The organism is Homoserinibacter sp. GY 40078, from assembly GCF_008017545.1.
Classification (GTDB): Bacteria; Actinomycetota; Actinomycetes; order Actinomycetales; family Microbacteriaceae; genus Homoserinibacter.
In genome coordinates, this window is record NZ_VRTZ01000002.1 from 1 (window position 1) to 56,156 (window position 56,156).

Genomic DNA, 56,156 nt, shown 5'->3' on the forward strand with positions numbered 1-56,156 from the left:
CCACCGGTGCGACCTCCGGTGAGACGGGAACGGCGGGCGCCGGGCGCTCCGCGAGCAGGGTCGCGACGGGTGCGGCATCACTGCGGGCGGGCGCGCTCGGACGCGCGTGCTCGGTCCAGCCGGCCCCTGACCACCACCTCTCGCGGGCGGGGTCGCCGGGGTCGGCGAACCAGCCCGCTGAGGGCAGGCCGGATCCCGTCGACTCCATGACGTCTACCGTCACCGACTCCGGCCCCTGCTCTCTAGCCCCCGAAGGGGGCAGGCCCGCTCAGTCGAGCCCGGCGGACCGGCGTGCCGCCCCGACGAACGCGGGGCGCACCTCGCCCCATCCGTCGAGGTACCCGCCGACCATCGCCGCGTCGCGCAGCAGCACGAGCTCGCGGGCCCGGTTCTCGGGACGGTCCATCTCGGCCGCTTCGAGCAGCTGCTCGAGGGTGGTGCGGAACCACTCGCGGTGCCGCGCAACGGTGCCGCGCACGGCGCTCGCCGCATCCGGGTACTCGGCGGAGGCGTTGATGAACGGGCATCCGCGAGTGTGGTTGCGTGCGACGTCGTCGGCGAGCTCGTCGATCACGAGCGCCAGCAGGTCTCGGGGAGCCGCCCCGCTCTCGCCCGCGCGTGCGAAGGCCTCGCGGATGTGGGCGTCCTCGACGCCGAGGTAGGCCTCCACGAGGTCCTCTTTGCTCGGGAAGTGCCGGTAGAAGGTGGCGCGGGTGACGCCTGCCTCGCCGACGATGCGGTCCACACCGACAGCGTGGATGCCTTCCCGGTAGAAGAGCTCGGATGCGGTCGCCAGGAGGCGCTCGCGGGCAGCGGAGGATCTCATACACGAAATGATAGAACGATCTTTCTCTTTTTGCTTGACATGCGCCCCGCGGAGGTCTAGTTTCGCCTCAGACAAGAAAGAACGGTCGTTCTACAAGACGATCATCTGAAGGAGAAGAAGACATGACCGCCACCAAGCCCCCGATCGTCCTCATCCACGGGCTGTGGATGACTCCGAAGAGCTGGGACACCTGGGCCGCGTACTTCGAGGCGCGCGGGCACCAGGTCATCCGTCCGGGCTGGCCCGGTATCGACGACCGCGAGGTCGCCGACATCCGCCGCGATCCCGAGGCGCTGAAGGGGATCGGCCTGCGCCAGATCGCCGATCACTACGAGCGCATCATCCGGGAGCTCCCCGAGAAGCCCATCATCATGGGGCACTCCTTCGGCGGCCTGCTCACGCAGATGCTGGCCGACCGTGGCCTCGGCGTCGCATACGTCGCGGTGACCCCCGGCCAGCCGGCCGGCATCACCACGCTTCCGCCGTCGACCGCCCGCACGGGGTTCCCGATCCTCAGCAACCCCTTCCGTCGCAACGGCGCCTCGCCGATCTCGAAGGCGCACTTCCACTTCACCTTCGGCAACGACCTGAGCCGCGCCGCGTCGGACGCCATCTGGGAGGAGCAGGCGGTGCCGTCGTACAACCGGGTCTTCTTCGAGGGCGTCGCGGGTGCATTTAACGAGAAGGGTGGCGTCAGCCACGTGGACTTCGCCACGCCCGACCGCGCCCCGCTCCTCGTGATCACCGGTGAGATCGACCACGTGGTGCCGCCGGCCATCGGCAAGGCGATCGTCAAGAAGTACCGCGCGAGCGGAAGCCCCGCGATCGTGGAGTACAAGGAGTTCCCCGGCCGCACGCACCGCATCGTCTCGCAGGAGGGCTGGGAGGAGGTCGCCGAGTTCGCGATCGACTGGGCGACCGCGCACCTCGGCTGACGCCGTGACGCTCGGTGAGGGGCGACGATCCGATGACGCGGATCGCCGCCCCTCACCGCGTCCGCCGGCGGCTTCCGAAGGTCGGGGGCGGGTGGCAGACTCCCCGCATGGTGACCGAAGACGAGCGTCGGGTGGCCGATGCCTCACGTGAGCGCCTCGCGGGGCTCGCGGGTCCGTTCCTCAGCCGTCCCGGGGTCACCTGGGGGCGGATGTTCTCGACCGAGGGCCTCGGGGTGCGGGGCAAGATCTTCGCGGTCGTGACCCACGTCGGCGACCTCATGGCGAAGGTGCCGGAGGCGCGGGCCGACGAGCTCGTCGCCGACGGCAAGGTGACGCGCATGATCATGCGTGGCCGCGAGATGCGGGAGTGGGTGGTCTCACCCGCCGACGCCGACGACGCCGCATGGATCGCATTGCTCGATGAGTCGTACGCCTACCTCGACGCCATCACTCCGGGAGGGTGACACATTTCCCCGGTGTTTCAGGAGAGGCCCGGGGCGCGGATCTTCGTGACGCGTCACAAGAGCGATTGACGGAGTTTGTCGCTCGTTCCGATGAATCGGCCATCAGGGTGCCCGGAGACTGGCAATGTCGCCACAGCCGACGGCAGCCGCGCTCCATCTGCTGCACCCTCCGGCGCCCGTGCCGGAACCGACTCTCATTGGAGGCACCCGCCCGTGTTCCCGCCCCGTCGACGCATCTATGCGTCCGCAGCACTCGCCCTCACCGGCCTCATCGCGCTCAGCGCGTGCTCGGCCGGAGACTCCGGAGAATCCGGAGACGACGGCACCAAGAAGCCGCTCGTGATCAGCCTCGACAGCTCGGTCGACATCCTCGACCCGCAGGCGTGGCGCACGCCCGCCTCGATGGTCACGACCGGCAGCCTCGTCGAGCAGCTCATCGAGCAGACCTACACCGCATCCGGAGACCTCGTGCAGATCGGCACGGCCGACGGGTTCGACCCGGCGCTCGCCGAGAGCTTCGAGTACTCCGAGGACGGCAAGGTCCTCACCCTGAAGCTGCGCGAGGGGCTCACCTTCCAGGATGGGTCGCCGCTCACCGCCGACGACGTCGTCTGGACCTTCCAGCGCGGCCTCGAGGGCCCCGGCTACATCAAGGTGCTCTACCCGATGGTGGGCATCACGAGCGCCGACCAGTTCGTCGCCCTCGACGACCTGACCGTGCAGATCACGACGCCGTTCGCGACCCCGCTGCTGCCGAAGATGCTCGCGATGCAGCCCTTCGGCATCCTGTCGCACGAGTCCGGCGAGGCGAACGCGACCGACGACGACCCGTGGGCCGGTGACTGGTTCCGCGAGAACGACAACTCCTCCGGGCCCTACACGGTCTCGTCCTACGACCCGACCACGAGCATCACGCTGACCCCGAACGAGTCGTACTACGACCAGGACTCGATCATGAACTCGGGTGTCACGATCCAGTTCGTGAGCGACCCGGCGCAGCGTGCGCTCCTGCTCCAGAGCGGTGAGATCGACCTGGCGCAGGGCCTCCCGCTCGACCAGGTGGCGGAGCTCGAGGATGTCGACGGGCTGACCGTCGTCTCGGAGGACTCGAACCGACTCGAGTACCTCGGCTTCAACACGAGCATCGCCCCGTTCGACGACCCGACGGTCCGTCAGGCGATCGCGAAGGCGCTGCCCTACGACACCTTCGTGAGCGACGTGCTCTACGGCTACGCGAAGCCGTCGACCGGCATCGTGCCGTCCGGGATGGTCACCCACTCCGACGAGGCGGGCGAGTTCACCCAGAACCTCGACGAGGCGCGTGCGCTTCTCGAGGAGGCCGGGGTCGGCGAGTTCTCGACGACCCTCTCGTTCAAGCAGTCCTCGGCGGTCGAGACGCGTGCCGCCGTGTTCATCCAGTCGGCACTCGCCGAGCTCGGTATCACGGTCGAGGTCACCCCGCTTCCGGACGCCGAGTTCACCCAGCGCACCAACGCACGTGAGCTGCCGATGTACCTGAACAACTTCCTGGGCTGGGGAGCCGACCCGTTCTACCAGATGAAGTCGCTCGTCGGCAGCGGTGCGGGCACCAACTTCACCACTTACGCCAACGAAGACCTCGACGCGCTCATCCAGAGCGGATTCGAGACCTCCGACGAGGCGGAGCGTGAGGCGATCTCGGCCGAGGCGCAGAGCGTCATCTACGACGAGATGCCGATGGTGCCGATCTGGAACCCGGACTGGACCTTCGTGGTCCGCGACGGTGTCTCGGGCCTCACGAAGGACAACACCGAGCAGCTCCGGCTGCAGTACCTCACCAAGGAGTGAGGTCGAAGGAGCCGACCGGGATCTGGCACCCGGTCGGCTCCTTCTCCGTTCCGTTCTCGACCACTGAAGGCACCCCGTGATCCGCTACCTCCTCCGCCGTGTGGGCATCTCGCTCATCACCGTGGCGGGCCTCGCGCTCGTGGTGTTCCTCGTCGTCCGCATCCTTCCGGGCGATGCCGCCGCCGCACGGCTCGGGCCGGAGGCGAGCCCCGAGGACATCGAGGCGCTCCGCGCCAAGCTCGGTCTCGACCAGCCGCTCATCGTGCAGCTCGGCGACTACCTGTGGGGCCTGCTCCACGGCGACCTCGGGCTCGCCGTCTCGACGGGCCGCCCGGTCGCCGACGAGCTGTTCGCCCGCCTCCCCGCGACCATCGAGCTCGCCGTCGCGGGACTCCTCGTCGCGCTCGTGATCGGTTTCCCGCTCGGGATGCTCGCCGCCTCGCGACGGGGACGCGCGAGCGACGCGATCGCGCGGGTGTTCGCGGTGCTCGGCTCGAGCATGGCGCCCGTCTGGCTCGGGCTGCTCCTCATCTTCGGGCTGTATTCCGTCGCGCGGATCTTCCCGGGTCCGGTGGGTCGGCTTCCGATCGGGATGCCGCCGCCCGAGCACATCACCGGCATGTACGTGCTCGACGGACTGCTCACCGGGAACTTCGCGGCGACCGGCGAGGCGCTCCGCTACCTCGCCCTGCCCGCCCTGACCCTCGGGCTCGGCGCGTCCGCCGCCGTGCTCAAGATGGTGCGCTCGGCGATGATCGCGACCGCCGAGAGCGGATTCGTCCGCACCGCCCGCGCCTACGGCGTGCCGGGGCGCGAGATCCTGTGGCGCGACCAGCTGCGCAACGCGATGCTGCAGGTGCTGACCGCGATCGGCCTGGTCTTCGGCTTCCTGCTCGGTGGCAACGTGATCGTCGAGCGGCTGTTCAGCTGGCCCGGGATGGGCCGGGTCGCCTACGACGCGCTCGGCAGCAACGACCTCGAGCTGCTGCAGGGGTACGCCCTCATCATCGGAGTCATCTACATCGCCCTGAACTTCGCGGTCGATCTGCTCTACGGAGTGATCGATCCGCGCATCCGCCTGGGAGGACGCTCCTCGTGACCGCACCAGCCGCACCCATGCGCGCGACCGCGACCGAGTCGCGCCGGCCGCGTCGCCGTCGTCCGTTCCTCGTCGTCGGCACCGCGATCATCGGCGCGCTCGTCGTGCTCGGCGCCGTCGGTCCGCTCTTCGTCGCGGACCCGGCCGCCCTCGTGGCTCCCGGGTTCCAGCCGCCGTCGGCCGAGCATCTGTTCGGCACCGACAGCTACGGCCGCGACATCTTCGCGCGCTCGGTGCACGCGATCTGGATCGACCTCGCCCTCGGCGTGAGCGTCGCCGTGCTCGCGATGATCGTCGGCTCGGCCGTGGGGGTGCTCTCGGGCTACATCGGCGGACGCTTCGACGACGTCGTGATGCGGCTCGTCGACATCCTGATGGCGTTCCCCGGCTTCATCCTCGCGATGATCCTGCTCGTCTCGATCGGCGACAGCATCCCGAACCTCGCCATCGCCCTCGCGGTGGCGCAGATCGCCCCGTTCGTGCGCCTCGTGCGCGCGAAGGCGCTCAGCGAGCGCGAGCTCGAGTACGTCTCGGCCGCGCGGGTGTCGGGGTCGCGCTGGTATCGCACCGCGTACCGTCACGTGCTGCCCAACTCGATCCGCCCGGCGGCCGTGCAGTTCACGCTCGTCTGCGGCTACTCGATCCTCAACGTCGCGGGACTCGCCTACCTCGGGGTCGGCATCCACCCGCCCACCGCCGAGTGGGGCGTGATGGTGGCCGAGGGTGCCGCCAACATGCTCACCGGGCAGTGGTGGACGGCCTTCTTCCCGGGCCTCATGATCGCGATCACCGTCATGGCCCTGCACTTCATCGGCGACGAGCTGGCGGGAGACCCGCGATGACCCGGCTGTCCATCGAATCGTTGAGCGTCGAGGTCGAGTCCTCCGGCGCCCGGATCCTCGACGACGTCTCGCTCACGATCGGCGCGGGCGAGATCGTCGGCCTCGTCGGTGAGTCGGGGTCGGGCAAGTCGATGACCTCGCTCGCCACGATGGGCATCCTGCCGCGGGGGCTGCGCGCCACCTCGGGACGCTTCCTCGTCGACGGAATCGACGTGACCGACGCCGCGAACCGTTCGGTGTCGTCGCGGTTCGCGATGATCTTCCAGAACCCGCGCGACTCGCTGAACCCCCTCATGCGGGTCGGCGCTCAGATCGCCCGGATGGTGAGCCTCCACCAGGGGCTCGACCGGAAGGCGGCGCAGGCGGAGGCGGTCGACCTGCTCGGCCGGGTGCACATCGCCGATCCCGCCGCGGCGGCGCGCAAGTACCCCCACCAGCTCTCGGGCGGCATGTGCCAGCGTGTGATGGTTGCAATGGCACTGGCCTGCCGCCCGAGCCTCCTCATCGCCGACGAGCCCACGACGGCGCTCGACGTGACGGTGCAGGCGCAGATCCTCGACCTGATCGTCGAGCTCGTCGAGCAGACCGGATGCGGCGTGCTGCTCGTCACCCACGACCTCGGCGTGGTCGCCGAGACGTGCGACCGGGTGAACGTGCTCTACCGGGGCGACCTCGTGGAGCACGGCGCGACGGCCGAGGTCTTCGCGAACCCGCAGCACGAGTACACGCGGTACCTGCTCGAGTCCGGCCGGGAACTGGAGGTCGGCGATGGCGCTGCTTGAAGCCGAGGGCCTGCGCAAGGAGTTCACGACGGGCCGCCACACGGTCGTCGCGCTCGACGGCATCGACCTGTCGCTCGAAGCAGGTCGCACCCTCGCGATCGTCGGCGAGTCCGGATCCGGCAAGTCGACGTTCGGCTCGATCGTCGCGGGCCTGCAGAGGGCCGACGCGGGTGAGCTGCGCTTCGACGGACGCTCGATCGGCCACGGCCGGTACCGCGGAGCGTTGCGTCGCGGCATCCAGATGGTCTTCCAGAGCCCGCTGCAGTCGCTCGACCCGACGTTCACGGTCGAGGGCACGCTCGCCGAGCCCCTCCGGCTGCTCGCGGGGATGTCGCGCGCTGCCGCGAACGCGCGCATCGACGAACTGCTCGACCTCGTGCACCTGCCGCGCGAACTGCGTCGTCGCCGCCCCGGCGAGCTCTCCGGCGGCCAGCAGCAGCGCGTCGCGATCGCACGAGCGCTCGCGCCCGCACCGCGGCTCGTGGTGCTCGACGAGCCGACCTCGGGCCTCGACCAGTCGGTGCGCGGCCGCATCGTGTCGCTGCTACGCGAGCTGCAGTCCGAGACGGGCGTCGCCTACGTCTTCATCACCCACGACATCGATGTGGCGGGCGCGATCGCCCACGATGTCGCCGTCATGCAGCGTGGGCGGGTCGTCGAGCTCGGCCCCCGCGCATCCGTGCTCGAGTCGCCGACCGAGCCCTACACCCGGGCGCTGCTCGACGCGGTGCCCACCATGGACCCCGGTCGCCGTCGTCGGCGCGCGGCCGCCCCGGAGGCCGAGGCCTCCCCGACCCGCGAGGAGATGTGATGCGATTCGGACTCGGAGTGCCGACCGGTACCGAGGGGCTCATGTACCCGGTGCCGTACGCCGACCCGGAGCAGGCCGTCCGGCTCGCGGTCGAGGCCGAGCGCCTCGGATTCGACAGCGTGTGGGGCAATGACCACGTGACGACCCAGCGCTATGTGCGCGAGGAGTTCGCCGATCCGCCGCGCTACTACGACCCGTACGCCTACCTCTCGTACGTGGCGGCGTCGACGACGACGCTGCGGCTCGCGACCGCGATCACGGTGTTCGCGTTCCGCAACCCGGTGGTGCTCGCGAAGCAGGCCGCGACGCTCGATCAGCTCTCGGGCGGCCGGTTCATCTTGGGCGTCGGCATCGGCGCCTACCGCGAGGAGTCCCTCGCGATGGACCCGGACCGCGAGCTGCACCGCGGTACGCACGCGGAGGAGTACCTGCAGGCGCTCGAGCTCCTGTTCTCGGAGCGCCGCGCGAGCTTCGAGGGGCGCTACGTGCACTTCGAGGACGTCGAGAGCTTCCCGAAGCCCCGCCAGGCGACCTTGCCGATCCTCTCGGGCGGCAACGCGGTCGGCTCGCGCGAGCGCGCGGCGAAGTACGGCCACGGCTGGATCCCGGCGGTGCTGTCGCCGGAGGAGATCGCGGCCGGGCTCGCCGAGATCCGGGACATGGCGGCCGCCGCCGGCCGGACGCTCCCCGCGGACTTCGACGTCGCCCCGCAGTTCTCCGTCGCGCCGGGACGCGACACCGCATCCGCCCTCGCCGCCTTCGAGACCTCGCAGCTCGCGAACCACATGCGCTCGCTCTCGAAGACGACCCTCAAGGGCCAGCAGGACGACTGGGTGAACCGCAACCTCGTCGGAAGCCACGAGCAGATGCTCGATCAGGTCCGCGCCTACGCCGCGGCAGGCGTGACGACCATGTCGGCGCTGCTGTTCGCCTGCAACACCGTCGAGGAGACGCTCGACATGATGGCCGACTTCGCCGAGAACGTCATCCACCCCTACCGCCGCGAGATCGGAGCCACCGCGTGAGCGCGCGCCTCATCGACCCGTCCCTCATCGCCGCCCGTCGCGACCGGCTGCGTCACGCCCTCCTCGGTGCGCCCTTCGACACCGTGCTCACCTTGAGCGGGGCGAACTTCGACTACGCCACGGGATACCGCAGCGTCTCGGCGACGGTGCACGGGATCTCGCCGCTCGCGGCGCTCGTGCGTGCCGACGAGCTGCTCGTCGTGGGGCCGGTCTCCGACAGCGCCCCCGGCTTCGATCAGGGTCTCGTCGAGGGCGACTTCCTGGCGTACGGCCGGTTCTACTTCGAGTCGGATGGGGGCCGTGCCGAGGCCTCCCGCCTCGTCGAGCAGAACGCCGACTACGGCTCGGCGATCGCGGCGGCGGTGCTGCGTCTGGGGCTCGGCTCCGCGCGGATCGGCCTCGACGAGCGCGCCTGCCCGGCGCCGCTGCGCGCGCAGCTCGCCGAGCTGCTGCCGGGCGTCGAGTTCGTGGACGCGAGCGACTGGCTCGCGGGCGTGCGGGCGGTGAAGCTGCCCGGCGAGGTCGACCTCCTGGAGCGCAGCGCCCGGATCGTCGAGTCGGCGATCATCGCCGGCATCGAGGCGGCCGGGGTCGGCGTCACGGAGGCCGAGATCGCGGCCGTCGTGAGCTCGCGCATGGTCGCCGAGAACGCGGAGCCCCGCTTCGTCGTCGTGACCTCGGGCCCTCGGTCCGCGCTCGCGGACGCCTACGCGACCGGACGCGCGCTCGAGCGAGGCGATCTGCTCCGCTTCGATGTGGGCGGCATGTACGAGGGCTACTGGAGCGACCTCGGCCGCACGGCGGTCGTCGGCGAGCCCACGGCGCGCCAGACCGCCTACTACGACGCGATCCTCGCGGGGGAGGACGCCCAGTTCGCGCTCGCCGCCCCCGGAGTCCCCGCCGAGGAGCTCTTCGACCGCGCCATCCAGGTCGTCGAGTCCACCGGCGGGCCCGCGCCCTACCGCCGTCAGCACTGCGGCCACGGCATCGGGCTGGAGGTCTACGAAGCGCCTATCGTGCGTCCGTCGAGCCCGACCCTGCTCGAGGCGGGCATGACGTTCTGCTTCGAGACCCCCTACTACGAGCTCGGGTGGGGCGGGATGATGGTCGAGGACACGCTCGTCGTGACCGACCACGGCATCCGGCTGCTGACCGACCGCGCGAGAGGGCTGACGGTGATCCCCGCATGAGCGCGTACCTCGGCCACCTCGTCCACCCGATCACGGGGGAGCGCGTCGACGAGGCGGACGCGTACCTGCCGACCGAGGTCGAGGGGGCGAACGTCTACGCCGTGCCCGCCTACGAGCTCTCGCGGCTGCGCGGCCTCGAGACCACCGACGATCCCGGGATCTTCCGCTATCGGCCCTTGCTGCCGATCGCCGACGGTCCCGTGGTCTCGCTCCACGAGGGCGGTACCCCGCTCGTGGCGCTTCCCGGGCTCGGAGACCGCCATGGGCTGCCGCGCCTCACGGTCAAGGACGAGTCGCGCAATCCCACGTGGTCGTACAAGGATCGCCTCGCCGCCGTCGCGGTCACGAAGGCCGTGCAGGAGGGGCGTGACACCGTCGTCGTCTCGAGCACCGGCAACCACGGCGCGGCGGTGGCGGCCTATGCGGCGCGCGCGGGCATCCGCTGCGTCGTGCTCACCCTCGCGTCGGTGCCGCAGGCGATGAAGACCATGATGCAGAGCTTCGGTGCCGAGGTCGTGGCGCTCGAGAAGCCGGCGGATCGCTGGGTGCTCATGCGCCAGCTCGTCGAGCAGCGCGGCTGGGCGCCGATGTCCGGGTTCGTCGGCCCGCCTTCCGGGTCGAACCCCTACGGCTGCGAGGGCTACAAGACGATCGCGTATGAGCTGCACGCGCAGCTGGGCGATGTTCCGGATGCGGTGATCGCGCCGGTGGCCTACGGCGACGCGATCGCGGGGTTGCATCGCGGCTTCGTCGACATGGTCGAACTGGGACTGACCTCGCGTGTGCCGCGACTGATCGCCGCCGAACCGTTCGGGCCGTACGGTCAGGCGCTGCGTGACGGCTACCGTCCGGACGCGCAGATGCCGGCGGGCGCCTCGGTCGCGTTCTCGATCGCGACGCCCTATGCCACGTGGCAGGGCTGGAACGCGCTGCAGGCGACGGGTGGTGCCGCCGCCTCCGCGGACGACGACGCGACGATGGCCGCCCAGCGCGACCTCGCGGCGCTCGACGGCATCTTCCTCGAGGCCTCGTCGGCGATCACCGCCGCCGTACTGCCCGAACTCGTCGAACGGGGAGAGCTGACCGCCGATCAGAGCGTCGTGCTGCTCGGCACCTCCACCGGCCTCAAGGATGTGCCGACCGCGGCGGAGCGTCTTCCCGCGGTCTCCGTGATCGAGCCGGAGCTCGCGGCTCTCGACCGCGCGATCGACGCCGCATGAGGATCGGCGTCGCCCCCTCGGGTCGCCGTAGCGCGGCCGACGCCGTGACGCTCGCGCGTCTCGCGGAGGACGCGGGTCTCGACGAGGTGTGGGTGAGCGAGGACTACCTCGAGCGCGGCGCATTCGCGGTCGCCGGGGCGATGGCGGCCGTGACGAGCAGAGTGCGCGTCGGTCTCGGTGTCGTGAACCCGTGGACCCGGCACGTGGCGCTCACGGCCATGGAGGCCCACGCGCTCGACGAGGTCGCGGACGGACGCAGCGTGCTCGGCATCGGCGCGAGCAACAAGGGCTGGATGCAGGACCGCCTCGGCATCCCGTTCGAGCGGCCCATCGCACACCTCGCCGACTACACGCGCGGCCTGCGCACGCTCCTCGCCGGGGAACGGCTCGTCGGCCGGATCGGCGGGCAGGACGTCGACGCGGCGCTCGACGCGCATCCGCCCCGGAACGTGCCGATCGTGTGGGGCGTCAAGGGCCCCCGGGCGCTCGAGCTGTCGGCCACGGAGGCCGACGGTGTGATGCTCTCGGTGCTCTCATCGCCCGACTACGTGCGCTGGGTGCGCGAGAGCTACCAGCCCCGTGACATCGTGGCCTATGCCTCGTTCGCGGTCGACGCGGATCGATCCGTCGCCCGCGAGCGTCTGCGGGCGCACACGGCGCGCTTCCTCGGCATGCACGGCGCCTCGGCCATCACGGAGCGCGCCGGCCTGAGCGCGGAGTTCGCGACCGCGTGCCGTGAGCGATTGCTCGCCGGGACGAGTGCGGCGGATCTCGTGGACGACGATGTCGTCGGCGCGGTCACGGTCTCCGGCACGGTCGACGACGCGGCCGCCGCCCTGCTCGCCCACCGCGACGCGGGCCTCGACTCGCTCGTCGTCATCGACGACGGCTCGGCCGACCCCGCGGAACTCGTCGCGGGGATCGTGGCCGTCGCCTCCCACGCGGGCCTCGGCTGAGGCCGAGCCGCCCGCGGCATCCGGTCAGCTCGCGTCGAGCGCGAGCACGACGCGCGCGATGTCGCGGGGGTCGTGCAGGTCGACGCCCGAGAGCTCCTCGATGCGCCTCAGCCGGTACATGACCGTGTTCTTGTGCAGGTGGAGCGCCGTGGCCGTCGCCGCGAGCGAGAGGCTCGTGTCGAGGTAGCAGCGGAGCGTCTCCTCGAGGTCGGCGCCGAGCGGTGCGAGGTAGCGTGCCCGCAGCTCGCGAAGCAGGTTGTTCTCCCGCTCCGCGAGCACCTCGAGCAGCGTGTCCACGTAGCGCACCGCTCGGCGCGGCTCGGTGTCGTCCACGATCTCGAGCGTCTGGATGGCCTGGCGGCACGACATGTTGAGCTGCGCGAGTCCGAGGCGAGGTTCGCCGACGGCTGCGCGCACCGGATCACGCAGGGCCGTCTCGGCGATCGCCTGCTCGACGACCGGCACGATGTCGGCCGAGCTTCCGGGCCAGGCGAGCGCCAGGAGCGCGATCGGCCCCGCGTCGATGTGCACGGTACCGGAGAGCGTCGTCGCGCCCGTCGCCGAGGTGAGCCGGAAGACGAGGTGGTGCCGCACGCGCTCGATGGCCGCCGGGTCGGCATCGCCCGCGAGGGAGGCGGCGACCGCCACGAACCGGGTCTGGTCGGTGTCTTCGAGGCCGAGTACGCGGGCGAGCTCCTCCACCTCGGCGGCGTCGATGGGCGAACCGATCGCGAGGCGGCTGAAGAGCGTGGGCTCGGTGAGCAGGTTGCTGGCCGAGATCTGCTGCTGCATCGCCGTGTAGGCGTTGAGCATGGCGAGTTCGAGCCGATCGAGCATCTCGATCATGGTGACGCGTCCCGCGCGGGCGTGCGACGGCCGCACCTGCATCCGGGAGCACCAGCCGGTGTACTCCTCGCTGAGGGTGCGCTCGGCGATCCGGAACGACTGGATGAGCGCGGCGTGCGAGACGCCCTGCAGCGCGCGCCGCTCGCCGTTGCGGGCGCAGCGTGCCAGCTCCTCCGGATTCGGGTCGCGGTCTTCGAGCAAGCACACCATGACGTTGTGGATGTTCTCGCGGATGCGGTCGGCGAGGTCGCCGCGCTCGAGCAGCAGCGTCGAGTACGGGGGGACCGTCTGCCAGACCCGGTCGACGATCGCCGACATGAGAGCCTCGAAGTCCTTGAGCATCGCGCGGGCGACGCGCTGCACGTCCTCGGTCACGGGCATGGCGGCGTCGCCTTCCGGTGCCGCGAGGAGTGCATCCTCCTACGGTAGAGGGATTCGCTGGGGGATCGCCCTGTGTGCTTGCGAGTGTCAGGAGATACGGTCATCCGCTTTACGAAAGTAAGGATGAGTGGGGCACGTGCAATACGTTCGTAACGTCGTCTCGATAGTGTGCCTATCATGCAGCAACCGAGCGCGGCCGCGGCCACACTTCCGGCGTCCGGCATCCGCGAGATCGTGAACCTCGTCGTCGATGACCCCGCCGTGCGTCGCCTCGAGATCGGCGAGCCGGACGCCGCGACTCCGCCGCACATCCTCGAGGCTGCGCGGCGTGCCCTCGAAGGGCGTCTCGGCTACGTGCAGAGCGCCGGTATGCCGGTTCTGCGGGAGGCCATCCGCGACCGGCTCGAACGCGTCTCGGGCATCCAGGCGCCGCTCGAGCGCATCATCGTCGGGCAGGGCGCCGTGCAGGCGATCGCCGCAGTCATGGCGGCCGTGGTCGGGCCGGGGGACGAGGTGCTCGTACCCGACCCCGCGTGGCCCGTCTACGAGATGCAGGCGCAACTGCTCGGCGCCCGCCCCGTGCGCTATCCGCTCCGCGCCGAGAACGGCTATCTTCCCGACCCGGACGAGCTGCTCGCGCTCACGACGCCCCGCACACGCGTGCTCGTGCTGAACTCGCCCTCGAACCCCGCGGGCTCCGTCGCGCCCGCAGCGCTCATGGAGCGTCTCGTGCGCGACGCCGCCGCGCGCGGAGTGCTCGTCATCTCCGACGAGGTCTACGACGAGATGGTCTTCGACGGGACGCACGTCGGCGCGCACGCCTTCGCCCCCGACTCGGTGGTGAGCGTCTTCTCGTTCTCGAAGACCTATGCGATGACGGGGTGGCGCGTCGGCTACGCCGTGGTCCCGGCACCGCTCGCGGTCACTCTCGAGCGCGTTCAGGAGACCCTGCTCTCGTGCGTTCCGACCATCGCCCAGCATGCGGCGCTCGCGGCGCTGCAGGGACCGCAGGACAGCGTCGCCGCGAACCGCGAGCGGTACCGTCGCCGCCGCGACGCGGCCGTCGCGCAGCTCGCCGCGGGTGGGATCGCAGCGCCCGCCCCGGGCGGCGCGTTCTACCTCCTCATGCCGCTCGCGCCCGGTGCCGACTCCCGCGCAGCAGCTCTGGATCTCGCCACCCGCGGGGTGTCGGTGGCGCCCGGATCGGCGTTCGGTGATGTCGCCCGCGACGTCTTCCGCCTGAGCCTCGGCAGCGCGGACGACGTGCTCGCCGAGGGCATCGACCGTATCCTCGCCTGGTACGGCGAGAGCGACGGGGGCCTCCGGCCCACAAGAGAGGCGGCGCGATGAGGATCGGCACGCGGCTTCCCACGACGGGCCCCGACGCGAACCGCGCCGGCATCGTCGACCGCGCGCGCGAGCTCGAGGCAGCGGGCTTCGACTCGCTGTGGGTGAGCGACCACGTCGTCCAACCCGAGACCATCCAGAGCCGCTACCCGTACTCCGCCGACGGCACGACAACGTGGGATCCCGCGATCCCGCAGGTCGAGGCACTCGTCGCGCTCGCGGCCGTGGCGGCCGTGACCGAGCGGGTCGAGCTCGGCACGGCGGTGCTCGTCGTTCCGCAGCGGCAGGCCGTGCTGCTCGCGAAGCAGCTCGCGAGCATCGACGCGATCGCACCGGGCCGCGTCGTGCTCGGCGCGGGTGCGGGGTGGCTCGCCGAGGAATTCCAGGCGCTCGGTGCCGACTTCGCGCGGCGCGGAGCGGTGCTCGACGAGACCATCGACGTGCTCCGCGACTGCTGGACGGGCCGCCCGCCCGCGCGCACGGGCATCGCCGTCGACCTGCCGGCGGGAATCGTCGTGGCACCTGCGCCCGCTCAGTCGATCCCGGTGCTCGTGGGCGGCATGAGCGGTCCCGCGATCCGCCGGGCAATCGCCCGCGGCGACGGCTGGATCGCGCAGACCTCGTGCACCGCCGAGGGTGCGGCCGAGGTGGTGCGGCTCGCCGCACGGCTGCGGGAGGAAGCGGAGGTGGCGGGTCGCACGGCACCACTGCGCATCGCCGCCCGCCTCTCCGGGGGTGACGCGCAGGCCGCCGCTCTCCTGCTTCCCGTTCTCGCCGCCGCGGGCGTCGACGACGTCGTGCTCGACACCCCGCCCGCGGGCGACGCAGCCCGTGCGATCGAGCTGCTGCGCGACACGCTCGCGTGAGGGCTCAGCCCCGCGCGGTCCAGCCGCCGTCGACCGGCAGCACCACTCCCGTAACGTACGACGCGTCGTCGGAGGCAAGGAACGCCACGGCCGACGCGATCTCGTCGGGGTCGGCGGGGCGCGCCATCGGCACGCCCGAGAGCAGCTCGGCGCGCTTCACCGGATCGCCGAGGCTGCCCGCCGACATCGCCGTGTCGGTGACGCCCGGTGCGACGGCGTTCACCCGGATGCCCGCGAAAGCCCAGTCGACTGCGAGTGAACGGGTGAGCATCACCACGCCGCCCTTCGAGCTGGCGTAGGCGGACTGCCCGGGCAACGCCTTCGTGCCGTTGACGGATGCCACGAGAACGATCGAGCCGGGCTCTCCGGCGTCGAGCAGCTGACGTGCGACCGCCTGCGCGCACAGGAACGATCCGGTGACGTTCACCTCGAGCGTCCGGCGGAACGCCTCCGCCGAGAGCTCGGCGGCCGGTGCCCCGATCTCGATGCCGGCCGAGCAGACGAGCACGCGGGGGAGGCCGAGCTCCTCGCGCACCGAGGCGACAGCAGACGTCACTGCCTGCTCGTCGGCGACGTCGACCCGATAGCCGCGGTGGCCGGATCCGGGGAGCGCCGCTGCGATCGCTTCGGCCGCATACCCATCCCGGTCGAGCACCGCGACGGTGTCGCCGCGTTCGGCGAGGGTGCGGGCGATGCGCGCGCCGATACCGGCTCCGCCTCCCGTGACGACCGCCACGCGTCCGCTCACGACAGCCACCCTCCGTCGACGACGAGCGTGTGGCCCGTCACGTAGGCCGCCTCGGAGGACGAGAGGAACGCGACCGCGTCGGCCACCTCGTCCGTCTCGGCGAGGCGCCCGAGGGGGATGCGCGTGCCGACGAGATCGGCCGTGCCCTCGTCCGAGAGCAGGCCCCGCACAAGCGCGGTGTCCATGGTGCCCGGTGCGACGGCGTTCACCCGCACGCCGCTCGGGCCAAGCTCGCGCGCGAGCGCTTGGGTGAGCATCCGGATGCCGGCCTTCGAGACGTCGTAGGCGGCCATCGGCTGCGACGAGGCGGTGAACGACGACGTCGAGGCGACGTTCACGATCGAGGCCCCGGCCCCGGCCCCGGCTCCGGCTCCGCGAGCGACGAGTGCCGGCGCGGCGGCGCGGGCGACGAGGAAGGGCCCGCGGAGGTTGATGTTCATGAGCTGGTCCCAGCGTTCGGGAGTGGTGTCGGCGAGCGACGCGGCGAACGCGATGCCGGCGTTGTTGACGACGGTCGTGAGCGGCAGGCGCTCGGCCCACTGCGTCACGACGCGCTCGACTGCGTCCGGGTCGGCGACGTCGAGCGCCTCACCGTGCGCGTCGGCGCCGAGCGCACGCAGTTCGGCGACGGCCGCCTCGATGGCGTGCCGGTCGAGGTCGGTGACGATCACGGTGTCGCCGCGGCGTGCGAGGCGGCGGGCGATCGAGGCGCCGAGGCCGCGCGCGGCCCCGGTCACGAGAGAGACGGAGCCGAGGGGCCCACTGTGATCAGCGAGCCCCTCGGGGTTGATGGATGCGGTCATGGAGCAATCAGAGCGTGGGCTCGATCCACTTCCGGTAGAGCGCGTCGAGAGTTCCGTCGGCGGTGCGGTAGGCGAGCCAGTTGTCGACCCAGGTCTTCCACTCCGTGTCGCCGTAAGGCAGAGCGTACGCGCCGAACTGCGTCGCGAACGCCTCGCCCGAATTCAGCAGGTGCACGGTGTCGGGGTTCGCGTCGACGTACGGGCCCGCGAGGTACTCCTCGACGATCGAGGCGGCAGCCCGGCCCGAGCTCACCTCGAGCAGCGCGGCATCCTGGTCGAGCTCGGTGATCGTCGCCTTCTGGAAGCTGCGCTTGGCGAGCTCCGCGGCGGTCGACCCGGTGAGCACCGTGATGACGGTGCCCTCGGTGTCGAGGTCCGCGATCGTCGTGTCGGCGGGGAGGTCCGCGTTGCCGAGCAGCACCTGGTTGTACGGCACGTACGGGTCCGAGAACCAGACGGTCTTGGCGCGCTCGGGGGTGTTGACGAGGCCGACCGAGATCATGTCGAACTGGTCCGCGATGAGGCCCGGGATGAGCGCCTCGAACTCCTGGTCCTGGATGTCGAGGTCGACGCCGAGGTCGGCGGCCATCAGGTCGAGCAGTTCGACGTCGTAACCGGCGGGGTTGCCGTCGTCGTCGATGTACATCTGCGGCTCGAACTGCAGCGTCATACCGACGGTCAGCTTGCCCGAGTCGAGGATGTCGTCGAGGGTGGAGCCGCCGGCCGCGGTGTCGCCGCCCGCGGCGGTGCAGCCGGTGAGCAGAGCGGATGCCGCCACGAGGGCGGTGGCGCCGGCGAGGATGCCGCGCCGAGTGGTGCGCTTGGTCATGCGATGCCTTCCTGAGGAAGCGGATACGGGTGTGGTGCGGTGTGGTGCGGGGGTGCCGGGCGGATCCCGGCGTGGGCGCTCACCTCTCGGTGACCGCCAGCTCTGTGAGCCGGTCGAGACGCGCGCGGCGTCGACGGCTGGTGTGTCGACGACCGCCGAGGGCGTCGCGGCCGGTGGCGTGTCGGCGCTCGAGGTACGAGAACACCTGCGAGATCACGAGCGTCACGACGAGGTAGAGGATGACGGTCGCGGTGTAGATCTCGAAGGGCCGGAAGGTCTGGGAGGTGAGCAGCTGTGCGGAGCGGATGAGCTCCATCACGCCGATGTACGACACGAGCGAGCTGTCCTTGATGAGTCCGACGATGTTGTTGCCGAGCGGCGGGATGACGATCCGCAACGCCTGGGGGAGCGTGATCGAGATGAAGGTGCGCACGGAGTTGAATCCGAGCGAGTGGGCCGCCTCGATCTGCCCCGGGGGCACCGCCTGGATGCCGGCGCGATAGACCTCGGCCATCCACGCCGTGTACTGCAGGGCGAGCGCGAGCACGCCGGCGAAGAACGGTGTGAAGTTCACGCCGATCGCGAGCGAGATGCCGTAGTAGACGTAGATGATGAGCGCGAACGGCGGTACGGAGCGCAGCACGTTAATGAACGCCGCCGCGATCCAGCGCAGGATCGCGATGTGGCTGAGCCGCAGCAGCGCTACGAGCAGCCCGCCGATGAGGGCGATGAGGGCTGCGATGCCCGAGAGCTGCAGCGTCATGAGGAGGCCCTGGGCGAAGAGGTCCAGATTGTCGAAGACGACCGACCAGTTCATGTTCACAGCACGGCCTCCAGGAACTTCCGGGTACGGGGCTCGGTGGTGGTGGTGAAGAGCGAGCGGTCGCCCTTCTCGACGATCTGCCCGGCGTCCATGAACACGTTCTGATCGCCCATCTCGCGGGCGAAGCCCATCTCATGGGTGACGACCACCATCGTCATGCCGTCCTCGGCGACGGCGCGCATGACGCCGAGCACCTCGCCCACCATCTCGGGGTCGAGCGCGGAGGTCGGCTCGTCGAAGAGCATGACGTCGGGCTCCATCACGAGGGCGCGGGCGATCGCGACACGCTGCTGCTGGCCTCCGGAGAGCTGGCTCGGGTAGCTGCCGAGCTTGTCGATGAGGCCGACCCGGCGGAGGGCGCGCGCGGCGCGCACCTCGGCCTCGTCGCGTGAGATGTGTTTGACCCGCCGGAGGGCGATCGAGACGTTGTCGAGCGCCGTCAGGTGCGGGAAGAGGTTGAACTGCTGGAAGACCATGCCGACCTTCTGGCGCAGCTGGAGACGGTTGCCCCGAGGGAGCGTCGCGCCCGGGATCCCGGGTCCGTACTCCGCGCCGAGCACCTCGACGGAGCCGGAGTCGGGCTGCTCGAGCAGGTTGATGCTGCGGAGCAGGGTCGACTTCCCGGAGCCCGAGGGCCCGAAGATCACGACGTGCTCGCCCCGGTGGACCGTCAGGTCGACACCGTGGAGCACCTCGTGGTCGCCGTACGACTTCACGATGGAGCGCAGGCGGATCACTGCATCCGCCGAAGGTTTTGCCGTCACACCATCATTGTTTTCATTTGAAAGGCGGCTATGTCCAGCCAGCACGCAATCGTTAACATGATTGCTACATTCGAAACGCGCACGTAACGCGATCGGGGCTAGCCTGCTTTCAGATGCGAGCGATCACGTCTGGTCGCGGGTCGTCTCGCGGAGAGGGAGCAACATGAGAGTCGGCGCGGGCCTCTGGAATCTGCAGCAGAGCGCGATGGTGCCCAGGTCGTCCGCCGCGACCTACCGCGGATTCATCGACGAGGCACGCCGCCTCGAAGCTCTCGGATACGACTCGCTCTGGCTGAGCGAGCACCACTTCTTCTACGACGGCTACTGCCCGGCCGTGCTGACCGCCGCCTCCGCCGCGCTCTCGGCCACCACGCGCCTGCGCGTCGGCACGGGGATGCTGCTGCTCCCGCTGCAGGAGGGCGAGCGCGTCGCCCGCGCCGCCGCCCAGCTGAGCGCAGCGAGCGGTGGCCGGTTCGACCTCGGCGTGGGCCTCGGCTACCGGGATGTCGAGTTCGATGGCAAGGGTCTCGCCAAGAAGGACCGCCTCGCCCGCAGCCGTACTTCGCTCGCGGCGATCGCACGCGTGGCGGAGCCGGCAGGTGTGACGGTCTGGAACGGATCCGCGACTCCCGCGGGCGTCGCCCGTGCCGGTGCTCGCGGTCAGGGCGTCGTGCTCTCGGGCGGCAACCCGCTGAGCCTCGTGCGCGAGCTCGCCGCCGCCCACCGCGCCGGATGGGAGGAGGCCGGCCGTCCCGGTGCCGCTCGCCCGCGCGTCTCGGCGCTCCGGAACGTGTGGCTCACCTCCGACTCCGCGGAGCGCGACGCGGTGCTCGAGTACCAGCGCGCCAGCTACGTGCTCTACGCGGGTCTCGGCTGGAGCGTCAAGGCCACCGGCGACACTCCCGAGATGGACTTCCGCGCCGACGTGGACGCGGCCGTCGCGGCGGCGGTCGCCACCACGATCGTGGGGGACCGCCATGAGGTGCTCGACGGCCTCCGCGAGGTGGCGGAGGCGGGCGTCGACGACGTCATCCTCCGCGTCATGATCGAGGGCGCACCGACGCCCGCCGTGTTCGACATGCTGGGCCGCTTCGCCGACGAGGTCATGCCCGAGCTGGACGGTCTGGAGGCCGCATGAGGATCCATCTGCAGCTGCCGGTCGACGACGCCGCGACGTGGGCGGCCGAGGCGGATCGCGTCGGCGTGCACGGCGTGCTCGTCTCGCCCGCCGCGGGTCTCGGCGCGATCAGCGCGCCTCCCGTGGCCCTCGCCACCCGCGACGCGCGGGTGATCGTGCCGGTCGTGCTCGGCGAGGAGCACCCGGTGACGCTTGCGGAGGAGCTCGTCGTGCTCGACGCGCTGAGCGGCGGACGGATCGTGGCGCTCGTCGACACCGCCGGGCTCGATGCGGAGGCGGCCCTCGAGGACGCCGCTCTGCTGCGGCACGCGCTCTCGGGTCGTCCCATCCGCCACCGCGGAGCACGCTGGACCGTGCCCGCGGGGATCGCCGAGGATGCACCCGACGCCGTGATCGTCACTCCGGGACCCGTTCAGCTCGAGCTTCCGCTCTGGGTCACCGGTGCCGCGGCATCCGAGGTGGGCGCGTCGATCGGGCTCGCCGTGCTCGCCGAGGACGCGCAGGCGGACCTCGCACCCCGCGGCGTCCAACCCGCCTGTGCGGCGCTCAACGGCGACCTCGAGACCGACCGTGCGACGGTTCTCGCGTGGATGGCCGCCGGGGCCACCCACCTCGTGCTCGCGCTGCCCGACGGCGCCGCCCCCGCGATGCTTGGCGACTACCTCGCTCGGTACCTGATCCCCGAGGCGGCGATGGTGGACTTCCCCCGGCTCATGGCCGAGACCACGCCTCCGCCCGTCTGGCCGGGATCCCTGCCGGCGGTCGAGAGCGCACCGTGACGCAGACGCCGCCGCCTGCCTCGACGATGGCGGGCCTCTCGACGCTCGTCGCCCGATCCCGTCCGGCCGTCCCGCTCGACGAGACCGACCGCGAACTGCTCTCGGCGCTCGCCGCAGACCCGCGGATCTCGCAGCGCCAGCTCGCGAAGCAGATCGGCATGTCGGCGCCGTCGATCGGCGAACGTGTCGCGCGTCTCGAGCGGCTCGGAGTGATCCGCGGCTACACGGTCGACATCGACTGGTCGGCGGTCGACCTGCCCGTGCTCGTCTATATGCCCATCACGATCGCGATCGGTGCCGACGTGAAGATGCTCGTCGAGCAGCTGCGGGCGATCGCCGAGCTCGAGGAGCTCGTGGTCGTCACGGGTGGCTACGACCTCATCGCGCGCTTCCGGTTGCGCGACCACGCGCACCTGCAGGAGCTGCTGCTGGATCGGCTGTATCCGATCCCGGGGCTCCAGCGATTCGAGACCTTCCTCAGCCTGGGCGAGATCCCGGCGGCGATCGCGCTCGACGAGATCCTCGCGCGCCGGGCCGCGGAATAGCCCGGATCCGCGCTCGCGGGCCGTCCGCGAGCGCTCTGTCGGTTGCGGCACCGAGCCGCGCCGCAACCTGAACCCGCAGAATGGAGTCATGAGCGTGTTGCGTCTGGGATACAAGGCTTCGGCCGAACAGTTCGGCCCGAGGGACCTCGTGGAGTTCGCCGTCGAGGCGGAAGCCCACGGTTTCGAGTCGGTGACGGTGTCGGACCACTTCCAGCCGTGGCGGCACGAAGGCGGCCACGCGCCCTTCTCGCTCGCGTGGATGGCGGCCGTCGGCGAGCGCACGAGCTCGATCGTGATGGGCACCTCGGTGATGACCCCCACCTTCCGCTACAACCCGGCGGTCATCGCGCAGGCGTTCGCGACGATGGGCGAGCTGTACCCGGGCCGTGTGTTCCTCGGCGTCGGATCGGGCGAAGCGCTCAACGAGATCGCGACCGGATGGCGCGGCGAGTGGCCCGAGTTCAAGGAGCGCTTCGCGCGCCTGCGCGAGTCGGTCGACCTCATGCGCGAGCTGTGGACGGGCGACCGGGTGAACTTCGACGGCGAGTACTACCGCACGGTCGACGCCTCCATCTACGACGTGCCGGAGGGTGGCATCCCCGTCTACATCGCGGCGGGCGGCCCGATGGTCGCGCGCTACGCGGGCCGCGCCGGCGACGGCTTCATCTGCACCTCGGGCAAGGGCGCCGAGCTCTACCGCGACCAACTCATGCCGGCTGTCGCCGAGGGTGCGGCGAAGGCCGACAAGACCCTCGCCGACGTGGATCGCATGATCGAGATCAAGCTCTCGTACGACACCGACCCCGAGGCGGCTCTCGAGAACACGCGCTTCTGGGCGCCGCTCGCGCTCTCGAAGGAGCAGAAGCACGACATCACCGACCCGGTGGAGATGGAGAAGGCCGCCGACGCGCTGCCGATCGAGAAGATCGCTTCGCGCTGGATCGTGGGCTCGGATCCTGATCAGGTGGTCTCCGAGATCGCCCAGTACGTCGACTGGGGCCTCAACCACCTCGTCTTCCACGCCCCCGGTCACGATCAGCGGCGGTTCATGGAGCTGTTCGAGCGCGATCTCGCTCCGCGGCTGCGACAGCTCACCGCGAAGGACTGACACGATGCGCGCGACGGTCATCCACGGCGAACGCGACGTTCGCCTCGAGGAGGTGCCGGATCCGGTGCTCTCGACCGGAGGCGATGCGATCGTCCGGGTGGTCGCCGCGTGCGTGTGCGGCTCGGACCTCTGGCCGTATCGCGGGGTGACGCCCACGCACGGCGCGCACCGGATCGGGCACGAGTTCGTGGGCATCGTGGAGGAGGTCGGATCGCAGGTCGAGCGCATCCGGGTGGGCGACTTCGTGATCGCGCCCTTCTACGACTGCGACATGACGTGCGCCAACTGCCGCAACGGTTTCAGCACCTCGTGCCTCGAGGGCGGATGGTGGGGCGCCGACGACCGCCTGGGCGGGTTCGCGGATGGCGGCCAGGGTGAGCGGGTGCGGGTTCCGCACGCCGACGGCTCGCTTGTGGCGACGCCGGCGATGCCCGACGAGGCGCTCGTGCCGCACCTGCTGACGCTCGCGGACGTCATGGGAACCGGCCACCACGCGGCTGTCTCCGGGGGAGTGGCGCCGGGGCGATCGGTCGTCGTCGTGGGTGATGGCGCGGTGGGACTCTGCGCGGTGCTCGCCTCCGCGCGGCTCGGGGCTGAGCGGATCGTCGCGATGTCGCGGCATCCGGAGCGGCAGGAGCTCGCCCGGCGGTTCGGTGCAACCGACATCGTCGAGGAGCGCGGCGCGGACGGCGTGGCCCGCATCCGCGAGCTGTTCGACGGGATCGGTGCGGATGTGGTGCTCGAGTGCGTGGGCACCAAGGAGTCGATGGACCAGGCGTTGAAGTCGGCGCGTCCGGGCGGTCAGGTGGGCTTCGTGGGTGTGCCGAACGGCGGCCCGGAGTTGCCGATGCGTCAGCTATTCGGCAGCAACGTCGGGGTGCGCGGCGGCGTCGCGCCCGTGCGCAACTACGTGGAGGAGCTGCTGCCCGAGGTGTGGGACGGCCGCCTCCAGCCGGGTGCGGTGTTCGACCTCGAGCTTCCGCTCGCGGAGGTCGCGGAGGCGTACGCCGCGATGGACGAACGGCGGGCCGTCAAGGTGCTGTTGCGCCCCTGACGACCCGCCGCATCGACTCTCAACGGAATCTGCGTCGGTACACCGCGCCCGCGGCGATGACCGCGGCCACGAGGATCCCCAGACACCAGGCGAGCGCGACCCACAGGTCGGTGCCCACCGGCTCCCCGACGAAGATCGCACGCAGGCTGTTCACGATCGAGGTGACCGGCTGGTTCTCGGCGAACCACCGCACGGGCCCGGGCATCGTCTCGGTCGGCACGAACGCCGAGCTCACGAACGGCAGAAGGATCAGCGGGTAGGAGAACGCGCTCGCACCCTCCACGGAACTCGCCGAGAGGCCAGCGATCACGGCCACCCAGGTGAGGGCGAGCGTGAACAGCACCAGGATGCCCGCCACGCCCAGCCATCCGACCACGCTCGCCCCGGTGCGGAACCCCATGACGAGCGCCACGGCCACGACGAGCACCAGCGAGATCAGGTTCGCGACGAGCGAGGTGAGCACGTGTGCCCAGAGCACTCCCGATCGGGCGATCGGCAGCGAGCGGAACCGCTCGAAGATGCCGCCTGCGACATCCATGTAGAGCCGGTACGAGGTGTACGAGATCCCGGAGGCGATGGTGATGAGCAGCACGCCGGGCAGCAGGTAGTCGACGTAGGCGGTGTCGCCGGTGTCGATCGCGCCACCCAGCACGTAGACGAACAGCAGCATGATGCCGACCGGCATGATCGCGGTGGTGATGATGGTGTCGACGCTGCGGGTCACGTGCCGCAGGGTGCGGCCGGTGAGTGCGGCGGTGTCGCCGATGATGTGGGTGCTCATGGTCGGGCCTCCGCTGCCTGATCGGTGTCGGTGTCGGTCTCGGTGTCGCCGACGACTGCGAAGAAGATCTCCTCGAGGCTCGGCTGCTTCTCGATGTACTGCACCTCCGCCGGCGGCAGAAGCGCCGCGAGTTCGGCGAGCGTGCCGTCGACGATGATGCGTCCCCGGTGGAGGATCGCGATGCGGTCGGCGAGCTGCTCCGCCTCCTCGAGGTACTGCGTGGTGAGCAGCACCGTGGTGCCCTTGCCGGCGAGCTCTTTCACGGCCGCCCACACCTCGTTGCGTGCCTCGGGGTCGAGCCCGGTGGTGGGCTCGTCGAGGAAGATCACCGCGGGGTCGCCGATGAGGCTCATCGCGATGTCGAGGCGGCGTCGCATGCCGCCCGAGTAGGTCGAGGCGCGGCGGTCGCCCGCATCTGTGAGCCCGAAGCGCGTGAGCAGCGCCTCGGCGACGGATGCCGGATCCGGCGCGTGCCGCAACCGCGCGACGAGAGCGAGATTCTCACGTCCGGTGAGGATCTCGTCGACGGCGGCGAACTGGCCGGTGAGGCTGATCGCTTCGCGCACGCGCCCCGGCTGGGCGGCGACGTCGTATCCCGTGACGCTGGCCGAGCCTGCATCCGCACCGACGAGGGTGGCGAGGATGCGGACGAGGGTGGTCTTTCCGGCGCCGTTCGAGCCGAGCAGGGCCACGATGCTGCCGGGGGCCACCTCGAGGTCCACCCCGCGCAGGACGCGCAGCGTGCCGTAGGACTTCTCGAGGCCGGCGACCCGGATGGCGGGGGCGGTGGCGGTCGCGGTAGTCACGATCCCTCCCCGGCGGTCTCGGCCTCTGCGATGGCGGTGCGGAGGCGTGCGCGCTCCTTGTCGATCCACTCGGTGGCGCTGTAGGCGTCGCGGAACGCCTCGACGAACTCGACCGGGTCGTCTCCGACGATGTCGTGCAGAGCGGTGCCGTCGGCGACAGCCCGCTGCCACAGCTCGAGCAGGTCACTGAGCATGCGCACGAGCGCGTCGCCGTCGGTGATGCCGCCCGCGTACATCAGGTAGCGGTCGGTCGCCTTCGCGGCGGCGCGGTACGGCTCGGGGAGCGCGGCGATGCCCGCGCGGTACTGGCGGTATTGCTTCTTCTGCTCGAGCGGTCCGGTGATCGTCTCGATCCACTTGGCGGTCATGCCTGTTCTCCTTCGGTGTGCAGCTGTTCGAGGCGTTCGGTGAGGAACGTCCAGTTGGCCCAGAATTCGTCGAGGGATTCGCGCCCTCGTCCGTTGAGTGAATAGACCTTGCGCGGGGGCCCCTTCTCCGACGGCACCTTCTCGATGTCGACGAGGCCGCGTTGTTCGAGGCGCAGCAGCACCGCGTAGACCGTGCCCTCGACGAGGTCGGTGAAGCCGAGTTCGCGCAGGCGTGCGGTGATGTCGTAGCCGTGCGCGGGGCGCCGGGCGATTTCGGCGAGCAGCATGCCCTCGAGAAAGCCTTTGAGCATCTCGGTCATCTGCTTGCTCATCGGAGCTCCTTTCCACTACTCAGTGTTGGTGAGTACCGGTAGACGGTAACACTGAGTACCGGTAGATAGCAATACCGAATACCGCGGGTTAGCATCCCGTCATGCGTCTCCTCCGTGGGGCCGGCATCGTCGCCGCCTCTCTCGCGCTCGTGCTCGTCGTCGCTCTCACGGGCGTGTACCTCTGGCAGGGGCCGATCCTGTTGACCGGAACCGGCTACGCGGCCCACAACGCGTGCGCGGTCGAGCGGGTGGCGGGGCGCGAGGATCCGGCGACGGACCTGCCGCCGAATCCGCTCGTGCCGTACCTCGACGTGCGGTCGGCGGGGGCCGTCGCGACCGCGTCGATCCTGGGCGTCGGCACGCCGCAACAGGCGCGCTACACGCCCGGCTTCGGCTGCACGCTCGCATCCGCTGCCCTCGACCTCGGGTCGCCGACGGAGGTGAGCTCGGCGGGCAATCCGTTCACGGAGGCAGTCGTGTCGGAGGCCGACCCGGAACTCGAGGCGGCCCTCGATAGGGCGTTCGGGTCGGAGCTCTCGGCGGAAGACGCCGAGGCGCTCGGCACCCGCGGGGTCGTGATCGTGAAGAACGGCGAACTCGTCGCGGAGCGCTACGCGGACGGCTTCGACGCGTCGACGCCGCAGCTTGGCTGGTCGATGTCGAAGTCGGTCACCTCACTCATGACCGGCATGCTCGTGCAGCAGGGCGTGGTGGCGCTGGAGGATGACCACCTGCGGCCGGAGTGGACGGACGAGCGCGCCGACATCACGGTGGAGCAGCTGCTGCGGATGACGAGCGGCCTCACCTGGGACGAGACGTACGACCTCGGCACGCCGATCACCCGGATGCTGTACCTCGAATCCGACATGGGGCGGTACGTCGCGAGTCTGCCGCTCGCGCATTCGCCGGGGGAGGTGCAGCAGTATTCATCCGGATCGACGACGCTGCTCTGTTCGGTGCTCGCCGAGCGCACGGGGCTCGGCGCCGATCTGCCCCGCGCGACCCTGTTCCAGGCGCTCGGCCTGTCGTCGGCTGTGATGGAGCCGGATGCGTCAGGCGTGCCGGTGTGCTCGTCGTACATGTGGGCGACCCCGCGCGACTGGGCGGCGGTCGGCCAGTTCGCCATGCAGGCCGGCGCGTGGAACGGCGAGCAGTTGCTGCCGAACGACTGGATCCGCCGGAGCCTCACCGTGACCGACGTCTCGGCCACCGACGACCCCGGCTTCGGGATGGGGTGGCGCATGAACGAGCTGCCCGACGGCTCGCTCCGCTGGCCGGAACTGCCCGACGACACCTTCTATGCATCCGGCCACGACGGCCAGAAGCTGATCCTGGTGCCGTCGGAGGGACTCGTGGTGGTGCGGATGGGGTTCACGCCCGTTGCGGACGACGCGCCGTCGGAGGTGGCGCTCGTGGCGGAGGTGATGGCGGCGCTGAGGTGAGCTCCGGAGCCGAGCATCTCGCTGCAGAGGGATGCGGCGCGCGGCACGAGAGAATAGGGGAGTGACCCCTCACATCGGCTACGCCGGCATGCTCGAGCGTTTCGCGCCGAACGATGTCATCGCGCTCGCGCAGAAGGCCGAGGCCGCAGGCTTCACCGGGGTGATGGCGGCCGACCACTTCCAGCCGTGGACTCCGCAGCAGGGGCAGGCGAGCTTCATGTGGAACGTGCTCTCGGCGCTCGGGCAGGTGACCACGGGCGATCTCGGCACCGTCACCGCCCCGACGTTCCGCTGGCATCCGGCGATGGTCGCGCAGGCATCCGCGACCCTCGCCGCCATGTATCCGGGGCGGCACTGGCTGGGGCTTGGATCCGGTGAGGCGATCAACGAGCACATCGTCGGGCGGTACTGGCCGGAGGCGCCGGAGCGCATCAACCGGATGTTCGAGGCGGTCGACCTCATCAAGAAGCTGTTCGCTGCATCTCTCTCGGGGCGCGACGCGCGGCACGAGGGGCAGTACTACAAGCTCGAGTCCACGCGGCTTTGGACGATGCCCCGCACCGCGCCGCCGATCCTCATCGGCACGGCGGGGCCGGTCACGGCGAAGCGGGCCGGTCGCACGGTGGACGGGATCGTGATCGACGGCGCCCCGGTCGACAAGATCGCGCCCCTGCTGCAGCGGTTCGCGGAGGGCGGCCGGGAGGTGGGCCGGGATCCGCGCACGCAGACCCGCATCCTGCGCCTCCACGTCAGCTGGGCGCCCACACACCAGGAGGCGGTGCGCGCGGCGCTCGCCGAGTGGCCGAACGCGGGGATGCGCTTCCCGAAGTCCGACATCCGCTCGCCGTACGAGCTGGAGCAGATCGCCCGCAGCGTGCGGCCGGAGGACTTCGAGGGGCGCGTGCTGATCTCGGACGACCCCGACGTGCACCGTGCCCACATCCAGCGCCACCTCGATCTGGGGTTCGACCGCATCTACCTACACAACGTCGGGCGTGACCAGGAGGCGTTCATCGACGTCTTCGGGCGCGAGGTGCTGCCCGCGCTTCGCGGCTGAGTGCTGACATCCGGCACGTTTGGCGCCCGGAGTGAGGACAATGGATCCGTGACCCACACCGGCCCCGCGTTCAGCGTGTTCGCCCTGCTCGGGCTGCCCGAATTCCGGCCCGGCGACGACCTCGCCGGCCTCCTCGGCGACGCGCTCGCGCCGGTGATCGAGGATGGCGACATCATCGCCGTGACGAGCAAGATCGTCTCCAAAGCCGAAGGGCGCCTGTACCCGGCGGAGGACCGGGAGGATGCGATCACCGCCGAAACGGTGCGGGTCGTCGCGACGCGCGCGCACGCCGACGGCAGCGGCATCACCCGAATCGTCGAGAACCGGCAGGGCCTCGTGATGGCGGCGGCCGGCGTCGACGCGTCGAACGTGGATGCGGGGCACGTGCTGCTGCTGCCGGAGGAGCCGGACCGCTCCGCCCGGCACATCGCCGAGGTGCTGCGGGTGCGGTTTCACGTGCGGGTGGGGGTGATCCTCACCGACACGATGGGGCGCCCGTGGCGCGAAGGGCAGACGGATGCGGCGATCGGTGCGGCGGGGGTCGTGGTGCTCAACGACCTGGCCGGCACGGTCGACGCGCATGGGCACCCGCTGGCTGTCACGGCGCCGGCGATAGCCGATGAGCTGGCGGCCGCTGCGGAGCTCGTGAAGGGGAAGGCCGACGGGCGACCGGTGGCGGTGATCCGGGGGCTCGGCCACCTCGTGACGGACCTCGACGCCCCCGGCGCGCGCGCCCTCGTGCGGCCGAGTGAGCGCGACCTGTTCCGCCTCGGCACCCGCGAGGCCTACGACGAGGGCTTCGCCGCGGGCCGCTCGGCCCCCTGACTCCACCGCGCCGACCCTGTCGCCCGGCCACCCGGGGGAGGGGACGCAAAGTGCCCGAGACACGCCGTGTCTCGAGCACTTTGCGTCCCCTCAGGCACGTGACGGATCCGAAGGCCCGTGCGAGACTCGGACGATGGATCGCGTACCCGATTCCGGGGAGGATGTCGGCATCGACGCCGAGACCTCCACGGGGGCCCTGCCGCTGCCCGAGTTCCTCCTCGATTCGCGGGCGGTGATGGCCGCGGTCGAGACCGTCATCGACGGCAAACGCGACGTCGTCGAGCTCGCCACGACCGTGCTGCTCGCCGAGGGGCATCTGCTCGTCGAGGACGTGCCCGGCGTCGGCAAGACGATGCTGGCCCGCGCCCTGGCGCGCAGCGTCGACTGCACGGTGAACCGCATCCAGTTCACCCCCGACCTGTTGCCCTCGGACATCACGGGCGTCTCGGTCTTCAACCAGGCCGACCGCGAGTTCGAGTTCAAGCCGGGCCCCGTGTTCGCGAACATCGTCATCGGCGACGAGATCAACCGCGCGAGCCCGAAGACCCAGTCGGCTCTGCTCGAGTCGATGGAGGAGCACCACGTCTCGGTCGACGGCGCCACCTACGACCTTCCCCGCCCGTTCACCGTCATCGCCACCCAGAATCCGGTCGAGATGGAGGGCACCTACGCCCTCCCCGAAGCCCAGCGCGACCGCTTCATGGCGCGGATCTCGATGGGCTACCCGGATGCCGCGAACGAGATCGCGATGCTCCGCACCCGCCAGCAGGGCAGCCCGCTCGACGACCTCTCGCCGGTCGTCACGATCGAGCGGCTGCGGCGCATGATCCTCACCGTCCGCGACGTATTCGTGAGCCCCGCCGTCGAGCACTACGCGGTCGCGATCGCCGCCGCGACCCGCGTCGACCGCGAACTGCGGCTCGGCGCGAGTCCCCGCGCCACCCTGCAGCTCGTGCGGGCGTCGAAGGCCCGCGCGGCGCTCGACGGCCGCGACTTCGTGCTGCCCGACGACATCGACGCGCTCGCCGTGCCGGTGCTCGCCCACCGTCTGATGCCGGCGAAGTCCACCGGATCCGGGTTCGGTCGCGAGGCGCTCGCCGAGATCGCGGCGCGGATCGTGCGGTCGACGCCCGTGCCGCTCGGCGCATCCGGTCCCGCCTGAGCGTCGGTCCTCCCGTGTCCGCCCCCTCGTTGCTGCGCCGCAGGCGTCGCCTGCGTCTCACAGCGCGCGGCTGGGTGGCGATCGTCGTCGGGCTCGTCTGTCTCGTGCTCGGCTACACGACGGGTCGTGGTGAGCTGCTCGTCGCGGGTTCGCTCGCGTTGCTGCTGTCGCTCGGCGGCCTGCTCGTCGCGCGCATCCGTCGTCCGGATCTCGGCGTCGTGCGTCTGTTCTCCCCGCCGGTGGTCGCGGCCGGGTCGACCACGCATGTGACGCTGCGTGTGCATAACGCGAGCTCGCTCGCGACACCGGTGCTGCGCACCGACGACACCGTCCCGTGGCGGGAGGCTCTGCCCGCCCACACGATCGACACGATCCGCTCGGGGACCGTCGCGCAACGCACGGTGGAGATCGGATTCGAGCTGCATCCCCCTCGAAGGGGCCTGTTCCCGGTAGGTCCGCTCGTCGTCGAGCACGCCGATCCGTTCGGGATGGCACGCGCTCTCACCGCTGTCGGCGACGTCGACAGGCTCACGGTCGTGCCGGCCGTCACCCCGCTTCCGGAGGGCGGCCCTGTGCTGATCGACGGGGACGGCACGGCACAACTCGTGCAGCGGCGCGCGGTCGGCAACGACGATGACCTCTCGACCCGCGAGTACCGGCACGGCGATGCGCTGCGTCGCGTGCATTGGCGCGCATCCGCCCGGCACGGCGAGCTCATGGTGCGGCAGGAGGAGCACCGCAGCCACCCCGACGCGCGGATCGTGGTCGACACCCGCCTCGGCGGGTACCCGGATGCCGAGGCCGACGACATCACCTGGCCGCGCACGGCCCACAGCGAGGCGTTCGAGTGGGCGGTGCGGATGCTCGCCTCGCTCGCCGTGCACCTCGACGAGCAGGGTTTCCGCGTCGGGATCGTCGAGACCGGCGCCCCGCAGGTGGTCGACATCGGAGAGAGGTGGGAGGGCGGCCAGCGTGTGGAGGCGTTCCTCACGAGCCTCGCGTCGGTCCGTCTGCTCGATCGCCGCCAAGAGGGCGAGCTGCCGTCGGCTGGTCCCGACGCGAGCGGTCCGACGTTCGCGATCCTCGCGGATGCCGACGAGGACGTCGTGGAGTGGGTACTGCGGCAGCGCCGTCCGGGTCAGGCGGGGGCCGTGTTCCTGCTGGGGATGCGCGCATCCGCCCGGGAGCGCTTCGCGGACGCCGGATGGGTGTGCGTCGATGCGGCTGCGAGCGATGATCCCGGAGACGCGTGGCGGTCGTCGGCGACGGAGGCGGGGTTCATCCGTGGCGCTCACTGACCTCCGCCCCAGCCCCGGCGCCGTGCCGACCTCGAGCGGCGGACCACGGCGCGTCCCGCAACGCGAGCGGCGCCTCCCCGAACGTCACCTCGCGCGGCTGGCGCTCGCGATCGCGGGCCTGCTCGCCGCGCTCGCGGGACTCCACGTGCTGCTCGAGGGTGTGTGGTGGTGGTTCGCGGGGGCGCTCTTCGCGATCGTGATCGTCTCCGCGACGACGGTGGCGCGGGCGCTCATGCGCAGCCTGCTGCTACCGCCCCTCGTCGGGCTCATTGCGGGCGTCATGCTCGTGACGCTGTCGTTCGCCCGCGAGACCGCGATCCTGGGGGTGATCCCCACCTTCGACACCGTCGCGCGGCTCCAGACCGTCGTCGACTCCGGCATCGCCTCGATCGTCGAGCAGCGCGCCCCCGCGACCGCGGAGGTGGGCATCGTCATGCTCATCGCCGCACTCACCGGGCTGTGCGCGTGGGCGGCTGAGATCTTCGTCGCGTCTCATGCTCCGGCGATGGTGGCGCTGCCGTTCGCGGCCGTGCTGATCGTGCCGATGGTCGTGCGGTCCGGCCTCACCGATCCGCTGTGGTTCGTGGTCGCCGCTGTCTGCTTCCTGGCCCTGCTCCACGTCGACACCCGCCGCGACTCGAGGCCGGCGGTCGCGCTGACCGGGCTGATCGCGCTCGTCGCGGCGCTTCTCGCACCGGGCGCGCTCCCGCGGGTCGGCGAGGAGGCATCCTCGCCGGTCGGCGGTCTCACGGCGGGGCTTAATCCGCTCATCACCCTCGGCGATGACCTGCGGCGCGGCGATCCGGTGCTCGCGCTCACCTACACGAGCACCGCTTCCGGTCCGGTGTACCTGCGTCTGACGACGCTCGGGAACTTCACCGGCGACACCTGGGGTCCGGCTCTCAGCGACGTTGCGCAGGCGGGCGACATCGCCGAGCTCCCCGAGCCGCCCGGCCTCGGAACGGGGATCCCGCGCGAGCAGGTGGACGCTGATGTGCGGGTGTCGCAGGTGCGGAGCCGCTGGCTGCCGGTCCCGTATCCGGCGACGGGCATCGAGGGGGTCTCGGGCGCCTGGTACACCGAACCGGACGGGTTGACGATCCGGTCGGACGGCGATAGCGCGCGGGGCCAGGACTACACGGTCCAGTTCCTCGAGGTGGACCCCACCGACGCCCAGCTCGCCGAGACCGTCGTGGGCGGAACGGCGCCGCGGCAGTCGCTCGACCTTCCGGACGACGTACCCGAGATCATCGGCGAGACGGCTCGAACCGTGACGGCGGGTGGCGGATCGGCGTACGACAAGGCGCTCGCACTGCAGAACTACCTGCGTTCCGAACCCTTCACCTACTCCGAGGACGCCCCCGTGGAGGAAGGCTTCGACGGATCCGGGATGGATGCGCTCGCCGTGTTCCTCGACCGCAAGACCGGGTACTGCGTCCACTACGCCTCCGCGATGGCCGTGATGGCGCGCGAGGTGGGAATCCCTTCGCGGATCGCCGTGGGCTTCCAGCCGGGGGAGCGCGACGTGCGCGACGGCCGCTCGCAGTTCGTCGTGAGCTCGAACGATCTGCACGCGTGGCCCGAGCTGTATTTCGAGGGCATCGGCTGGCTGCGTTTCGAGCCGACGCCGGGCCGCGGCTCGGTTCCGTCGTACGGATCTGTGCCGGTGGACGACCCGGCGACCCCGGAGGATGAGAGCACGGCAACGCCCGTGCCCACCTCGTCGGCGACTCCCGGCGCCCGCCCACAGGACGAGAACCTGGGGGCCGATCCCGCGACGCCCGCGGAGACGGCGGCGTCGGCGACCGGCGTCGGCGGCGGCATCGCGCTCGGGCTGCTCGTAGTGGCGCTGATTCCCGCCGTGATCCGCCTGACGATCCGGCGGATGCGATACGCCCGTATCCGCAGCGGTCGCGACCCGGCGCGCGCCGCGTGGGATGAGCTGCGCGACACCGCCCACGATCACGGCTGGACCGCCCCGCTGTCGGAGACGCCGCGGGGATTCGCCGACCGTCTCACGGCGGCCGTCGGCGACGGAGCGGGGCTCGCCGCCCTGCGGGGCAGTGTCGAGGTGGCCGCCTACGGCCGTCCGGATGCGGGCGCCGTGACCACGGATGAGGTGCAGGCCGCGCGCCGCACGATCGCCCGCGCGAGCGACCTGCGCACCCGCCTCGGCGCGATCTTCCTGCCCAGCTCGCTGCTGAAGCGCTGGCGCCCCGACGACTGACCCGGCGTTTGTTGCGTCAGGAGAAGTCCGAGGAGATCGTTGCCACGAGTTCGCGCACAGCCGGGAGCTCGGAAATGCCGGACTTGACGTCCTTGCGTGACTCAACCCACGAAGCGGTGCCAACCTCTTCGAGGTGGCCGATGACTTCTTTCGGGTCGAGCGTCGTGATACGACCTATCCCAGCGGCCTTCGCGGCTTCCGCGATCTCCTGATTGTCTGATCCCAGTGGGTGACACAGGACAGCCACGCCTTCGCGCGCGGCCGTAAGCACAGTGCTCCTGCCTCCATGGCATATGACCGCGATGCACCCATCCATGAATGGTGTCTGCGGACGTAGTGCCGCTCGAGCCCTCCTCGCGTCAAAGCCCGCCACCACAAGCCTGTACTTGGCCCCAATTGCACGAAGCAGCTCTCGAGTTGTGCGGGTGTCTGGCCGATACACGGAGCCGAATGTTGCATACACATGGGGCGCTTCGCTCGGACTCTGTCGAGACTTCAGCTGTCTGCCTGGCTCGAGAAATTCAGGGCGGACACGGTAGGTCGATGGAGGTGGACTCTCGCGTCGCGAAAGAAAGCTGGGTGAGTTCGAGATGAGGCCATAGCGATACATCGAGCCGGGCTGACGAATCTGGCGTCGACCCAGGAGGGCGCCGATCGAGTCGCCGCATCTGACCCACCAGTCCTTCTCTGACCAATGATGGCTAACGTCGAACGCAAGATGTGGAACGCCGATCTCGTCGGCCACGAGCCAACTAGCGATCTCGGTAGAGTCACGGATCACGAGGTCGGGTTGCGTTTCCCTCATGGCCAGCCGAAGACCATCAATCAGCCCATCTGCACGGTGCCCGATCGATACTCGGTTTCTCAGTGCGACGAGTCGCTCCTCGCTAGATAGGGCACCGTAGTCGGGAATGAGTCCTCGGGTGAACTCGCTTGCGCTTCCGGGCGGTTCCTCTGCCGCCGCTCTCGCGCGAGCTCCAGCAGAAGAGAAGTACGCGGCCACGCTAGGAGCTCCGAACGCCACCACTTCGTGCCCGGACTGAAGGAACTCCTGTGCAAGTCGGCCGAGACCGGTCAGATGACCAAGTCCCGGCTGAGAAATGAACGCGACCTTCACTCCTGGAACGGAACGATCTTGGGTGGGGTCAGTCGTACTCGGGCCACGGGCCACCTCCTGTTGTAGACGTCCGTCAAGGCAACCGCGGCGTCCCTTCCCTGCCCCCTTGCGTCGGTGTCAACCGTGGCGAACGATACTCCCGCTTGCGAGATCACGTATTTTCCGACAGAGCTAGTGGTTCCGTCGTAGCCGACAAATGATGTCCGCTTGAGTTCCTTGGGTTTCAACTTGCGCGCAATCGTGAGGGCGGTTCGGTCATCCGCTGCGAAGACCACGAGGCGCCCACTCGAATCGCTCAGCTGCCTGCGGATGTCTTCGATCGGTTCGGAAACGTGATCATTACTCCAGCTCTTGAGGGTTGTGGTTGTGACTCGTGGCAAGAGCTTCGCATCGGATAATGCGAGCATCACTCGCGCGCTGCGACCCGCGCCTGGATGAGAGTCCATTGGTCCAATCAGCACGTGCGCTCGAGCGGTCGGGTCTTGGCGTAGTCGTTCGACAAGCGCCTGCCCCGCCAAAGTCCCGCCAGCTTCGAAGTCGGATGCCACGAAGATCGGGTCTGGTGCACCTCTTGACCGGAAATAATCAGATGGCGGCTTGATGTCAAGCACCACCACCGCTGTTCCGCGCCTGAGGAAGTCTGCGAGGGGGCTCCAGATTTCGTCGCTGTCGTGAGCCGGAATGATCACCAGGGCGTGCGCCCTCTTGGCTTCCTCTGAGGCGAGCGTAACCTTCTGGAATTCAGTTCGGGGGCTATTAAGCGGCGGGCGCGACACGGTCAACTCTCCGGGAACGGAACGTATGCTCTCCCTAAACCCGTCCAGCAGGTTCGTCTCGAAGATGTCGTCGTCAGTGCCACCTACAAAAATGATGCGCTTCTTGGGTTCACGCCTACGAAACCCTTCGAACAACGCGTCGAGGAACCAGGCGATAATCGCCCAGACGGTAACGGCAGGCGTTGCCTCGAGGTTCATCAGCAGCGCGAAAAGGAAAGAAGCCGCAACCAGGAGCTTGGTCAACGATATGACCCACGCCGGTATCCTTCGCCGGCGCATCGACCTGCCGTAGTCACGCATTGGCGGCAGCTGCCTCCTCAACCAATGCCTCACACACGATCTCGATTGCATCAGATGGCATTTGCCCCCACAAGGGTAGACAAATCACTTCGGCCTTCGCGCGGTTTGCTTCTACGTGCCTGGAGCTTGTGCCCAAGTCGTACTCCTTCGCGAAATATCGGCGGGTCTCGATGCCTCGCTTCAGGAGGGCGCTGCTCACCGCGCCGGCGATATCGCCCGAACCTCGGTCGAGACGCACAGCGCAGTTGCTACCATTGTAGGCCAATTCCGCAGAGGGCCTCAGCATGTGGATCGTGTCATGACCTTCCAGTCGTTCCCAATACAAATCTAGGACAGCGCGACGGGCACGCATTTCTGACTCAATCTGCTGGAGGGAGATGGTTGCCACTGCTGCGGTCAACTCGTTTGCTTTGGCGTTGAACCCCCTCGGGTCTGCTCCCCGTCCGCGCCGGATCCCAAAGTTCGAAAGCATTCGTGCCTCATCGATGAGGCACGGGTTCCGTGAAACAAGGAGGCCGCCTTCGATACCGTTCAGCACTTTCGTGGCGTGCAGGCTGACCGCGCTGGCATCGCCGTAATGAGTGAGCGGAAGGTTGCCGATCCTTGTACCCGCAGCGGCAGCTGCATCGTAGATCACTGGAATATCGGATCCTTTGGATATCTTCTCGAGGCTCTCGACGTCTGCGGGGTAGCCAAAGACGTGTGTAACCACGATCGCTGTGGTGGCTGGCGTAATTGCGTCCTGAACCGCTGCGGGATCAACGGACAAGTGGTTTGGCTCGATGTCCACCGCGACCGGTCGAGCACCCGCACGAAGCACGGCTTGAATCGTTGCCGGGTGAGTGAACGCCGGCACGATCACTTCGCCGCCGCGCGTGAGCGTCGCGACAGCGAGCTGTATGGCAGCGGTGCCGGAGGCCGCCATTAGCGAAGCCCCTCCGAAGAACGATGCGGCCTCGGCTTCAAATCGCGTTTGTATCGGTCCGCCGTTCGCTACGCGCTCGGCTAGCCAGGCCTCTCGCAATAGTTGTTCGACTGCCGAGAAGTCTGGCAGCGCAGGCCGCGTATATGGAACGAGCATTTGCACATTCTGTACCGACCCCGCCGCGTCACCCGATCGCGAGCAGCGGCCTCCCCGTGAGGGGGTTGCGGGTCCACTCGGCGCGCACCCCGAACACGTCGCCGATCAGGGCGGGGGTCAGGGTCTCGAGGGTGGGGCCGTGCGCGGCGACGCGACCGTGCTGCACCACGACGACGGCATCCGCGTGCGCGGCGGCGAGGCTGAGGTCGTGCACCGCGGCGATCACGGTCACGCCGCCGTCGGTGAGGCTGCGCACCACGGAGGTCATGTCGAGCTGGGCGGCGAGGTCCAAGTGGTTGGTGGGTTCGTCGAGCAGCAGCACGCGCGGTTGTTGGGCGAGCGCCCGCGCGAGCATGACGCGCTGACGTTCGCCACCCGAGAGGGTCGTGATGTCGCGCTCGGCGAAGTCGGTGGCGCCCGCTCGGGCGAGGGCGCTCTCGATGATGGATGCGGCATCCGCGTCGCCCCCGCCGAGCAGCGACTCGTGGGGGCTCCGCCCGAGCCGCACCACATCGCGACCTGTGAGCGGCAGCTCGGTCGTGGCGTCCTGCTCGACGAGCGCCACGATCCGCGCCCGCTGCCGGCGGGGAAGCGCCAGCAGGTCGACCCCGTCGAGCAGCACCATCCCGGATGCCGCGCGCTCGATCCCGGTGACGGCGCGCAGCAGCGTCGACTTGCCGGCGCCGTTCGGGCCGACGATCGCGGTGAAGCCGCCCACCGGCGCATCGAACGCGACGCCGTCCACGAGTGCCTGCTCGCCCACGCGCACGGTGACGTCGCGCACCTCGACGGCGCTCATCCGACGCTCCGGCGACGCAGCAGCAGGATCGCGAACACGGGTGCGCCGATGAGCGCCGTGACGATGCCGACCGGTAGCTCACGCGGGTCGAACGCGGTGCGCGCGAGGGTGTCCGCCCACACGAGGAACACGGCCCCGGCGAGCGCAGAGAGCGGCAGCAGGGCGCGATTCCCCGGGCCGATCACCAGCCGGACCGCGTGCGGTAGCACGAGACCGACGAACCCGATCGCACCCGAGACGGCGACAAGGGCGCCGGTGAGCAGCGCGCTCGCGGCGAGCAGCGTCCACCGAACCCCCGCCACCGGGATCCCGAGGGCGGCGGCCGAGCGGTCTCCGAACGCGAAACCGTCGAGGACGCGTCCGGAGAACATGAGCGGCACCCCAACGACGAGCATCGCGACCCCCGCGATCGCGACGGCGGGCCAGCGGGCTCCCGCGAGCGAGCCGAGCAGCCAGCTGAGGATGTCGCGGTAGGAGTCGCCGGTGGCGGTCCAGAAGATCACGAAGCTCGTGAGGGCGGCGGCGAAGCTTTGCACCGCGATCCCCGCAAGGATCGTGCGACCGGGCGTCAGCGGCCCGCCGACGCTCGCGAGCGACAGGGTCGCGACGAGCGCGATCATCGCACCCCCGAAGGCAGCGACCGGCAGCAGCAGCCCCACGCCGAGCAGCAGCACCGACACCGCGCCGAGCGAGGCTCCGGACGACAGCCCGAGCAGGAACGGGTCCGCGAGCTGGTTGCGCGTGATCGCCTGCATCACGACGCCCACGACCGCGAGGCCCGCGCCGACGAGCGCCGCCGTGAGCACCCGCGGCAGCCGCAGCTCCCACACGATCCCGTCGCGCAGGGCGTCGAGCGGCGACGCGGTGCCGCCGAGGTGGGAGACGATCGACCCCCAGACCTCGCCGACACCGAGGTCGGCGGATCCGAGGGCGATCGCCACCGTGACCGACGCGACGAGCGCCGCGCCGAGCACGGTGGCGGTGACGGCGACGCGGGTCACGGCAGCTCGGCCACCTGCTCCGCCACGGATGCCGCCGCGTCGACCGTGCGCACGCCCGCCTCGCCGGCCGGGAACGGCACCGTCACGTATGCCTTGTTCTTCACCGCGGTGAGCTCGGCGGTCGCCGGGTTCGACTCGAGGCGCGTGATCTTGTCGGCGGCCGTGTTCCAGCTCGCGTCGACGAGGACGATCACATCCGGGTCGGCGGCGATGATCGCCTCCCAGCCGAGCGAGTCCCAGGTGTTCTCGACGTCGGCGGCGATGTTGGTGAGGCCCGCCGTCTCGAGGATCAGCTCGGGGGCGCCGAGACCGGCACCGACGTAGGGGATATCGTCGCCGGAGGAGTACCAGAGGGCGGTGAGTCCGCGGGTGTCGGGCTGGATCGCGTCGAGGGTCGCCTGCTGCTCGGCGAGCAGTTCGCTCGGGTCGACACGGAAGATCGACGCCGCCTCCTCGATCTCGGAGAAGATCTGGTCGAAGGTGAGCTTCGGCAGAACGCCCGTGCTGCGGCATGCCGCGGGCTGCACGTAGCTCGCGACGCCGAGCGACTCCAGTTCCTCACGCGTACCGGCGGCGTCGGCGGCGAAGGCCGACTCCCATCCGGAGTAGACTACGTCGGGCTCGAGCTCGAGAACGGATTCCTCGTTCGGCATGAACGCCGAGAGCTCGGGCGCGCTCTCCTCGTCCGCCCACTTCTCGGGCACGGGACCGTCGGTGAACGCCGTGCCGACGATGCGGTCGCCGACTCCGAGCGCGAGCATCATCTCGACGGAGGTCGACTTGATCGCCACGACCTTCTGGGGCGCGCTCTCGAAGGTGACGGGGTAGCCACAGTTCTCGATCGAGACGGCGGCGTCGGTACTGGGGCTGGCGGCGGGCTCGGCGGCGACGGTGCTGCATCCGGCGAGCGCGACGAGCGCGACGGCGACGACACCCGTGCGGACGAGAATCGCGGTGCGAGGGGAACGACGGGACAGGGACATGAATGACCTCGGGGTAAAAGGGCGAGCGGGAAGGAGCGAGCATGATGAGCTCGCGATCGCAACCGCCCAACATCCGGGCCGGTATGTCGCCGCGCAGATCGGCGCGACGGCTGGTGATGCTTCATCCAGGCTACAGAATGTGGGGATGCCCGACATGCACTCGCACGCCCGCACGTCATCCGGGTGGGTGGTCGTGATCCCGGTGAAGCCGGTCGCGGTCGGCAAGAGCCGGCTGGGGGCGGGGCCGGATGCGGCGCTCGCGATCGCGCTCGACACGATCGAGGCGGTCGCGGCGGCGGCCGAGGTTTCGGTGGTCGTGGTCGTCACCGCCGACGAGCGGGTCGCGGATGCCGTCGGAGCGCTCCCGGAGCACGGTGCCCGGCGGCGGGTGGTGCACGAGGTCGCGCCCGCGGGGATCCGCGCCGCGGTGGCGGCGGGTCTCGTGGACGTCGCGGATGCGTCGCCACGTGCCGTGCTGCTGGGGGATGTCCCGACGCTCGACCCCGCCGAGCTCGATGCCGCGCTGCGTCTCGCGGCGGGCGTGGATCGCGCGTTCGTCGCGGATGCCGAGGGGACCGGCACGGTGCTCGTGACGGCTCGCGGCGGGGTGGAGTTGCGCGAGGCGTTCGGCCCGGGATCGGCGGAAGGCCACCGCGCCCTGGGTCTCGCGGAGCTCGACCTGCCCGCGGAATCGGGGCTCCGCCGCGACGTGGATACGCCCGAGCAACTCGCCGACGTCGTGGCCCGCGGCGGCGCCAGGCGCACGACCGCGCTCGGGTAGGCGGGGCGCCGCGAACGGCGCGCGCTCAGCCGCGCACGGCCTCCGCCAGGCTCAGCACGTCGTCCGCGAGTGCGGAGCTCGTGGCCGGGTCGCGCATCCAGAGGGGCACCGCGCGCGTCGCGATCCCACCGGATTCGATGCCGGGCACGAGCGCCGCGTCGACCTCGTCGATGAGCCAGCCGTCGAGCAGTCCACCGGATGCGCGTGCGCCGTAGTGCAGGGCAACCGCGTCGGCGGCGGTGGCCACCCCGATCGCGCTGAGGCAGGCATCCGCCATGCCGCGGACGACCGCGCCCCCGATGATCGGCGACACTCCGATGACGGGCGCGGAGGTCGCGCGCAGGGCATCGCGGATGCCCGGGATGTCGATGATCGTCCCGATCGAGACGACCGGGTTCGACGGCGCGAGCACCACCACGTCGGCGTCCGCGATCGCGTTGAGCACGCCGGGAGCGGGCCGGGCCTCCGCCTGCCCGCGGTGCTCGAACCCGAGCGCGGCGAGGCTCGAGCGGTACCTGACCCACCACTCCTGGAAGTGGATAGTGCGACCCGACTCGGCCGGGTCGTCGACCCGCACCCAGGTCTCGACCTCATCGTCGGTGGCCGGCAGCAGGCGCGCCCCGAGCGGCCAGCGTGCGGTGAGTCGTTCGACCGCCGTGCTGAGGGGCAGGCCCTCGCGCAGCCACGAGGTGCGGGCGATGTGCGCACCGAGGTCGAGGTCGCCGAGGGTGAACCACGGCCAGCCGACACCCCACGCGGTGAGCTCCGCCGACACGCGCTCCGTCTCGCCCTCGCGACCCCATCCGCGCGCGGTGTCGTTGACGCCCGCGAGCGCGTACATGATCGAGTCGAGGTCGGGTGTGATGCGCAGTCCCGCCACCCAGGCGTCGTCGCCGGTGTTGACGACCGCGGTGAGTTCGTGACCGCCGCCCGCCTGCGCGAGGCGCTCGCGCATCCCGAGCAGGAACCGTGCCCCGCCGACTCCGCCCGCGAGCACCGTGATCCTCATGATCGACAAGCCTACGGGCGGGGGAGTGCCGCCGCCGACGCTCCGAGACAGGCACTTGCATCGCATTATCCCGAGGGTTATTGTAAGTCGTGAAATAAGCGGAGCCCACCGCCTCATGACCCGAGAGACCCTTCAATGACGATCGCCCCTCGCCTGACGGCCGAGCCGTCGCTCAGCGACCTCGCCGCGTTCCCGCCGTACTTCCGGTGGGGATTCGCGACCGCCGCCTACCAGATCGAGGGCGCGGCGAACGAGGGCGGCCGGGGCGCGAGCATCTGGGACACCTTCGCCCACACCGACGGCCTCACGCGCCACGGCGACACCGGTGACATCGCGTGCGACCACTACCATCGCTGGGAATCCGACCTCGATCTGCTCGCCGAGCTCGGCACGACCGACTACCGCCTCTCGGTCTCGTGGTCGCGCCTGCAGCCGGCGGGCGAGGGCGAGCTGAACCCCGAGGCGGTCGCGTTCTACCGCGACGTTCTCGCCGGGCTGCGGGATCGCGGCATCCGCCCGCTCGTGACGCTCTACCACTGGGATCTGCCGCAGCCGCTGGAAGACGCGGGCGGATGGCCCGAGCGGGCGACGGCGGAGCGCTTCGCCGACTACGCCGAGCGCACCGTCCGCGCCCTCGGCGACCTCGCCGACGAGTGGGTGACCCTCAACGAACCGTGGTGCAGCGCGTTCCTCGGATACGGAACAGGCGCGCACGCCCCCGGTCGGCACGACTGGACCGCGGCCGTCGCCGCAGCGCACCACCTGAACCTCGCCCACGGTCTCGCGCTCGCCCGCATCCGCACGGTGCGCCCCGCCGCTCGCGTCGGCATCACCAACATCGTCACCGACGTGCTGCCCGAATCGACGGCCCTCGCCGACCGCGCCGCCGCCACCCGGCAGGATGCCGCGAGCAACCGCGTGTTCCTCGACCCCGTGTACCTCGGCGAGTACTCGTCTGCGGTGCACGAGGCCCTTCCGGCGCTCGCCGCCGTCATCCGTCCCGGCGACCTCGACCTCATCGCGGCACCCGTCGATTTCGCGGGCGTCAACCACTACCAGCGCGTGCTCGTGCGCCACGAGGACGGCTCCGGTGCGCTCGACCTCGTCGAGACGCCCGCCGAACCCGCCACCACCTCGTTCGGCTGGTCGGTCACGCCCGACGCGCTCACCGCGGTGCTCCAGCGCGTCGCGCGGGAGTTCACGTCACTGCCGATCTACATCACCGAGAGCGGCGCCAGCTTCCACGACTACGTCGACCCGGACGGCGTGGTCGCCGACCATGAACGGGTCGCCTACCTGCGGGGCTACCTCGACGCGGCGGCAGTCGCCATCCGCTCCGGTGTCGACCTGCAGGGCTACTACGCCTGGTCCTTCCTCGACAACTTCGAGTGGGCCGAGGGGTACGGCAAGAGATTCGGGCTCGTCTTCGTCGACTACGGCACCCAGCAGCGCATCCCCAAGCTGAGCGCCCACTGGTACCGGCGCACGATCGAGCAGCACCAAGCCCAGGCCGATGCGACGCCGCTGACCGCCTGACCACAATGGGAGCGTCGCTCCCGAGCACCACCAGCGATCACTGATGAGAGGAATCTCGATGAAGAGAAGCATCACCCGCTCGCTCGCCGCCGTTGCGGCGACCGGGCTCGCCGTGAGCCTCGCGGCCTGCGCATCCGATGGTGGCGAGACCACCGAAGACGCCGACGGCCCGCTCACCGTCTGGATCATGGGAGATTCGGGCGCCAACTTCGAGCAGCTCGTGGCTCCGTTCGTGGAGGAGACGGGCACCGAGGTCGAGGTCGTCGCGATCCCGTGGGACGCGATCGACGAGCGGCTCACCACGGCCGTCGCCTCAGGCTCCGGCCCCGACCTGCTGCAGATCGGCTTGTCGAAGCTGCGCACCTTCGCGGATGCCGGCGCGCTCATGCCGCTCGACGACCACCTCGCCGACCACCCGGGGCTCGCTGCCGAGAACTTCCCCGACGGCGTCGCGGATGCCACGAAGGTCGGCGGCGAAACGGTGAGCGTGCCGTGGGTGAGCGACACCCGCGTGCTGTTCACGCGCACCGACATCCTGGCCGAGAACGGCATCGACGCCCCGCCCGCCACGTGGGATGAGCTTCGTGAAGATGCCGCCACCCTCTCCGCCCGCGGTGACGACCAGTACGGCTACTACATCCCGCAGTGGGACAGCCCGCTGCCGGTCATCATGACGTGGACCTTCGGGGGCGACATCATCGACGGCGACGGCAACGTCGACTTCGACACCGCCGAGTTCGCGAAGACCGTCGACCTCTACACGGGCCTCTACGCCGATGGCAGCGTTCCGACGAACTCCGACTTCGACCAGACGCAGGGCTTCATCTCGGGCATCGCGCCGATGCTCGTGAGCGGTCCGTACCTCGCGAAGTCGATCGCGGATGCCGCCCCCGAGCTCGATGGCAAGTGGCAGGTCTCGTTGGTTCCGGGCGACACCTCGCGCACCTCGCTCTTCGCCGGATCGAACATGGGCGTCTGGCACAACACCGACCAGCCGAACGGCTCGCTCGACCTGCTCGAGTACCTGTCGGAGCCCGAGACGCAGCTGTCGTGGTTCGACATCAACGGCGAGCTGCCGGCGGTGTCGGCCGCGCTGCAGGATGACGCGCTCGTGAGCGACCCGCTCGTGCAGGTGTACGCGGAGCAGCTCGCCGACTCGCACGTCCTGCCGCTCGTGCCGAACTGGGACGGCGCCACCGGTGCCGACCTGCTCGCGGCGCTCAACGCGATCGTGCTCACGGGGGCCGACCGCGATCAGACGCTCGCGGAGCTCTACTCCAAGACCGAGGGCACCTCGATCAACTGATCCCCGGACTGCGGGGCACCCGCCGTGGGTGCCCCGCAGTCGTCCCTGCTACGCACGAATCGCACGACCCGCACACGAGAGGAGGAGACCGACATGCGCCGAGGAACACTGACGCCCTACCTGCTGATCACCCCGGCGATGCTGCTCCTGCTCGCGTTCGGCGTGCTGCCGATCCTCGTCGCGGCGCTCGTGAGCCTCACCGACATGAACATCTCGGGGCTCGCGAACTGGAGCAACGTCGAGTTCATCGGCTTCGAGAACTACGTGGCGCTCGCGAACGACCCGGACTTCTGGAGGGCGCTCGGCAATACCGCCCTGTTCGGCGTGATCGGCGTGCCGTCGATCGTGTTCCTCTCGCTCGCCGTCGCCCTCCTGCTCGACCGCAGCGACGGGCGCATCGCACGAGCACTCCGGTCGTTCTACTTCGTGCCCGCGGTCACCGGCATCGTCGCCATCTCGCTCGTCTGGGGATACCTCTACAACACCCAGTTCGGGCTGTTCAACTGGGTGCTCTCGTGGTTCGGCATCGGCCAGGTGCAGTGGCTGTCGGATCCGTGGCTCGCGAAGTTCTCGGTCGCGCTCGTCGCGATCTGGCGCGGCACGGGCCTCAACATCATCATCTTCCTCGCGGCCCTGCAGGGGGTGCCGCGGGAGTACCGCGAGGCCGCCGCGCTCGACGGCGCAGGGGAGTGGCGCACCACGCGCTCGATCGTGCTGCCGCTGCTCGGCTTCGCCATCTTCTTCGTGACCGTGACGACCACGATCGCCTGGCTGCAGTTCTTCGACGAGCCGTTCGTGCTCACCGACGGCGGCCCGCTCGGCGCGACGACCTCGGTCTCGGTGTTCCTCTACAAGGAGGGCTTCCGCCTGAATCAGTTCGGCTACGCGAGCGCCGGCTCGCTCGTGCTGTTCGTGATCATTGCGACGATCACGCTCGTGCAGCTGCGCATCCGGAGGCGTGATGAGAAGCCCTGAGGCCGTGCGGCGGCGTGCGGTATCCGCTGCGATCCTGGCGGTGCTCGTCGTCGGGGCGCTCCTCACCGCGTTCCCGCTGTTCTGGATGGTGAGCGGTGCGTTCAAGCCGCAGCGCGAGGCGATCGACTACCCGCCGACGCTGCTGCCGCAGGAGCCGACGCTCGACAACTTCGTGCATCTGTTCGTGGAGCTCGACTTCGGCCGCTACCTGCTGAACACCGTGCTCGTGGTGCTGATCGGCGCCTTCGGGCTGCTCTTCATGGCGATGGCCGGATACGGGTTCGCGAAGTTCCGGTTCCGCGGCAGCCGCGGGCTGTTCTTCCTCGTGCTCGCGACGCTCATGATCCCGGTGCAGGTCACGATGATCCCGACCTACCTGATCCTCAACGGCATGAAGCTCACGAACACGCTCATCGGCATCGCCCTGCCGACGCTCGTCTCGGGGTTCGGGGTGTTCCTCTTCCGGCAGTTCATGTCGACCATCCCGGACGAGATCCTCGAGGCGGCGCGGGTCGACGGTGCCGGCGAGCTGCGCACCTTCGCGCAGATCGTGCTGCCGATGTCGAAGCCGATCCTCGCGGTGCAGGCGGTGCTCGCCTTCATCACCGGATGGAACAGCTTCCTCTGGCCCCTCATCATCGCGAGCGACCAGAAGCTCTACACGCTCTCCGTCGGTCTCGCGCTCCTCAACCAGCAGCTCGCCGTCGACCCCGCGCTGCAGATGGCAGCCGCCTCGATCATGGTCGTCCCCGTGCTGCTCGTGTTCGTGCTGTTCCAGCGCTACGTCGTGCAGGGGTTCGCCCTCTCGGGGCTCAAATGACCCGACCTCGAAAGGACCCTGCCGTGCCCGCTGCCCACGCCGCATCCGCCTTCTCGCCGCGACCCGCGAACCTCGACGGGTTCGTGCGGGCGCGCGGCGCGGCGTTCGTCGACGCCGCGGGGAACGAGCTCCTGCTGCGCGGCGTCGGGCTCGGCAACTGGCTGCTCCCCGAGGGGTACATGTGGCGGTTCGGGCCCGGCGCCGAGTCGCCGCGCGAGATCGAGGCGCTCGTGGATCGTCTCGTGGGGCGCGAGCGCGCGGAGGCGTTCTGGTCGCGCTTCCAGGATGCGTTCGTCTCGGAGGCGGACATCGCACTCATCGCGGCGAGCGGGTTCGACCACGTGCGGGTGCCGATCAACGCGCGTGTCGTGCAGCGCGACGACGGCTCGATGATCGAGGAGGGGCTCGCGCTCATCGACCGCCTCATCGGATGGTGCCGCGATCACCGGCTGTGGGTGCTGCTCGACCTGCACGGCGCGCCCGGCGGCCAGACGGGCACCAACATCGACGACTCGCTCGGCCGCCCGGAGCTGTTCCTCGACGAGCGGTACCGCCGCAACACCCTGCGGCTCTGGCGTGCGCTCGCGGAGCGCTACGCGCACGACACGACCGTGCTCGGCTACGACCTGCTCAACGAGCCGCTGCCGAACGAGTGGCAGCACCGCTTCGGCGACGAGCTCGCGGAGCTCTACCGCGACCTCACGCGCGAGATCCGCGCCGTGGACCCCGATCACCTGCTCATGTACGAGGGCAGCCACTGGGCGACCAACTGGTCGATCTTCACCGAGGTGTGGGACGACAACTCGGCCCTGCAATTCCACAAGTACTGGTCCGCGCCCGATCGCGCGTCGATCGCCCCCTTCCTCGAAGCCCGCGATCGACTCGGGCTGCCGATCTACATGGGGGAGGGTGGCGAGAACACCCTCGAATGGCTCTACACCGCCTTCCGGCTTTACGAGTCCGAGGGCATCGGCTGGAACTTCTGGCCGTGGAAGAAGATCGACACCCGCACCTCGCCCGCGTCGATCGTGCCGCCCGCCGGGTGGGATCGGATGATCCAGGCGACCGGGGGAGGCGACGTGCCGGACGCGGGCCGCATCCTCGACGACCTGCTCGACGCCATGCGGATCGAGAACTGCCGGTGGCAGCCCGAGATCGTCGCGGCCCTCACGGGAGTCGCGCCGGTCGTCGTGCCCGCGTGGGGCTTCGGGTTCCGCGGCGCGGGCGAGTCGTTCGAGGTGGCGGACGGAGCGGCGCTCGCCGGCATCCGCGAGGACGAGGCCGCCGGCATCCGCTTCGCGCTTCCGGGCGGCAACCCCGCGAATCCCTTCGAGCAGACCGACGGCCGCGCCTACGCCCCGGCGGAGCGGCTCGTCGTCGATCTCGCGCCCGGCGACTGGCTGGAGTTCGAGGGTGAGAGGTTCGGCGACGTCGCCGCCGTGCGCGCGATCGATGCGGCCGGAGGCGCCGCCGAGGTGCGCATCGTCCCGTCGCCTCGAGGCATCCGGGTGGTCGCCGAGCGCGCCGTGACTCTCGAGCGGCTCGAGCTCGGAGCGCGCGGTGGTTGATATCTTCGGGTCCATGGTCGACGTCCGTCCCGGGCGCGCGGGCGGACCCGCGGCCGAATCGGCGACGGTCAGCTCGCTCCGCCAGCGCAACCGCGGACAGGTGCTCGCGCACATCCTCCAGTCGGGGCGCACGACCCGTGGCGACCTCGCGCGGGAGTGCGGGCTCTCGTTCGCATCCGCGACCAACATCGTCGGCGACCTCGTCGCCGAAGGGCTCGTGCACGAGACCGGCTCGATCGCATCCCGCGGCGGCCGCCCTATCGCGGTCGTCGAACCGCGGCCGGAGGGCGCGTACCTCATCGGTGCGGATGTCGGCGAGCGCGGCGTCGCGGTGGAGCTCTTCGACCTGTCGATGACGCGCATCGATCGCGAGTTCCGCGGGGGCCGCGACGAGGAGAGCCCGGAGACCATCGCGCACGACCTCGACGACGCACTCGCGGCGCTGCGCGAGCGGCACGGCGAGCTGTGGCCGTCGCTCGTCGGGGTGGGCCTCGGCCTTCCCGGCATCGTCGAGACGGGCCCGGATGGCGAGCAGACGCTCTACGCGCAGAGCCTCGGCTGGGACGCCGTCGCGGTGCGCGACCTCATCCACGCGGATGTTCCCGTCTTCGCCGAGAACGGCGCGAAAACCCAGGCGATGGCGGAGCTGTGGTTCGGCGCGGCGCGCGGTGTTCAGCACGCGCTCGTCGTGCTGCTCGGGCGCGGCGTGGGCCTCGGCATCATCGCGGACGGCCGCCTGCAGCGCGGAGCCACGAGCAGTGCGGCCGAGTGGGGGCACACGAAGATCGAGCGCGACGGGGCACTCTGCCGATGCGGCGGCCGCGGTTGCGTGGAGGCGTACGTCGGAGCGGGTGCGATCCTCGACGCCTGGAGGAACACCGGCGCGAGCTTCGAAGGCAGCGGCTGGAACGCGATCGGCGAGCTGCTGGACGCCGCGGATGCGGGTGATCCGGGCGCCGTCGCGATCGTCGACGACGTGCTGCGCACGCTCGGCGCCTCCCTCGGAAGCCTGGTGAACCTCGCGAATCCCGAGCGGATCGTGGTCGGCGGATGGGTGGGCCTGCGGCTCATGGAGCGCCTCGGTGAGCGGCTCCTGGATGCGGTGCGAGCGAACTCGCTCGAGCGTCCGGGAAGCGCCGTCGACCTCATCGCATCGACGTTCGGCGGCGACAGCGTCGCCCTCGGGGCGGCGATCATGCCCCTCGAATCCCTCGTGCGAGAGCCCCTCGCCCGCTGACCCCTCCTCTTTGCGTACGACTTAAATAAAGTCATCGACAAAGTCTCCTGGTGCTGCCAGACTGGCCGCGCGGGCAGAGTCGCCCGCATCACCCGCGCTATGGAAACCGTCGAATCCCGCCCTGGCGGGAGTGATCGAGGAGGATCATGAAAGCGAGAACCTTCGCGGGCGCGCTGCTGGCAGCGACGCTCATCGCAGTCGGACTCACGCCGCCACTGGCGGCCACCGCGGCACTGGGGGCCACGGACTTCATCAAGGCCAACGGCAACGTGCTGAAGAAGAACTCCGGCACCGGATCGACCATCAACCTGCGGGGCACCAACATCGGCGGGTGGCTCACCCAGGAGGACTGGATGTCGCCGCTCGGCGAGTTCGCCGTCGACCGCACCGGCTGGTCGTACAGCGCATCCGCCGGCACCGCGTCGAACGCCTTCGACGGCTCCGGGACGAGCCGCTGGACGACGAACGCCAACCAGGCAGGCGGCGAGTGGATCCAAGCCTCGCTCGGCGCACCGACCCTGTTCAGCCGCCTGAGCATCGACAACACCGCCAACGCCGGTCAGTACCCCCGCACGGTCGACGTGCAGGTGTCGACCAACGGCACCACGTGGGTGAGCGTCGCGACGCAGCCCGGCACCGACGGCGTCACGAGCGTGAAGTTCGCGCCGCAGGTGGCGAGCTACGTGCGGGTGACCCAGACCGGCTCCGCTGCTGCGCTCTGGTCCGTCGGTGAGCTCAACCTCTTCAACGACCCGATGCTGCACAACGGCACGCACACGGCGACCGCCTTCGCGACTGCCGGGGGTAGCTCTGCCGGCAACGCGCTCGACGGCAATGCCGCGAGCGTCTGGCAGAGCGGCACCCCGCAGGTGCCGGGTCAGACCTTCACGATCGACCTCGGACGCAACGTCGACATGGACAAGGTGCTGTTCGACGCGGGCTCCGCGACGGCGAACGACTACCCCCGCATCTGGGACGTCTTCGTGTCGTGGGACAACGTGAACTACACCCAGGTCGCGAGCGGATACGGCTCCAACCGTGTCATCCAGGCCGACTTCCAGGGCACCAAGAACGGCCGCTACCTGCGGATCGTCTCGAACGGCAGCTCGAGCCAGTGGTGGTCGATCGCCGAGGTCGCGATCTCGAGCGGCACCGGCCTCGACCGCGGCGGATGGGCGGTGTCGGCATCCGTCGGCGCGTCGCCCGGCAACATGATCGACGGCAACACCGGCACGCGGTGGACGACGAGCGCCCCCCAGACGAACGGGCAGTACATCCAGGTCGACATGGGCGCGCTCGTGACGCTCAACAACGTCACGATCGACACGGCCAAGAACACCTCCGACGAGACCGACTACGCACGGGGCTACACGCTCCAGCTGTCGAAGAACGGCTCGACGTGGACCACGGTCGCGACGGGCGTCGGCACGCGCAAGGCGACGACGATCGGATTCGTCGCGCAGGCGGCCCGCTACTTCCGGATGACCCAGACCGGGTCGTCGGGATCGTGGTGGTCGATCGGCGAGCTCACCGCCGGCCTCTACAACGACGACTACTCGCTGCAGCTCTCGATGGCCAACCGCTTCGGCACCACCGGGGCGCAGACCGTCATCGACGCGCACCAGGACACCTGGATCACCGAGAGCGACCTCGACAACCTCGCGGCCGCCGGGTTCAACTTCGTCCGGGTGCCGATCGGGTGGAACACCTTCCTCAACCTCGACGGGTCGTGGAAGTCGAACCCCTGGGAGAAGATCGACTGGGTCATCGACGAGCTGAGCGAGCGGGGTCTGTACACGCTCATCGACCTGCACACCGTGCCCGGCGGCGGATGCCCGTGGGGCAGCTGCGGGCGGATCGGCCCGAACCCGAATGGGTTCTGGGGCAGCTCGACCTTCCAGGACTGGGTCGTCGACATCTGGGAGGAGATCGCCACCCGGTACGAGGGCGAGCCCGCCGTCGCCGGCTACGACCTCATCAACGAGCCGCTCATCGACTACGGAGAGGATGCCGACGACGTCGCCCAGAAGAGCGACTACTACGACCGCCTCTACGACGCCGTGCGGGCCATCGATCCGGATCACACGATCTTCTTCGGGGCGTTCTTCAGCCTCGGGGCGATCGCGAGCCCGTCGACATACGGGTGGACGAACGTCGTGTACCAGTACCACCCGTACGACATGCCCAACTCGAAGAACTGGACCTCGCAGAACCAGGTCGTCACGAACGAGCTGAATGGCCTCGCGGCGAAGCTCTCGAATCCGGGCGTGCCGATCCTCTACGGCGAGTACTCGCTCTACTACAACGACGACGTCTGGTCGCGGTTCATGGCGGGTCTCAACGCGTCGAACGTGTCGTGGTCGAACTGGACCTACAAGGTCCGGGGAACCGCCAACGACGGGTTCGCGTACTGGGGCATGTACTACGACAACCAGAAGCCGATCCCGGTGATCAACAGCGACGATCAGACGACGTTCATCGCGAAGCTCGGCCAGTTCGGCACCGCGAACTTCACGAAGAACACGCGCTTCGTCGCGACGCTCGCGAAGTACTCGGGCGGTCTGTCGACCTACAGCCCGTCGGCGGTCAGCCACTCCGGGTGGACGGCGACGGCCTCGAGCACCGCATCCGGCACCTCGACGGGTGGCGGAATCGACGGTGTCGGCGGTGGGTCGTGGGCGACCGGTTCGGCGATGGCGGGCGGTGAGTGGTACCGGATCGACATGGGCACCAACCGCACCGTCGCGATGGTGATCGTGCAGACGCCCTCGGGCAACACGTGGGACTACCCCCGCGGGTTCACGCTCGAGACGTCGACCAACGGCACCTCGTGGACGACGCTCGCGACCGGCATCGCGTACGGGTGGAAGCGGCCGATCTCGGTCACGCCCACGACGGCGCGGTACATCCGGATCACCCAAACGGGCGCCGCCCCGCAGTGGTGGACCATCGACGAGGTGACCGTCTACTCGTCGTACTGAGTCCGATCGATCGACGCGGTCCCCTCGTGCGGGTGCGAGGGGACCGCGTCCCTACGCCTGCTGGGCGACCGCGAGCGCCGCACCGACCGTCGGGATCTCGTCGCGCAGCATCCCGACCGTCACGCGTACGTGCGGATCGGGCGAGTCGCCGGGCTGGAACGGGCTGCCCGCTGCCACCTGGATGCCCACCGCCGCGAGCTGCACCATCGCCGAGCGCTCGTCCGCGACGCGGAGCCAGGCGTTCAGCCCGTCGCCCGCGGCGAGCCAGCCGCCCGCCTCCTGCACGGCATCCGCGAGGGCTGCCTGGCGCGCCGCATAGGCGGTGCGCGCCTGCTCGATCTGGGCGATCGCCGCGGGATCGGTGAGCAGTTCGTGCAGGATCGCCTGCGTCATCCGGCTCGTCCAGCCGGGGCCGAGGAGCCGCCTCGCGACGACGCGGTCCACGAGGGGGCGGGGGCCGCCGATCGCGCCGATGCGCAGATCGGGGCCGTGCGACTTCGAGAACGAGCGCACGTGGAGCACTCGCTCGGGCAGCCAGGCGGCGAGGGTTACATCGGGGGAGGCGCTGATCGCGCCGGAGGCGTCGTCCTCCACGACGATCGCGTCCTGCGCGGTGCGGCTGCGCGCGAGAATGCCGGCGAGCTGCTCGGCGCGCTCGGGCGTCGTCGAGATGCCGGTGGGGTTGTGGGCGCGCGGCTGGAGCAGCACGATCGCCGGCGAGAGGCCGAGGGCCGCGGCGAAGGCATCCGGCCGCATCCCCTCCGCGTCGAGCGGCACGGGCACCGCCTCGAGGCCGTAGTGGTCGAGGAGGTCCATGAACGGCGGAAAAGTGGGGTCTTCGACGAGCACGCGGTCGCCGAAGCGCACGAGCGCGGCGAGCGCGCGGTCGATCGCGTCGAGGGCGCCGTTCAGCACTGTGATCGACTCGACGGTCGCGGGCCAGGTGGCGCGCAGCAGGTCGTGGAGCTCCGGGATGTCGGGCTTGGCCTGGTAGCTCGGGGTGTCGGCACGGGCGCCGACGCGGGCGAGTGCGGGGCCGAGGGCGGGGAGCAGGTCCGGGTCGGGGGTGCCGCGGGAGAGGTCGAGGCGGGCGCCGAGCTTGCCGTCGAGTCCGCGGTAGCGCCGTGGCAGCCACTCGCGGGGCTCCGCGCGCACGAAGCTGCCGCTGCGTCCGCGGCTCGTGATGAGGCCTGCGGAGTTGAGGGTCTGCCATGCGTGGCTGACCGTCGCGGGCGAGACGCCGAGCTCCGCGGCCAGTTGGCGCACGGTCGGAAGGCGGTCTCCGGGGGCCAGATCGCCCGCCGTGATGAGCCGCGCGATCCCCGTCGCGATGCCGTGTGGCGACCGCTCTCGGATCTCGAGGGCTACCGATTTCATGCTGACCGCCGTAGTTTTACGCCCACGTCACAGTGCGTAACGTCAGAGAAATGTTTACGACGAAAGATAACAAAAAGCAACCTCGAGGGAGACAGCGATGACCATCGTGCGGGCGGCGATCAGCCAGACCACCTGGACGGGCGACAAGGAGTCGATGCTCGACAAGCACGAGGGATTCCTGCGCGATGCGGCCGCCGATGGGGCGCAGGTGATGTGCTTCCAGGAGCTGTTCTACGGCCCCTACTTCGGCATCACCCAGGACAAGAAGTACTACCGCTACGCAGAACCCGCCGACGGCCCGATCGTGCAGCGCTTCGCGTCGATCGCGAAGGAGCTGGGTGTCGTCACCGTCCTCCCGATCTACGAGGAGGAGCAGACCGGCGTGTACTACAACACGACGGTCGTAGTCGACGCCGACGGATCGATCCTCGGCAAGTACCGCAAGGTCCACATCCCGCACGTCGAGAAGTTCTGGGAGAAGTTCTACTTCCGGCCGGGCAACCTCGGGTACCCGGTGTTCGACACCGCGGTCGGCAGGATCGGCACCTACATCTGCTACGACCGCCACTTCCCGGAGGGGTGGCGCGAGTACGGCCTGCGCGGGGCGCACATCGTCTTCAACCCGAACGCCACGAAGCCCGGCCTCTCGAACCGGCTGTGGGAGGTGGAGGGCCCGGCGGCGGCTGTCGCGAACGGCTACTTCGTGCTGCAGCCGAACCGCGTGGGCCTCGAGGACAACGAGTACGGCGCCGAGGCCGTGAACTTCTACGGCACGAGCAACGTCATCGATCCGCGCGGCAACTTCGTGGGCGAGCGCGGATCGGGCGAGCACGAGGAGCTGCTCGTGCGCGACCTGCAGATGGACATGGTGCAGGAGATGCGCGACGACTGGCAGTTCTACCGAGACCGCCGCCCCGAAACCTACACCTCGATCTCTACGCCATAGACATGTCTCTGGCCCGCCGGACACCGCCGCGCGGGTGTCTCTCGGCTCGTAGACATGTCTATCGCGGCTCTTGACCACGTCGAAGGGGAGGAACTCATGGCAACCACACTCATCACGGGCGGCACGGTCGTGTCGGCCACGGGCCGAGCGCCGGCGGATGTGCTGGTCGACGGCGAGACGATCGTCGCCGTGCTCGCACCCGGCTCGCAGCTGCTCGGGACCGACCTCGCCCGCGGCGTCGACACGGTCGTCGATGCCACCGGCAAGTACGTCATCCCCGGCGGCATCGACGCCCACACCCACATGGAGCTGCCCTTCGGCGGCACCAACGCATCCGACACCTTCGAGACGGGCACGCGTGCTGCGGCGCACGGCGGCACGACGACGATCATCGACTTCGCTGTGCAGACTTACGGCCAGAAAGTGATGGACGGGCTCGCCGCGTGGCACGAGAAGGCGGCCGGCAACTGCGCCATCGACTACGGCTTCCACCAGATCATCGGCGGAGTCGACGCCGACTCGCTCGCCGTGATGCCCTCGCTCGTCGATGAGGGCATCACGAGCTTCAAGCTCTTCATGGCCTACCCGGGCGTCTTCTACTCCGACGACGCGCAGATCCTCAAGGCCATGCAAGTGTCGGCCGACACCGGACTGCTCACGATGATGCACGCCGAGAACGGCCCCGTCATCGACGTTCTCGCGGCTCAGCTCGCCGAGGAAGGCAAGACCGACCCCTACTTCCACGGCATCGCGCGGGCGTGGGAGATGGAGGAGGAGGCCACCCACCGCGCGATCATGATCGCTCGGCTCACCGGTGCCCCCCTCTACGTCGTGCACGTCTCGGCGAAGCAGGCGGTCGAGCAGCTCGCGGCCGCCCGTGATCGTGGCCAGAACGTATTCGGCGAGACCTGCCCGCAGTACCTCTACCTCTCTCTCGAGGAGCAGCTCGGAGCCTCGAGCGAGGAATGGGGTGCCTTCGAGGGCGCCAAGTGGGTGTGCTCGACGCCACTGCGCGCCCGCGCCGAAGGACACCAGCACGCGATGTGGCAGGGTCTGCGCACCAACGATCTGCAGATGGTCTCCACCGACCACTGCCCGTTCTGCATGAAGGGCCAGAAGGAGCTCGGGCTCGGCGACTTCCGCAAGATCCCGAACGGGATCGGATCGGTCGAGCACCGCATGGACCTCATGTACCAGGGCGTCGTCACCGGTGAGATCACGCTGGAGCGCTGGGTGGAGCTGACCTCCACCACACCG

At 70.0% G+C, this 56,156-nt stretch carries 54 protein-coding genes (1 of these 54 running past the window's edge); 34 read left to right on the forward strand and 20 right to left on the reverse strand.

The window, feature by feature from the left end; genetic code table 11:
* Together FVQ89_RS08695 and FVQ89_RS08700 are read right to left on the reverse strand one after the other, a co-directional pair.
* Nucleotides 1–223 (reverse strand): DUF2510 domain-containing protein (locus FVQ89_RS08695; protein ID WP_147901581.1); only part of this gene is annotated, 223 nt, incomplete at its 3' end.
* Between the two features lie 45 nt (nt 224–268).
* Nucleotides 269–826, reverse strand: coding sequence for a TetR/AcrR family transcriptional regulator (locus tag FVQ89_RS08700; RefSeq protein WP_147901582.1), 558 nt, complete (start codon nt 824–826; stop codon nt 269–271).
* A 122-nt stretch (nt 827–948) separates the two neighbouring features.
* On the opposite strand from FVQ89_RS08700, the gene FVQ89_RS08705 reads away from it, so the two are divergent.
* The 11 genes from FVQ89_RS08705 (at nt 949) to FVQ89_RS08755 (ending at nt 11,977) form a co-directional block, all read left to right on the forward strand.
* Entirely contained in the window at nt 949–1,761 is an 813-nt protein-coding gene (locus tag FVQ89_RS08705) for an alpha/beta hydrolase (RefSeq protein WP_147901583.1), read from the forward strand.
* 107 nt (nt 1,762–1,868) lie between these two features.
* Entirely contained in the window at nt 1,869–2,225 is a 357-nt protein-coding gene (locus FVQ89_RS08710; protein ID WP_147901584.1) for a TfoX/Sxy family protein, read from the forward strand.
* Between the two features lie 213 nt (nt 2,226–2,438).
* On the forward strand, nt 2,439–4,052 hold the full coding sequence (locus tag FVQ89_RS08715) for an ABC transporter substrate-binding protein (protein WP_187264978.1): 1,614 nt from the start codon (nt 2,439–2,441) through the stop codon (nt 4,050–4,052).
* A gap of 76 nt (nt 4,053–4,128) precedes the next feature.
* Nucleotides 4,129–5,151, forward strand: a complete 1,023-nt coding sequence (locus FVQ89_RS08720) for an ABC transporter permease (RefSeq protein WP_147901586.1) — start codon at nt 4,129–4,131, stop codon at nt 5,149–5,151.
* Nucleotides 5,148–5,993: an ABC transporter permease gene (locus FVQ89_RS08725; RefSeq protein WP_147901587.1), complete on the forward strand. Its 846-nt coding sequence runs from the start codon at nt 5,148–5,150 to the stop codon at nt 5,991–5,993. The genes FVQ89_RS08720 and FVQ89_RS08725 overlap by 4 nt, the downstream gene beginning before the upstream one ends.
* Nucleotides 5,990–6,775 carry an ABC transporter ATP-binding protein gene (locus FVQ89_RS08730; protein WP_147901588.1) on the forward strand — a complete coding sequence of 262 codons (786 nt, stop codon included), beginning with the start codon at nt 5,990–5,992 and terminating at the stop codon, nt 6,773–6,775. The genes FVQ89_RS08725 and FVQ89_RS08730 overlap by 4 nt, the downstream gene beginning before the upstream one ends.
* The gene (locus FVQ89_RS08735; RefSeq protein WP_147901589.1) at nt 6,762–7,586 is read left to right on the forward strand and encodes an ABC transporter ATP-binding protein; all 825 of its coding nucleotides are present in this window, start codon (nt 6,762–6,764) and stop codon (nt 7,584–7,586) included. The genes FVQ89_RS08730 and FVQ89_RS08735 overlap by 14 nt, the downstream gene beginning before the upstream one ends.
* A complete protein-coding gene (locus FVQ89_RS08740) occupies nt 7,586–8,611 on the forward strand; it encodes a TIGR03619 family F420-dependent LLM class oxidoreductase (RefSeq protein ID WP_147901590.1) in 1,026 nt (341 codons plus the stop codon). The genes FVQ89_RS08735 and FVQ89_RS08740 overlap by 1 nt, the downstream gene beginning before the upstream one ends.
* Nucleotides 8,608–9,801 (forward strand): Xaa-Pro peptidase family protein, encoded by a 1,194-nt coding sequence (locus tag FVQ89_RS08745; protein ID WP_147901591.1) that lies wholly within the window; start codon nt 8,608–8,610, stop codon nt 9,799–9,801. Before FVQ89_RS08740 ends, FVQ89_RS08745 begins: the two co-directional genes overlap by 4 nt.
* Nucleotides 9,798–11,021 carry a pyridoxal-phosphate dependent enzyme gene (locus FVQ89_RS08750; protein WP_147901592.1) on the forward strand — a complete coding sequence of 408 codons (1,224 nt, stop codon included), beginning with the start codon at nt 9,798–9,800 and terminating at the stop codon, nt 11,019–11,021. Before FVQ89_RS08745 ends, FVQ89_RS08750 begins: the two co-directional genes overlap by 4 nt.
* Complete coding sequence (locus FVQ89_RS08755; protein ID WP_147901593.1) at nt 11,018–11,977, forward strand: LLM class flavin-dependent oxidoreductase; 960 nt, start codon at nt 11,018–11,020, stop codon at nt 11,975–11,977. The genes FVQ89_RS08750 and FVQ89_RS08755 overlap by 4 nt, the downstream gene beginning before the upstream one ends.
* 24 nt (nt 11,978–12,001) lie before the next feature.
* Here the strand turns inward: FVQ89_RS08755 and FVQ89_RS08760 are convergent, their stop codons facing one another.
* Nucleotides 12,002–13,204, reverse strand: coding sequence for a CdaR family transcriptional regulator (locus tag FVQ89_RS08760; RefSeq protein WP_147901594.1), 1,203 nt, complete (start codon nt 13,202–13,204; stop codon nt 12,002–12,004).
* Nucleotides 13,205–13,381: 177 nt separating this feature from the next.
* On the opposite strand from FVQ89_RS08760, the gene FVQ89_RS08765 reads away from it, so the two are divergent.
* Together FVQ89_RS08765 and FVQ89_RS08770 are read left to right on the forward strand one after the other, a co-directional pair.
* On the forward strand, nt 13,382–14,554 hold the full coding sequence (locus FVQ89_RS08765) for a pyridoxal phosphate-dependent aminotransferase (protein WP_147901595.1): 1,173 nt from the start codon (nt 13,382–13,384) through the stop codon (nt 14,552–14,554).
* Nucleotides 14,551–15,417, forward strand: coding sequence for a TIGR03619 family F420-dependent LLM class oxidoreductase (locus FVQ89_RS08770; RefSeq protein WP_147901596.1), 867 nt, complete (start codon nt 14,551–14,553; stop codon nt 15,415–15,417). The genes FVQ89_RS08765 and FVQ89_RS08770 overlap by 4 nt, the downstream gene beginning before the upstream one ends.
* A gap of 4 nt (nt 15,418–15,421) precedes the next feature.
* Here the strand turns inward: FVQ89_RS08770 and FVQ89_RS08775 are convergent, their stop codons facing one another.
* The 5 genes from FVQ89_RS08775 to FVQ89_RS08795 form a co-directional block, all read right to left on the reverse strand.
* A complete protein-coding gene (locus tag FVQ89_RS08775; protein ID WP_222706076.1) occupies nt 15,422–16,165 on the reverse strand; it encodes an SDR family NAD(P)-dependent oxidoreductase in 744 nt (247 codons plus the stop codon).
* The gene (locus FVQ89_RS08780) at nt 16,162–16,968 is read right to left on the reverse strand and encodes an SDR family NAD(P)-dependent oxidoreductase (RefSeq protein ID WP_147901598.1); all 807 of its coding nucleotides are present in this window, start codon (nt 16,966–16,968) and stop codon (nt 16,162–16,164) included. Before FVQ89_RS08780 ends, FVQ89_RS08775 begins: the two co-directional genes overlap by 4 nt.
* Nucleotides 16,969–16,975: 7 nt before the next feature.
* Nucleotides 16,976–17,797: a transporter substrate-binding domain-containing protein gene (locus FVQ89_RS08785; protein WP_147901599.1), complete on the reverse strand. Its 822-nt coding sequence runs from the start codon at nt 17,795–17,797 to the stop codon at nt 16,976–16,978.
* A 79-nt stretch (nt 17,798–17,876) separates the two neighbouring features.
* A complete protein-coding gene (locus tag FVQ89_RS08790) occupies nt 17,877–18,614 on the reverse strand; it encodes an amino acid ABC transporter permease (protein WP_147901600.1) in 738 nt (245 codons plus the stop codon).
* Between the two features lie 2 nt (nt 18,615–18,616).
* Entirely contained in the window at nt 18,617–19,384 is a 768-nt protein-coding gene (locus FVQ89_RS08795; RefSeq protein ID WP_255513519.1) for an amino acid ABC transporter ATP-binding protein, read from the reverse strand.
* Between the two features lie 163 nt (nt 19,385–19,547).
* Here FVQ89_RS08795 and FVQ89_RS08800 point away from each other — a divergent pair, with 163 nt between their 5' ends.
* The 5 genes from FVQ89_RS08800 (at nt 19,548) to FVQ89_RS08820 (ending at nt 24,008) form a co-directional block, all read left to right on the forward strand.
* Nucleotides 19,548–20,522 carry an LLM class flavin-dependent oxidoreductase gene (locus FVQ89_RS08800; protein ID WP_147901601.1) on the forward strand — a complete coding sequence of 325 codons (975 nt, stop codon included), beginning with the start codon at nt 19,548–19,550 and terminating at the stop codon, nt 20,520–20,522.
* Nucleotides 20,519–21,301: an LLM class flavin-dependent oxidoreductase gene (locus FVQ89_RS08805; protein ID WP_147901602.1), complete on the forward strand. Its 783-nt coding sequence runs from the start codon at nt 20,519–20,521 to the stop codon at nt 21,299–21,301. The genes FVQ89_RS08800 and FVQ89_RS08805 overlap by 4 nt, the downstream gene beginning before the upstream one ends.
* Nucleotides 21,298–21,846: an Lrp/AsnC family transcriptional regulator gene (locus FVQ89_RS08810; protein ID WP_147901603.1), complete on the forward strand. Its 549-nt coding sequence runs from the start codon at nt 21,298–21,300 to the stop codon at nt 21,844–21,846. The genes FVQ89_RS08805 and FVQ89_RS08810 overlap by 4 nt, the downstream gene beginning before the upstream one ends.
* An 88-nt stretch (nt 21,847–21,934) precedes the next feature.
* On the forward strand, nt 21,935–22,954 hold the full coding sequence (gene fgd, locus FVQ89_RS08815) for a glucose-6-phosphate dehydrogenase (coenzyme-F420) (RefSeq protein WP_147901604.1): 1,020 nt from the start codon (nt 21,935–21,937) through the stop codon (nt 22,952–22,954).
* Between the two features lie 4 nt (nt 22,955–22,958).
* A complete protein-coding gene (locus tag FVQ89_RS08820; RefSeq protein ID WP_147901605.1) occupies nt 22,959–24,008 on the forward strand; it encodes a zinc-dependent alcohol dehydrogenase family protein in 1,050 nt (349 codons plus the stop codon).
* Nucleotides 24,009–24,027: 19 nt separating this feature from the next.
* On the opposite strand, the gene FVQ89_RS08825 is transcribed toward FVQ89_RS08820, so the two are convergent.
* From FVQ89_RS08825 to FVQ89_RS08840, 4 genes are read right to left on the reverse strand one after another with little or no spacing between them, the layout of a single operon-like run.
* Entirely contained in the window at nt 24,028–24,789 is a 762-nt protein-coding gene (locus FVQ89_RS08825; protein WP_147901606.1) for an ABC transporter permease, read from the reverse strand.
* Entirely contained in the window at nt 24,786–25,595 is an 810-nt protein-coding gene (locus tag FVQ89_RS08830) for an ABC transporter ATP-binding protein (protein WP_147901607.1), read from the reverse strand. Before FVQ89_RS08830 ends, FVQ89_RS08825 begins: the two co-directional genes overlap by 4 nt.
* A complete protein-coding gene (locus FVQ89_RS08835) occupies nt 25,592–25,963 on the reverse strand; it encodes a DUF1048 domain-containing protein (protein WP_147901608.1) in 372 nt (123 codons plus the stop codon). The genes FVQ89_RS08830 and FVQ89_RS08835 overlap by 4 nt, the downstream gene beginning before the upstream one ends.
* Nucleotides 25,960–26,295 (reverse strand): PadR family transcriptional regulator, encoded by a 336-nt coding sequence (locus FVQ89_RS08840; protein WP_147901609.1) that lies wholly within the window; start codon nt 26,293–26,295, stop codon nt 25,960–25,962. The genes FVQ89_RS08835 and FVQ89_RS08840 overlap by 4 nt, the downstream gene beginning before the upstream one ends.
* A 101-nt stretch (nt 26,296–26,396) precedes the next feature.
* On the opposite strand from FVQ89_RS08840, the gene FVQ89_RS08845 reads away from it, so the two are divergent.
* The 6 genes from FVQ89_RS08845 to FVQ89_RS08870 all read left to right on the forward strand — a co-directional run bounded on the left by FVQ89_RS08845 (nt 26,397) and on the right by FVQ89_RS08870 (nt 34,306).
* Nucleotides 26,397–27,737: a serine hydrolase gene (locus FVQ89_RS08845; protein ID WP_147901610.1), complete on the forward strand. Its 1,341-nt coding sequence runs from the start codon at nt 26,397–26,399 to the stop codon at nt 27,735–27,737.
* Between the two features lie 61 nt (nt 27,738–27,798).
* Nucleotides 27,799–28,794 (forward strand): TIGR03557 family F420-dependent LLM class oxidoreductase, encoded by a 996-nt coding sequence (locus FVQ89_RS08850; RefSeq protein ID WP_370454460.1) that lies wholly within the window; start codon nt 27,799–27,801, stop codon nt 28,792–28,794.
* Nucleotides 28,795–28,842: 48 nt separating this feature from the next.
* Nucleotides 28,843–29,619 carry a coenzyme F420-0:L-glutamate ligase gene (locus FVQ89_RS08855; protein WP_147901612.1) on the forward strand — a complete coding sequence of 259 codons (777 nt, stop codon included), beginning with the start codon at nt 28,843–28,845 and terminating at the stop codon, nt 29,617–29,619.
* Between the two features lie 235 nt (nt 29,620–29,854).
* The gene (locus FVQ89_RS08860) at nt 29,855–30,781 is read left to right on the forward strand and encodes a MoxR family ATPase (RefSeq protein ID WP_255513607.1); all 927 of its coding nucleotides are present in this window, start codon (nt 29,855–29,857) and stop codon (nt 30,779–30,781) included.
* Between the two features lie 14 nt (nt 30,782–30,795).
* Nucleotides 30,796–32,079, forward strand: coding sequence for a DUF58 domain-containing protein (locus tag FVQ89_RS08865; protein ID WP_147901614.1), 1,284 nt, complete (start codon nt 30,796–30,798; stop codon nt 32,077–32,079).
* Nucleotides 32,066–34,306, forward strand: a complete 2,241-nt coding sequence (locus FVQ89_RS08870) for a DUF3488 and transglutaminase-like domain-containing protein (protein ID WP_187264979.1) — start codon at nt 32,066–32,068, stop codon at nt 34,304–34,306. The genes FVQ89_RS08865 and FVQ89_RS08870 overlap by 14 nt, the downstream gene beginning before the upstream one ends.
* A gap of 16 nt (nt 34,307–34,322) precedes the next feature.
* On the opposite strand, the gene FVQ89_RS08875 is transcribed toward FVQ89_RS08870, so the two are convergent.
* The 6 genes from FVQ89_RS08875 to FVQ89_RS08900 are packed head-to-tail and all read right to left on the reverse strand — an operon-like array spanning nt 34,323 to nt 40,363.
* Nucleotides 34,323–35,423 carry a glycosyltransferase gene (locus FVQ89_RS08875; RefSeq protein ID WP_147901616.1) on the reverse strand — a complete coding sequence of 367 codons (1,101 nt, stop codon included), beginning with the start codon at nt 35,421–35,423 and terminating at the stop codon, nt 34,323–34,325.
* Nucleotides 35,420–36,442: a substrate-binding domain-containing protein gene (locus tag FVQ89_RS08880; RefSeq protein ID WP_187264980.1), complete on the reverse strand. Its 1,023-nt coding sequence runs from the start codon at nt 36,440–36,442 to the stop codon at nt 35,420–35,422. Before FVQ89_RS08880 ends, FVQ89_RS08875 begins: the two co-directional genes overlap by 4 nt.
* Nucleotides 36,443–36,491: 49 nt before the next feature.
* Complete coding sequence (locus FVQ89_RS08885; protein ID WP_147901618.1) at nt 36,492–37,580, reverse strand: DegT/DnrJ/EryC1/StrS aminotransferase family protein; 1,089 nt, start codon at nt 37,578–37,580, stop codon at nt 36,492–36,494.
* A 28-nt stretch (nt 37,581–37,608) separates the two neighbouring features.
* A complete protein-coding gene (locus tag FVQ89_RS08890) occupies nt 37,609–38,379 on the reverse strand; it encodes an ABC transporter ATP-binding protein (protein ID WP_147901619.1) in 771 nt (256 codons plus the stop codon).
* Entirely contained in the window at nt 38,376–39,380 is a 1,005-nt protein-coding gene (locus FVQ89_RS08895; protein ID WP_147901620.1) for a putative F420-0 ABC transporter permease subunit, read from the reverse strand. Before FVQ89_RS08895 ends, FVQ89_RS08890 begins: the two co-directional genes overlap by 4 nt.
* Nucleotides 39,377–40,363 carry a putative F420-0 ABC transporter substrate-binding protein gene (locus FVQ89_RS08900; RefSeq protein WP_147901621.1) on the reverse strand — a complete coding sequence of 329 codons (987 nt, stop codon included), beginning with the start codon at nt 40,361–40,363 and terminating at the stop codon, nt 39,377–39,379. The genes FVQ89_RS08895 and FVQ89_RS08900 overlap by 4 nt, the downstream gene beginning before the upstream one ends.
* 145 nt (nt 40,364–40,508) lie before the next feature.
* Between FVQ89_RS08900 and FVQ89_RS08905 the strand changes: the two genes are divergently transcribed.
* Entirely contained in the window at nt 40,509–41,144 is a 636-nt protein-coding gene (locus tag FVQ89_RS08905) for an NTP transferase domain-containing protein (protein WP_255513521.1), read from the forward strand.
* 25 nt (nt 41,145–41,169) lie between these two features.
* On the opposite strand, the gene cofD is transcribed toward FVQ89_RS08905, so the two are convergent.
* The gene (gene cofD / locus FVQ89_RS08910) at nt 41,170–42,153 is read right to left on the reverse strand and encodes a 2-phospho-L-lactate transferase (protein ID WP_147901622.1); all 984 of its coding nucleotides are present in this window, start codon (nt 42,151–42,153) and stop codon (nt 41,170–41,172) included.
* Between the two features lie 135 nt (nt 42,154–42,288).
* Here cofD and FVQ89_RS08915 point away from each other — a divergent pair, with 135 nt between their 5' ends.
* From FVQ89_RS08915 to FVQ89_RS08945, 7 genes are all read left to right on the forward strand, one after another.
* The gene (locus tag FVQ89_RS08915) at nt 42,289–43,689 is read left to right on the forward strand and encodes a GH1 family beta-glucosidase (RefSeq protein ID WP_147901623.1); all 1,401 of its coding nucleotides are present in this window, start codon (nt 42,289–42,291) and stop codon (nt 43,687–43,689) included.
* 58 nt (nt 43,690–43,747) lie between these two features.
* Nucleotides 43,748–44,995, forward strand: coding sequence for an extracellular solute-binding protein (locus FVQ89_RS08920; protein WP_147901624.1), 1,248 nt, complete (start codon nt 43,748–43,750; stop codon nt 44,993–44,995).
* 93 nt (nt 44,996–45,088) lie between these two features.
* On the forward strand, nt 45,089–45,970 hold the full coding sequence (locus FVQ89_RS08925; protein WP_147901625.1) for a carbohydrate ABC transporter permease: 882 nt from the start codon (nt 45,089–45,091) through the stop codon (nt 45,968–45,970).
* Nucleotides 45,957–46,790 carry a carbohydrate ABC transporter permease gene (locus tag FVQ89_RS08930; protein WP_147901626.1) on the forward strand — a complete coding sequence of 278 codons (834 nt, stop codon included), beginning with the start codon at nt 45,957–45,959 and terminating at the stop codon, nt 46,788–46,790. Before FVQ89_RS08925 ends, FVQ89_RS08930 begins: the two co-directional genes overlap by 14 nt.
* Nucleotides 46,791–46,813: 23 nt before the next feature.
* A complete protein-coding gene (locus tag FVQ89_RS08935; RefSeq protein WP_255513522.1) occupies nt 46,814–48,358 on the forward strand; it encodes a glycoside hydrolase family 5 protein in 1,545 nt (514 codons plus the stop codon).
* Nucleotides 48,359–48,371: 13 nt separating this feature from the next.
* Nucleotides 48,372–49,595 carry an ROK family transcriptional regulator gene (locus tag FVQ89_RS08940; protein ID WP_147901628.1) on the forward strand — a complete coding sequence of 408 codons (1,224 nt, stop codon included), beginning with the start codon at nt 48,372–48,374 and terminating at the stop codon, nt 49,593–49,595.
* A gap of 146 nt (nt 49,596–49,741) precedes the next feature.
* Nucleotides 49,742–52,576, forward strand: a complete 2,835-nt coding sequence (locus FVQ89_RS08945; protein WP_147901629.1) for a discoidin domain-containing protein — start codon at nt 49,742–49,744, stop codon at nt 52,574–52,576.
* A 51-nt stretch (nt 52,577–52,627) separates the two neighbouring features.
* Here the strand turns inward: FVQ89_RS08945 and FVQ89_RS08950 are convergent, their stop codons facing one another.
* A complete protein-coding gene (locus FVQ89_RS08950; RefSeq protein ID WP_147901630.1) occupies nt 52,628–53,953 on the reverse strand; it encodes a PLP-dependent aminotransferase family protein in 1,326 nt (441 codons plus the stop codon).
* Nucleotides 53,954–54,050: 97 nt separating this feature from the next.
* On the opposite strand from FVQ89_RS08950, the gene FVQ89_RS08955 reads away from it, so the two are divergent.
* Together FVQ89_RS08955 and hydA are read left to right on the forward strand one after the other, a co-directional pair.
* Nucleotides 54,051–54,899 carry a nitrilase-related carbon-nitrogen hydrolase gene (locus tag FVQ89_RS08955; RefSeq protein WP_147901631.1) on the forward strand — a complete coding sequence of 283 codons (849 nt, stop codon included), beginning with the start codon at nt 54,051–54,053 and terminating at the stop codon, nt 54,897–54,899.
* A 96-nt stretch (nt 54,900–54,995) separates the two neighbouring features.
* A protein-coding gene (hydA, locus tag FVQ89_RS08960; RefSeq protein ID WP_147901632.1) for a dihydropyrimidinase crosses the window boundary here: on the forward strand, nt 54,996–56,156 show its 5' portion. The gene runs 276 nt beyond the window's last position; 1,161 of the gene's 1,437 nt are visible here — the first part of the coding sequence; the start codon lies at nt 54,996–54,998; its stop codon lies off the right edge, out of view.

Excerpts from the sequence above, each read along its gene's own strand:
- FVQ89_RS08700 (WP_147901582.1), bottom strand. The coding sequence starts at position 826 with ATGAGATCCTCCGCTGCCCGCGAGCGCCTCCTGGCGACCGCATCCGAG.
- FVQ89_RS08705 (WP_147901583.1), top strand. The coding sequence starts at position 949 with ATGACCGCCACCAAGCCCCCGATCGTCCTCATCCACGGGCTGTGGATG.
- FVQ89_RS08710 (WP_147901584.1), top strand. The coding sequence starts at position 1,869 with ATGGTGACCGAAGACGAGCGTCGGGTGGCCGATGCCTCACGTGAGCGC.
- FVQ89_RS08730 (WP_147901588.1), top strand. The coding sequence starts at position 5,990 with ATGACCCGGCTGTCCATCGAATCGTTGAGCGTCGAGGTCGAGTCCTCC.
- FVQ89_RS08735 (WP_147901589.1), top strand. The coding sequence starts at position 6,762 with ATGGCGCTGCTTGAAGCCGAGGGCCTGCGCAAGGAGTTCACGACGGGC.
- FVQ89_RS08740 (WP_147901590.1), top strand. The coding sequence starts at position 7,586 with ATGCGATTCGGACTCGGAGTGCCGACCGGTACCGAGGGGCTCATGTAC.
- FVQ89_RS08750 (WP_147901592.1), top strand. The coding sequence starts at position 9,798 with ATGAGCGCGTACCTCGGCCACCTCGTCCACCCGATCACGGGGGAGCGC.
- FVQ89_RS08755 (WP_147901593.1), top strand. The coding sequence starts at position 11,018 with ATGAGGATCGGCGTCGCCCCCTCGGGTCGCCGTAGCGCGGCCGACGCC.
- FVQ89_RS08760 (WP_147901594.1), bottom strand. The coding sequence starts at position 13,204 with ATGCCCGTGACCGAGGACGTGCAGCGCGTCGCCCGCGCGATGCTCAAG.
- FVQ89_RS08765 (WP_147901595.1), top strand. The coding sequence starts at position 13,382 with ATGCAGCAACCGAGCGCGGCCGCGGCCACACTTCCGGCGTCCGGCATC.
- FVQ89_RS08770 (WP_147901596.1), top strand. The coding sequence starts at position 14,551 with ATGAGGATCGGCACGCGGCTTCCCACGACGGGCCCCGACGCGAACCGC.
- FVQ89_RS08780 (WP_147901598.1), bottom strand. The coding sequence starts at position 16,968 with ATGACCGCATCCATCAACCCCGAGGGGCTCGCTGATCACAGTGGGCCC.
- FVQ89_RS08785 (WP_147901599.1), bottom strand. The coding sequence starts at position 17,797 with ATGACCAAGCGCACCACTCGGCGCGGCATCCTCGCCGGCGCCACCGCC.
- FVQ89_RS08790 (WP_147901600.1), bottom strand. The coding sequence starts at position 18,614 with ATGAACTGGTCGGTCGTCTTCGACAATCTGGACCTCTTCGCCCAGGGC.
- FVQ89_RS08800 (WP_147901601.1), top strand. The coding sequence starts at position 19,548 with ATGAGAGTCGGCGCGGGCCTCTGGAATCTGCAGCAGAGCGCGATGGTG.
- FVQ89_RS08805 (WP_147901602.1), top strand. The coding sequence starts at position 20,519 with ATGAGGATCCATCTGCAGCTGCCGGTCGACGACGCCGCGACGTGGGCG.
- fgd (WP_147901604.1), top strand. The coding sequence starts at position 21,935 with ATGAGCGTGTTGCGTCTGGGATACAAGGCTTCGGCCGAACAGTTCGGC.
- FVQ89_RS08820 (WP_147901605.1), top strand. The coding sequence starts at position 22,959 with ATGCGCGCGACGGTCATCCACGGCGAACGCGACGTTCGCCTCGAGGAG.
- FVQ89_RS08825 (WP_147901606.1), bottom strand. The coding sequence starts at position 24,789 with ATGAGCACCCACATCATCGGCGACACCGCCGCACTCACCGGCCGCACC.
- FVQ89_RS08835 (WP_147901608.1), bottom strand. The coding sequence starts at position 25,963 with ATGACCGCCAAGTGGATCGAGACGATCACCGGACCGCTCGAGCAGAAG.
- FVQ89_RS08840 (WP_147901609.1), bottom strand. The coding sequence starts at position 26,295 with ATGAGCAAGCAGATGACCGAGATGCTCAAAGGCTTTCTCGAGGGCATG.
- FVQ89_RS08845 (WP_147901610.1), top strand. The coding sequence starts at position 26,397 with ATGCGTCTCCTCCGTGGGGCCGGCATCGTCGCCGCCTCTCTCGCGCTC.
- FVQ89_RS08860 (WP_255513607.1), top strand. The coding sequence starts at position 29,855 with ATGGCCGCGGTCGAGACCGTCATCGACGGCAAACGCGACGTCGTCGAG.
- FVQ89_RS08885 (WP_147901618.1), bottom strand. The coding sequence starts at position 37,580 with ATGCTCGTTCCATATACGCGGCCTGCGCTGCCAGACTTCTCGGCAGTC.
- FVQ89_RS08890 (WP_147901619.1), bottom strand. The coding sequence starts at position 38,379 with ATGAGCGCCGTCGAGGTGCGCGACGTCACCGTGCGCGTGGGCGAGCAG.
- FVQ89_RS08900 (WP_147901621.1), bottom strand. The coding sequence starts at position 40,363 with ATGTCCCTGTCCCGTCGTTCCCCTCGCACCGCGATTCTCGTCCGCACG.
- FVQ89_RS08905 (WP_255513521.1), top strand. The coding sequence starts at position 40,509 with ATGCCCGACATGCACTCGCACGCCCGCACGTCATCCGGGTGGGTGGTC.
- cofD (WP_147901622.1), bottom strand. The coding sequence starts at position 42,153 with ATGAGGATCACGGTGCTCGCGGGCGGAGTCGGCGGGGCACGGTTCCTG.
- FVQ89_RS08915 (WP_147901623.1), top strand. The coding sequence starts at position 42,289 with ATGACGATCGCCCCTCGCCTGACGGCCGAGCCGTCGCTCAGCGACCTC.
- FVQ89_RS08920 (WP_147901624.1), top strand. The coding sequence starts at position 43,748 with ATGAAGAGAAGCATCACCCGCTCGCTCGCCGCCGTTGCGGCGACCGGG.
- FVQ89_RS08925 (WP_147901625.1), top strand. The coding sequence starts at position 45,089 with ATGCGCCGAGGAACACTGACGCCCTACCTGCTGATCACCCCGGCGATG.
- FVQ89_RS08930 (WP_147901626.1), top strand. The coding sequence starts at position 45,957 with ATGAGAAGCCCTGAGGCCGTGCGGCGGCGTGCGGTATCCGCTGCGATC.
- FVQ89_RS08940 (WP_147901628.1), top strand. The coding sequence starts at position 48,372 with ATGGTCGACGTCCGTCCCGGGCGCGCGGGCGGACCCGCGGCCGAATCG.
- FVQ89_RS08945 (WP_147901629.1), top strand. The coding sequence starts at position 49,742 with ATGAAAGCGAGAACCTTCGCGGGCGCGCTGCTGGCAGCGACGCTCATC.
- FVQ89_RS08950 (WP_147901630.1), bottom strand. The coding sequence starts at position 53,953 with ATGAAATCGGTAGCCCTCGAGATCCGAGAGCGGTCGCCACACGGCATC.
- FVQ89_RS08955 (WP_147901631.1), top strand. The coding sequence starts at position 54,051 with ATGACCATCGTGCGGGCGGCGATCAGCCAGACCACCTGGACGGGCGAC.